Here is a 53,696-nt window from a genome sequence, read left to right as displayed (position 1 = left end):
CCGACGCCGGAAAAAAGCGGCTTCCTGTTCTCGTTCCATCCGGCAGGCGAAGCGGACAAGGAACCCCCTGCCGGGCATACCGTGATCTTCGGGCCGTCCAGCGGCGGCAAATCGGTGCTGATTTCTTTCCTGATGACGCAGGCGCAGCGGGTGGGCGCCCGGATCTTCGCCTTCGACTACCTGCGCGGCCTTGAAGTCCAGATCGAAGCCTTGGGCGGAAGCTACACAACAATTTCGCCGCACAAGCCGACCGGCCTCAATCCCCTTTATGCCGAAACCGACATGGCGGGCCAGGCGTGGCTCAGCGAGTGGCTGACCGCGCTTCTGAACCGCACGGACCGCCCCTTGTCTCCGGTCCAGACGCAGCAGCTGCATGATGCTGTCGTGGAAACCGCCAAAGCCCCGAACCATCTGCGCAACTTCAATGGCTTTCCCTCCCTGTTCCGTCACCTCGATGACAGCGGCGACTTGGAACAGCGGGTGCGGGAATGGGGACCGGGGGGCCGCTACGGGTGGGTGTTCGGTGGGAACGAAACCGACAACTTCGCCCTCGACCAGAATGTCATGGGCTTTGACATGACGGCAGTTCTCGACTCCGACAATGAGAAAGAGCGCACCGCTATCTTGGGCTACATATTTCAGCGTCTTGAGCGGAAGCTTCAGGACCGCCGCCCCACGATCATCGTCATTGATGAAGCGTGGAATGCGCTCGGCACCGAATACTTTGCCGACAAGCTGGAAAAGTGGCTCGTCACGGCTCGGAAGCTCAATGCCGTGGTGGTGATGGTCACGCAATTCCCGTCGCAGCTCGAAAAGAGCAAGGCGGGCGCTGCCATCCTGCAGGGCGTCCAGACGCAAATCCTGATCCCCAACCGCGCCGCTTCGGCCGACAACTATGCGGCCCTGCAACTCAATGACCGGGAAATGGGCATGGTCCTCGGCGCACCCACCGGATCGCGTCTCGCGCTGATCCGCAACGCCTCCGCCTCGGTGGTCGTGGACGTAAATCTCGGCGCTCTCGGGGAAAGCCTGAAGATCCTTGGTGGCAGCAAGACGGGCCGCGCGGCCCTCGATGATTACCGGCAACGCGCCGACAAGAAGGAAGTGAACGCATGAAGTCCCTCATCATGATTTGTGTGCTGGCATTCACTGTGTCGGCCTGCGCGACCACGAACCCGGCCCGCTCGTCCTGCTTCGTGAACGGCAAGCCGGTCTGCAAATTCACCCCCATCCAAGAACTGTGGGCGGAGGAATGATGCGCCGTCTTCCGCTCACAAAAGCGGTTGCCGTGGGGGGCCTATATGCCAGCACGGTCATTGCCTCGGCTCAAGGCGTTCCCATCATCGACGGGAACCTGCTCAAGCAGAACCTTTCCATCCTGACTGAACAGGAAAGCGACCTGGGCCGCCAGCAAGGCAAGCTCTCGCGGGCTGAAGCACAGTTGCAGCTTGACGCGGAAATCATCGCGGAACTGGACAAGCTGATCGACGCTGGTTCGCTGCCTGCCGAGAACACGGCTGATATGGTCCAGACTCTTGAGGATGGTGCAGGCCAGCCAGCGGCTTCGGTTGAAAATCTTTACAACCCCCAGGACAAGAACCCGGCTGCGGACAAGACCTTCGGGGATGCCGCCCTGACGGTGGAAGAAGTCATCATTGCCGGAGCCAAGGCGACCTATAGCCATGCCGGTGTTTCACAGGCCGGGCTGTCGCAGGCACAATGGCGGGCCTTGCTGCAAGCGATGATCTGGCAGGAAAGCCGGTTCAATCCCTTCATCGGCTCGCACGCCGGGGCTTGGGGGCTGACGCAGCTCATGCCGGGAACGGCCAAGGAAGTCGGGGTTGCGGGCGACTACCGGACCAATCCTTATTCGCAGGTCCTGGGCGGAGCCACCTATCTTGCCCGGATGCTGTCGATGTTCGACGGCAACATTGTCCTCTCGCTTGCGGCTTACAACGCAGGGCCGGGGAACGTGCAGAAATACGGCGGCGTACCGCCTTTCAAGGAGACGCAGCACTACGTCCAGGTGATCCCCGCCAAGTATAATGAGTATCTGGCCGCAATCGGTGGCGTGGATGCGCTTGGCACCATCGAGGCAGTCGATGCGGCGGGCGCAAACCTCGCCATGATGGGCGACGGTTCGTCGGCGTATGGCGGAAATACCGCGCAAGAGATTGCGGCCATCGCGCATCGGCTCAAGGCGATCATCAGCCAGATGGAGCAGAACCAGAACCCGTCACAGGCATGGGCTCTGAACACTTATGCGCGCGCCGAAATGGGCCGGATCATGGTCCTCCGGGTCCGTGTCCTCGCGGCGCAGAACAAGACGGTCAGCGCCGAGGCTTTGCAGCAAGCCACGGCTCATGCCGAAGAACGCAAATACATGACCTTCTCGAACGATTGAGGTTCACCATGCAATTTCCCCGTGTCAGTGACATTTCCAAGGCCAGCCGTTTCTGGGCAGCTCTCGCGATCACCAGCTTGACTGCAACCGCCATCGTTCTTCCCTCCGCAGTTTCGGCGCAGGGCGTTCCGACTATCGACGGCCAGAACACCTTGCAGACCATCAAGCAGCTTGAGGCCATGCTGCGCGATGCCGGGGTGCAATCCGACCTTCTGTCCAATGCCGTCAAGCAGGTGGAACAGTTGCAGGCGCAGCTCACGCAGCTTCAAGACATTTACGGGCAGTTTTCCGGCGCGCGCGACATTGTGGACATGGCAATGGGCGATGACCTGGACGGCATTCTGAGCGGCAACATGTCCGATGTGCTTGGCACGATACAGGCGGGGATGGGTGGTGACTGGTCCGGCTTCGATCCAGCCAAGTCAGACAAGTTGACAGAGGCCGTTGATACCGCCCTCTCAACCGCCGGGCTGTCGCAGGCGTCCGTGACGGAAATGGCGTCCTCCGGCGTTCCTGGGGCAGAGCGGGTGGCGGCGCAGGCATCCAGCGGCGCGGTGTTGGCGGCCACGGCAGAACAGACCTACGCGGAAACCTCGTCCTCGCTCGAACGGGTGAACACGCTGGTCGAAATGACGCAAAGCAGCGAGGACATCAAAGAGTCCATCGACCTGAACACACGGATGCTGGCCGAACTCTCGGTGCAGCTCGCCAAGTCGCTCGAACTGCAATCCATTGAGGCGGTCTACAATGGTCAGTCTGGCGTCCTGTCGGCCGCGACCATTGCCGAGGAACGCGCCTACATGACCTTCTCGAACGAGTGAGCCAGCCATGAGCAACATCAAGGATGTGTTCGAGGAAGAACTGATCTACGGCGCGCGCGAGGAAGCCGCGATGTGGAAACGCGTTGCTTTCATCGCCAGCGGCTTCGGCGTGACCGGGTGCTTGGCTGCGGCTCTGGTGGCGTTGTTCATCGACAAGCCGCCTCCGGCTCTGGTGCCCTTCGATCCCTCTACGGGTGCGGCGCTGCCGATGGCGAATGTCGGCACGATCAGCTTGGCCGAACGTGAGGCTGTCATGCAGTCGCTCGTCTATGCCTATGTCCGTGACCGGGAAACCTATAACCGGCTCGACAATGATCTTCGGATCGAGGGCGTCTTTGCCCGCTCTACGGGGCAGGCCGCGCGCTCGCTTCAGGATCTGTGGAACGAGCAAAGCTCCGAGTTTCCGCCCAAGGTCTATGGAGAAAACGCGCGGATCGATGTGGCCGTGTCCTCGATCTCGGACATTGGCAACAACCGTGCGCAGGCCCGGATCACCAAGCGCCTGACAACGATCGACGGCATGACGGAAGGCACCTTTGTCGTCACGCTGGCCTATGACTACGATCCCTCGACGCTGCGCAGCCTTGATGGGGTCTGGTCCAATCCCTTCGGCTTCACGGTCAGCGATTACACTGTGGCAGCCGAACGCTTCCGGGGTGAAGGAGAAACGCAATGAAAGGGTGGCTGATCGGCGCTGCGCTTGGTGCGGCGACATGGGCGGCTCCGGCTCTAGCAGAAATAACGCCTGCGGCGGGCCGTCACGACTCGCGGGTCCGCAATGCGATCTACCAGGATGGGCAGGTCTACCGCGTGAACGTGGGCATGATGCGCGTAACCTCCGTGGAGTTCGGTCCCGGTGAGGAAATCGTCAGCATCGTGGCAGGCGATACCGAAGGCTTCAACTTCGACGGCGTTCCGGGCGGTCGGGCCTTGGTGGTCAAGCCGACCGTCGCGGGCGGCTCGACCAACATGACCGTTTATACCAATCGCCGGGCCTATTATCTGCAACTGCACGAGGCGGGGCAAAGGGCTGATTATGTGGTCCGGTTCGGCGGCGGCGTTTCCGCACAGGCACCGCGAACCGCCGCTGCGGAACCGCAGAATAAGCGGCTGAACCCGACAACGCCCTGGCATGGCTATGCGGCAAGCGAACGCAATGCCGCTCTGCCGACGGCGGTTTGGGATGATGGGGATTTCACCTACTTCCGCTTCCCACGCGGCGCGCAGCTACCCGCAATCTTCAAGACCTCGAACGGGCCAGAAAGGACCGTCAACAGCACCACCCTTTCTGATGGAACGATCCGTGTCAGCGGCATCAGTCCATATTGGGTGCTGCGGATTTCCGCGACCGAAACCGTCATCAAGCGTCTGGACCCCCGGCAATGAGCGAGCAAAACGAACACGAACTTGAGTCCGATGCCGCGCGCCTTGCCGCGGAAGTGCAAGAGTCGCGGGCGCATAATCGGCGCGGCAGGGGACCGGGTGGACAGAATAGTCTGCTTGTTGGGACAGCCCTTGCAACTGTCTGCGCTGGCATCATCGCCTTCATGTTCTGGCCTCAACCTGATCGTTTGGCACAGGCGGGGTTGCCGACAGGACAGCCCGATCAATTCCAAACCTCAAGCGAGGCACCGTTCCCCCGGATGCCCCTTCCGGTGCGGCAGGAACCTGAAGTGCCGGAACCTGATCCGGCCTTGCTGACGCAGATCGAGGAATTGCAGGCGGAAATCGAGCGGCTGCGTCAGCAGCCGCAGGAAGAAACGGAAATCGTCGTTGAGCCGGTTGAGGGCAATGATCCGCAGATCGACGCCCTGCTTGCGCAGGTTGCGGAACTGCAATCGACCATGAACCAGATGCAGCTTGATAGCGCGAGTGACCTTGCCGAGCGGGAACGGCAGCTTGCGCAGCTTCAGGCGCAGCTTGACGCAGCCCGCATTGCGGGTGGAAGCCCTGACCTGGGGGTGGATGACGGTATGGTGGACCGTCGCCTTGAGGCAGAAGAACTTTACCGTGCGCGGGTGTCCTCTCCCATGATCGCCTTCGGCGGTGGGGGCGCTGGCGGCGGCGGCGCAGGCGCGGCCGACGCCGCAGGCGTTTATCCTGATATGGAGGGAATAGACCCGAACCTTCGGCAGCAAAGCCAAAATGAACGGTTTGCCCGCCAGCAAGCCTCCCGTGCGGCAACGGAGCAGGCCAAGATCATCGCCAATCCGGCAAACACCGTCATGCAGGGAACGATGATCCAGGCGGTGCTGGAAACCGCGATCAACACTGACCTCCCCGGCGCAATTCGCGCCTTGGTGTCCGAGGATGTGCATTCCTTTGATGGCTCGCGCATCCTCATTCCGCGCGGATCGCGGGTGATCGGGGCATACAACGACAACACCGACCTGGGCCAGCGCCGTGCGATGATTGTCTGGAACAGGATCATCATGCCTGACAACCAGACTGTCGATATTGGCGCCTACGGGGGCGACGCCATTGGCCGCTCGGGTGTGAACGGCGTTGTGAAAACCCACTTTGGCGCGCGTTTCGGTTCCGCCGCTCTTATCAGTCTGGTTGGTATCGGACCTGCCCTTGCCCTGTCCGATGATGACGACGACAGCAACACCTCGGACATTGCCGATGCCTTATCGCAGAACATGACGGGGGCGCTACAGGGCACCTTGAGCGACTACCTGAACCGCAAGCCAACTATTGCGGTCGATCAGGGGTCGTTGGTCACGATCATGGTAGATCGGGACTTGGAGATTTTCTGATGAGCTGGCTTTCCCACAAGCTCGACCGCTTCAAGCCGTGGCTGGATGATCCAGCCACGGTTGAAGTGTCCGTCAACCCGGATCGAAGCATCTGGATACTGAAGCGCGGCGATGTGCATATGAAGGATACCGGAGAAAAGGTCGAAGCGGGCTTTGGTCACTCGCTCTCCAATCAAATTGCCGGCGAGAACCAGGCGCAGACTGGCCGCGACAAGCTGCTGGTTTCAGCAACCGTGTCCTACAATGACCGGCCGATCCGCGCACAAGCGGTCCTGGCCCCGGCTACGCCGCAGGAAGCGGCCTTGTCTTTCCGGCTGTTCGCCGCCTTGCCGATTGATGAAATCCAACTGAAGTTTCTGCATGGCAAGCAGGTGGCCTTGGATGAGGAACGGAAAAAGCGCAACGCAAGTCTTGCGGAGTTGGTAGGAGGCGGCGACCTGATGACGGCGCTGCGCTTCTGTGTCGATCAGAAGCTGAACATTCTGATTTCAGGCGGAACCGACACCGGCAAATCCGTGGCGCTGAGGAAGATCATTTCCATGATCGGGCGCGACGAACGGATCATCACCATTGAGGACGCCCGCGAGCTGTTCCCGGCGCAGCCCAACACGGTATCCCTGATTGCCGAACGCGGCGGCACGACCAGGACCACCGACATGCTTCTGGAAGCCACGCTTCGGATGAGACCGGACCGCCTGATCGTGGGCGAGGTTCGCGGTAAGGAAGCCATGACGTTTCTCGAAGCCGTCAACACCGGACACGGCGGCTCGATGACGACCATTCATGCGGAAACGCCCGAACTGGCGCTTGACCGGCTCGCGATTGCCGCTGGCCGCTCGGATGTGCGGATGAGCTACACGGATCTTCGCAGCTATGTGTTGCGCACCATCGACGTGATTATCCAGACAGGGCGCATTGGTGAAACGCGCGGCATCGCGCAGGTCTACATTCCGACGATAGGAGAAGCCGCATGAAGTGGATGATTGCTGGTATCTTGGCCCTTTCGGCCTCTGCGGCTTCGGCCGACAGCTACATGACCTTCTCGAATGGTGGCGACACTCAGGAAGTCGGAACATACAAAACTCCTGGTGGTTGCGATGCCCCTCGCCCTCCCGAAGTTGAAGATCGACGGGTACAGGGTGTGAGTGCGCTGCGGTTTCTCGAAAGTGCTTACATTCATCAAGTCGCGGCTGGCATTGAAGGGGCGGATGGAGAATGTTCTTGCGAGTTGAGGTATCCCGCTTGGGATGCAGCTTTGAAGGAGCTGGAAGATCGGTTCATCCACCTGCCCGATACGGGAAGCAGCGCATGGGTGAGAGACTATGCGAGGACGGATCGGAGTCGTCTGACGCGGGAAGTCAATAACCTCTGCAGAGGACAAGGGGTTCGCTAATGGGCGTTATTGAGGAATTTGTCGGACGCGCCCAAGGGCAGCTTGACGATGTTGCGCAGTCTAGTTTTGGCGCTGTGCTGGATGGCATGGGGAACCTTACCGCAGTCATGGCGACCTTGGCCGTGATCATGATCGGCGTGAACATGATCTTTCAGTATCGACCCATGTCAGCCGGGGCGATCATCGTCACCTTTATAAAGCTGATTGCCATAGGCAGCATTGGCTTGGTGTGGGGCCAGTTCAACCAGATCTCCAGCGCCGTTGAGGGCGGCATCAACAGCATAGCTGCAAATCTTCTGGGGCAATTCGGAGGTTCGGAAGTTCCGGCTAACAATCTCGCCGGTGCAATGGATGCCTTCATTGCCGATTTTGCTGACAAGGCTAATCAGGTCATGGAGCCAATGGGGTGGATGGCGGGCGCGATCATGAGCGTGGTTGTGTTCGTCAGCATGGGGAGCCTTGCTGCGCTCGCCGCGCTCCTGCTGATTTTTGGGAAGGTGATGGTCACGATCTATCTTGGCATTGCGCCCATTTTCATCGCCCTGAGCATGTTCGAGGTGACAAAAGATTACTTCAATAGGTGGCTACAAGGAGCGGTCAGCTATATGCTCTATCCGCTAGTTACAGCTGTCATGCTCGGCGGGCTGATCCGCATTGTGATGGGCTACATGGGCACGCTGAACACGTCGATGACTGAAAGCATATCCGACTTCATCCCCTTCATCGCCTGCATGGTCATAATGACGGTCTGCACCCTCTGCATTCCAATGATCGTCAGTTCCTTGAGCGGCATGATTATGGCCGTAACGCCGACGCAGGCAGCTTTGGCGGCGGCAGGCGCAGGTGGAGTCGCTGCGTTCGCGGGAAAAAAGGTCGCCGCCAGCGGCGCGGCTCGCACCGTCTCTGCCGGAGCAAGCAAGGTTGCAGGTGGAGCCCAAAATTACGGGGATCTCGCAGTAGCCGGCTCACGAGACTTGGCGCATCGAATAGCAGCGCGCAGCTCGAAGTATTAAGTGTCACATCCCACGTGATTGTATGGCCGCTTCTTGAAGAGCTCCGTAAGCGTTTCCTGCCTCCCACCTTCCGGCTCTCATCCTGATAGGTTCTTTGGACCTTGGTGATTGTTGGAATGGATTTTCTCCATGGAGACTACATTGGAGGTTCTCCCGGTTGGCGGACGCGGCCGGCGCAACCGGAAGTGGCCTGATGAGGTGAAGGCCCGGATCGTGGCGGAAACGCTGACGCCGGGTATTACGGTGAATGCCGTTGCGCGGCGTCATGGTGTTCCAGCGAACCACGTTTCGGCCTGGCGCACGTTGGCGCGGAAAGGGCGTTTGGTGCTGCCAGCGCCGGAGGATCCGGTGGAATTTGCATCTTTGTTGATTGGCCCGGTTGGTGATGGAGCGAGTTGTGTCGTGGGCGCTGCAGACCGGCCTGAGATCGTCGCAGGCGCGGTGGCGATCCGTCTGGAAACCGGAGCCTCGGCCGAGCGGATTGCGTCGGTCGTGCGCGCCTTGGCTGCCAGCCAATGATGTTCCCGTCCAACCGGGTGCGGGTTCTGGTCTCGACGCAGCCTGTGGACTTCAGGAAAGGCCATGATGGCTTGGCGGCAATTGTGTCGTCGGTGCTGCGCAAGGATCCGTTCACCGGCACGGTGTTTGTGTTCCGTTCGCGTCGGGCTGATCGGCTGAAGCTTTTGTATTGGGACGGCACCGGCCTTGTGATGGCTTACAAGCGGCTGGAGAATGCAACCTTCACTTGGCCCGCCATCAGGGACGGGGTGATGGCGCTCAACCATGCCCAGTTCGAGGCGCTGTTTGCCGGGCTGGACTGGCGCCGCGTCAAGGCGCTGGAAACACGCCCGCCTGCTGCGGCTGAATGAATCAGCCGCTTGATTTTGCATGCTTCTGCCGGAGGTTCTTGATAAAATCAGGGCATGTCCGCCGCCTCCGTTCTTGACCTTTCCGCCATTCCCGACGCGCAGCGCGCGGCGGTTCAGGCGTTGCTGGCAGAGGTGGCGGCCCTCAAGGATATCACCAGACGCCAAGAGCATCTGATCGCCGAGCTGAACCATGCGCTGCATGGCAAGCGGTCGGAAAAGCTGTCTGAGGATGAGCGGCAGCTGAGCTTCGAGGACCTGTCCATCGCGCTGGCCGAGGTCGAGGCAGCGAAGGCAACCCGTGCCGCCAAAGCGGGCGATGGGGCGGGCAGACCCGCGCCGAAGCGCACCATCGGCAATCTTCCGGCCGCGCTGCCGCGCATCGAAGAGGTCATCGAACCCGCCAGCCTGATCTGTCCCTGCGGCTGCGGTGTCATGCACAAGATCGGCGAGGATCGCAGCGAACGGCTGGACATCGTGCCTGCGCAGCTGCGCGTCATCGTCACCGTGCGCCCAAAATATGCCTGCCGGTCCTGCACCGACGGCGTCACTCAGGCCCCGGCACTCTCCCACCTGATCATGGGCGGGCTACCGACCGAGGCAACGCTCGCCCATGTGCTGGTGAGCAAATATGCAGATCACCTGCCGTTATACCGCCAAAGCCAGATCCTGGCGCGGGCGGGCCTTGATCTGCACCGCGCCGTTCTGGCCGATTGGGTCGGCAAGGCCGCATTCCACCTGACGCCAGTGGTGGACCGGCTGGCGGAGCACCTGAAACGGTCGGGCAAGCTATTTATGGATGAGACTACTGCCCCAGTGCTGGACCCGGGGCGCGGGACGACAAAGACCGGATATCTCTGGGCACTGGCGCGCGATGACCGGCCCTGGGGCGGCGAGGACCCGCCCGGCGTGGTCTACTTCTATGCCCCCGGCCGCGCAGGCGAGAATGCTGAAACCTTCCTGACCGGCTTCGATGGCACCCTCCAGATCGACGGTTACACGGGCTACAACCGGCTAACCAAACCCTCGCGCAAGGGCGGTGCCCCCATTCGGGTCGCGCATTGCTGGGCGCATGCAAGGCGCAAACTGAAGGAAGTCTTCGACCGCGATGGCTCCGAGATCGCTGCTGAGGGGCTGCGCCGCATCGCCGAGTTCTACGCCGTTGAAGCCGACATCCGCGGTGTCTCGCCCGGCCAGCGCCTCTCGGCCCGCCAAGCCCGCACCGCACCGCTGGTGGCCGCCTTCGGCGGCTGGCTGCAGGCGCAACGCCGCAAAATCTCCACCAAATCCCGGTTGGGCGAAAAGCTGACCTACATCCATAACCACTGGGAGGGCCTGCAAGCCTTCCTGACCGACGGGCGCATCGAGATCGACTCCAACAGGGTCGAAAATCTGATCCGCCCCATCACCCTCAATCGCAAAAATGCGCTCTTTGCAGGTCACGACGAAGGCGGCGTTGCTTGGGGCCGCATCGCCTCGTTGATTGAGACCTGCAAGATCAACGGCGTCGAACCCTTCACCTACCTTAAGGCCACCCTCACGGCGATCGCCAACGGCCACCCGCAAAACCGCCTCGATGACCTGCTACCGTGGAACTTCAAGCCGTCAAGCTAAGCCGACAGTGGGTGCCAGCGACCGCTTACAGAGCTCCGGCCTTTGTTTCTGCCAATCCTTGAGCGCGTCGATGGGCGTTTGACCCTTCAGCACTGATTGCGGGAGCTGACCGTTGTAGAGGCGGACATATCGCAAGATTGTCTGCTCCAGATCTTCGCCGCTGTTGAAGTGGTAGCTTTGCAGGACGTCCTCAATCCGGCCGTTGAAGCGCTCAACCATGCCATTGGTTTGCGGGTGCATCGGCGGAGCCAGGCGATGCTCGATGCCAAGGTCGGCACAGAGGCGGTCGAAGTCGTGGTTGCCCGTGGCAGCACGCTTTCGCAAGCCGAAGAGCCTGTCGGTGAACTCTTTGCCGTTGTCCGTCAGCACCCGCGTGACCTTCATCGGCGCAGCGCGCTCCAGGTCGCGCAGGAAGCGGCGCGCGTTGGCCGCCGTCTTCGCCGGATAGATGCGCACGAAGACCCACCGCGTGGCACGGTCGATGGCGACGAACAGATACCGGCGGCGGTCCTCGTCTGCCATCTGCGGCAGGTATTTCACGTCGACATGGAGGTAGCCCGGCTCGTAGGCCTTGAACGGCTTGTGCGCAGGCCGCGGCACGACGGGCCTGAGTGCGCGCAGGTTACCCGCCCCATGCCGACGCAAGCAGCGGTCGAGCCCGGAGCGCGAGACGTGCGGGTTCAGGAACTCGCGCACCACCGACAGGAGGTCGTCGAGCGGCAGCAGCAGGGTCTTGCGCAGGGACACCGCCACCGCCTCCTGCGCCGGCGTCAGCGTGGTCTGCAACCGATGAGGGGTGTGGCTGCGGTCGTCGACGCTGTCCCGGCTCCGCCACTTCCAGACTGTCTGCTCGGAGATGCCGTAGCGCTCCGCCACCTTCCAGGCGGGTTCTATGCTCGCCTGGATCGCAGCCCGGATCTTCGGCGTCGTCGTCGCCTGCTTGTGAAGAGAGATCAGCATGCTCGCCTCCCGTCTCGAACCTCGCGCAGGACCGATCTTGCCATGAAGAACCCGGTCCGACGAGGGTCAATGTGATCATCCGGGATAGGACAATTAAGAAGTCAGTCGCTTCCAAGAATTGCCCAAAAGGCTGTTTTCCGGTCCACACATTTGCCTCTGCAGCTGGTCTAATCACTCTATTAGCTCAAGAATGTAGGCGGCAACTGTGTGGGCTGAATGAATAGCTAACCGTGCATGGCGAGGTTTGATGTTAATACTCTGACGTTGTTCCTCTGAACGACCGTGTGCGCTGCTCTTAGTGTTCCGTAGATGGGCAATCCCGTCCACGATGCTGTGTAGCCCTGAGGCAATTTTCTTCAGGTCCTTGTTGTCCCAATCTGCTGCGCGAAGCCCTATCTTAGCTGCAGCAAGCCTCCATAGGTCGGCAAGAGCATCGCCGCTTTTATATGCGACATGCTTATGATCGAGATATGCCTTCAATGTTGCCTCAAGGACATTTCCTGCATACTGAGCAGCCGCGTGAGGATCTTGCTCAATCATCGTGAACGCGCGCCTAATCTCTATATCTACGGAAGTCAGGCCGTGTTTTTTTACACTTTCATCTAGCGACAATGTTGGAACTGCACCGCCCTTCGCGATGGTGCCACCACGAAGATAGGTCAAAGCGTCGCGAGCGAGCGCCTCTCGTACCCGACCCTTCTCGGCCTCCAGTTTGGCCGCATAGTCAGTACTATCCATCCAGAACATTTTGTTCTCAACCTGCATCTCCATGAAGTCATCAAGAATCAGACCCAAAACTTTGAGCGGCTCCGGAGACTTTGCGTTTGTCTGGCGAAGCCACGCCTGCACCTTTGTGGCCTTGCTACCATCCGGTATAGGTTCGGGCGCTCCAGCCGTCAGGAACAAGGAGTCGATACTTGCCTGAGTATAGCGATCAGGAAGTATCTGACTCAGGAGACCAATAATCGCCGTCGGTATTCTATCAGGCAGTTGTACCATCAGAAGTCTCACTTGCTTTTAGGATAAGCGTCAGGCCGCGAAACGTCCGTTCTCGATCAGGCGAGCCTGTCCTAGGGCGGTGAGGCTTTCCAGCAGGGGTTGCACCGATGCCGCGCGTCCACGCTTGAACTGGCGGGCGACCTGCTCGGGCGTGGCCTCTCCCATGTCCGACAACACGGCGCGGACGGCGGCGATCTGTTCAGGCAGGGCCTTGGGCCACAGCGCCTTGTCAGCAGTTTCGGCCACGGCCACGGCCAGCTCGGCCTGTTTGCCCTTGGCGACGGCGGCATGTCCGGCAGGGTTCTGGTAGTCGGGGCGAAGCCAGCGGACATGGCCTGCCGCTTCCTCGGCAAAGCGGGCGCGGTTCAGATCGACCAGCCGCATCAGGATCGTTTCGTCATCGGGATCGTCGGCCCAGCCATAGGCAGCGGCAACCTCGGCGTCGATGCTGTCGTGGATGCCCTTCAGGATGCCAACAAGGCCCTGATCGTAGATTTCCTTGTCCTTGCCTTCGATCCGCCCACCCGCCCTCAGCTTTTCCAGCACGTTGTAGAGGGCCGTCAGGGTCAGCTTGGGGTGAGCCGCCTGCTGCGCCTTGCGATGCGCGTCGAGTTCTTCGCCCAAGGCGCGCAGGCGGGTTTTCTGGACATCGGTGGCGTCGGGGAAGGGGAAGGGGTCGAAGCAGACTGAATGGTTGTAGACAGGTCGGTCTTCAAGCGTTCCTCCTGATTTCCTTGCCCAAACCCCGTGCACCGAACTTGATAAAACTGCTAAACACCATGCATCTGCTAATGCAATAACACGTAACTTTTGGTCAGGGAGAATGCCTGAGTTAAGGAAAGAAAAGGTTCTATGTTTTGCTGTTTCAACAGTGGCGATATAACGCGGCAGACCCTCCAATGCCTGCCTCATTCCATGGCGTGCTTCCCCGAAAAGCCACCATTTCTCACGATGACCCTTACGCGCCACATGCTCACGTGAGGGCCGAACGGCATCGTTCACGTGCTGAAAAAGGATCGGATATGACATCTTGGCCTGTTCGCGCGAGAAACCAAAAAAATCAATGATCAGCCGGTCATACCGCCCGGTGATCAGATTATCTCCGTTCATGTAGCGTCGGATAACTGGTGGTAAGTTTCTGATGTCATACCCCCACGCTGATACTTCAGAGCGGGAGATGACAAAGCCAAGACCAACCGGAATGACGCCCATGAATCCAAGGCCCTGATTGCTGCCGAGTTGCTTAGCCGCTGCCACGTCCGCGCCGATCCGCAGGTTGGCGTGAATCTTGCCTACCTGCCCGGATAGGGTCACGGGCCGCCCCTCGGCTTCGCGCTCGCCCCGGCGTTCGTCGGTGATGGTGAACAGCCGTCCCGGCTGCGATCCGGGGACTGCAACGGTCATGGCAATCCGCACCGCCGCGCCGTCGTCCGCATCGACCCACGGGTGGTCGGGGATGGCAAAAGCCAGCGACAGCGGTTTCTTCAGGTCGGCCAAATGCGGTTCCAGCACGCGCCGATTGAATATCATTGTCAGAGAATTGGTCGTGATGAAGCCGTAGCGCCGGGTCTTGCCCGCCCGCGTCGCCAAGGCCGCCTTTTCCCACCAGAACATCACGAAGTCGGCGCTTTCGGGCATCTTGGGATAGGCCGCGCGCAGCGCCTCGGCATAGCCGTCGCCCAGGGCCTCGCGCATCCGCTTGTTGCCGATAAAGGGCGGGTTGCCCACGATGAACTCGGCCTCGGGCCATTTGGCCGGGCGGGGCTTGAGGTAATCCAGAACCTGCACCCGCGCGGCCGGATCGGGCACGGCTTCGCCCGTGACCGGATGGCGGATGGTGGACACCCCGTCCCAGCGGGTCACCGGCCCGCCCGCCGCGTCCGTCCGGGGGCGGGTGCCGTCATAGGCCAGAACGGCGTCACGGTTCTCGATGTTGCGGAAGTCGCGCAGGACAGGTTCGGACGGGCTGGCCTTGCCGTGGGTGCGGAAATGCCATTGCAGATAGCCGATCCACAGCACCAACTCGGCCACGGCGGCGGCCCAAGGGTTCACCTCCATCCCGAGGAACTGGTGCGGGTCCACGGTGTGGCCTGCCAGTGCCAGCGCGCCCTGATCCTCGCCCAGCTCTCGCAGCAGGGCCATGACCTCGCCTTCAAGGCGCTTCATCAGCTCCAACGCGACGTAGAGGAAGTTTCCCGATCCGCAGGCCGGGTCTAGCACCCGCACCTCGGACAGGCGCTGGTGGAAGGCGCGCACGGTCTGGCGGGCGTCGTTCAGCTTGTCCTGCGCGGCCAGCGTGACGGCAGCGGCCTGCACATCGCGCCATTCGGCGCGCAAAGGCTCAATCACCGTGGGGTTCACCAGCCGTTCGACATAGGCGCGCGGCGTGTAATGCGCCCCCAGCTTGTGGCGCTGGCGTGTGTCGAGGGCGCGTTCCAGCAGGGTGCCGAAGATCGCGGGTTCGACCTCGCGCCAGTTGTGGGACGCGGCCTGGATCAGCAGGCCAAGCTGCATTTCAGATAGGGGCAGCGCGGTCGCGTCCTTGAACAGGCCGCCGTTGAAGCGTTTGAGATCACATGACAGCGCCGGGGAAAAGCCGCCCGTGTTCATCGTCTCCCACAAGCTTTGCAACATGGGGGCGGCGTGTTCGGGATGCCCGCGCCGATCCTTGAGCAGCTTGGTGAAGGCGTTTTCGGGGATGAGCTGCACGTCCTCGGCAAACATCGTGAACAGGGCGCGCATCAGGAAGCGGGCCACGGCATCGGGCGCGTGGCCTTGCGTCTCAAAGGACTTGCCCAGCTCGGCCAGATGGCCCGCCACCTGCCGTGTGACCTGGGCGCTGACGCGCGTCGGATCGAGGCTATGGGGGTCGTTCCAGATGGCGCGCAGACGGGCAAGGGTTGCCTCGTCGCGCAAATCGTCCAGCGTGATACGGTAGCGGTTACCGTCCGGGAACTGCGTGTAACCCTGCCCTTGGCCGGAGAAGTCGGCATAGACCTCAATCACATGGCCCACGTCCACGATCAGCAGGAACGGAGGCCAGCCATCTTCGCGCGCCACGGCGCGGGCATATCCGTCAGCTTGGTTGCGGGCGCGGAGCATGGTGTCGTCCCACCGCCTTGACCCCCGAACGCCATGCCCTTGCCGTTGAACGGTTGGCGTATCAGGAAGCAGCGTAAGCTGGTTCTCGTCCGTCGTAGCCGCTCCCGTGCCCTGCTTGGCCTCCATGATGAAGGAGCCTCGGCGGTAGAGGTCGATGAAGCCGCGGGATTTCGTGCCGGTGTGGATGAAGGTCACGGGCCGCTCAAAACGATAGTCGTCGTTCTGGGCGTTGGCCGTGGCGGGCTTGGGGGCCGGAACGTCCAGAAGCTGCGTCAGCTCAATGGCGAACTGTTGGAAATTGGCTCGTTCGCTGCCGCCTGACGTGCTCCAGCGGGCAATAAAATCTTCAATCTTCAAACTGCTCTCCACCCCTTAACGCAATCATAGATATCTCTTCGAGCATGCACTGGCATATGAAATCGAACATGTCGTTGATCTGCTTAGCGGGTTCCTAAGAGCTGGCAAAGTAGGCGAAATTTCCGGTGTTCGTGTGAGATGGCCTAATAGGTGCTGAACTTTTTGCCCTCTTACCAGTCCATTGACAGAGAATAAGTCTGCAGTAGCCGCGCAACAAAAAGACCGGTGCGAGCACCGGCCTTTTCCGTTGTCGTTGGGCAAGTCAAACAGCGCGCGCCTTGGCCTCTGCAATCTTTGAAGTCATGCTGTCTATCCGCAGGTGTGCCGCTGCCGCGTCCTCAAAGGAAACCTGCACTGGTGATCCGCTGACCTCGGGCAATGGCAGGGCGTTCTGACGCTCCTTGCCACGGCGGCGCAAGCGAGCGGCTTTCTTCTGAAGATCGGTGGGCTTGGCTAGTGGTGCGGGCTGTTCCGCCTCGGAGGCTTGACCGCCCGGCAGATCGAAAGTCTGTTGGACTCCCGCATCCTCGATCGCAGGCGCGGCTTTCTTCTGAAGATCGGTCGCCTCGGCCAAAGGAGCGGGCTGTGGGGTGGGCTGTTCCGCCTCGGAGGCTTGACCTTCCGACAAGTCAGGAGCCTGCTGGCCGTCCGCATCCTTAATTGCAGGCGCGTCCTTGTCCGAGGCAGGTTGAACCCACCCTGCTTCGGCGGCTTCTGCGTCGCGCTTCTCGGCCGCGCGGGCCTGGGCATCGGCTTTGGCCTTCTCTGCGTCAGCTTTCTGCGCGGCCAGATCGTCGGTTGTCTCTATATACTTGTAGTCGGCTTCGGTGATCGTGTGCGGCGGGGTCGGCAGCGGCGAGTTGAAGTTTTGGCTTTCGTAGAGTTCCTGATAAGCCGTGTCGTCGTAATACATCAGGCGCTTTGCCCGGATGGGCATGTCGGCGTCTACAACAATAATGACTTCATCATCGGGCAGGCGGCGTGCCTGGTCGCGCGTCAACAGAGGGTGTTCCTCGGTGCGCTCGGAAATGTTGTTGGAAAATAGGCCATCCTTGATGTTCTTAGATTTACTCACGACACGCTTGGTCGTCATGCCAACGGCATCGGATAGTTCGGCAATCGTGTCCGGTTCACTCGGGGTCAGGTAAAGCTTGATCCCGGCACCGCCTTGCAAGGTTTTCCGCACCTGCTCCCCATAGACCACATCGAGGTCGGGGATGGTCTGCGTAACCAGAGCAAGGTTGCCACCGTAGCTGCGCAGAAGGGAAATGCTCTCGGCCACGATGGGCATTCGCCCAATGCGCTGAAACTCGTCCATCAGGATCAGCACAGGAAAGGGCTCGTCCTTGCGCGGCTCGTGATCCTGCAGGGCTGCAATCAGGTCAGCGAAGAACAGCCGGATCAGCGGCGCTATAGTCGGAATATCGTTGAACGGAGTTGTGAGATAGACAGTCTGCGGCTTCTTGCGGAACGTGGAAAAATCGAAATCGCTGGCGTCTGTAACCGCGCAGGTATGCGGGTTTGCCCATGCCTCCATACCTGCCGACGACAGCACCGAGATGTAGGCCGACAGAGTTTTTTCGGTCGTACCCCCCATCTGCTCAAAAATGACCTTGGCGCTCCGGTCCTTGACAGTCTTTGCATAAGCTTTGAACTTGGCATTGTAGTCCCCGCCTCCAAACGCAAGCTTGTGAATGCGCCCCAAAGTCAGGTCCCCTTGCTCATAGGCAAGAATACCGCAGGCGACGAAAATCTGGCGGCTGTTAGGCAGGAAGCTTGCGGCTGAACTGTCGTCGGCCTGCAAGAACAGGGTCGCGATCTTTTCCAGCTCGGCCATGCGCTTCGCAGGATTGGAGTAGGTCGTGATCCGCGCCAATGGATTGTAGCGGAAAGACGGTTCATCGAAATCGCGCGGGCTGAACCGATAGACTGTCTGGCCCATCTTCTGCCGAAACCGTGCGGTGGCCTCGTAGTTTTCGCCCTTCACATCGAGGACCACTGCGCTGCCCTTGTAGGATAGAAGGTTCGGGATGACGAAACCCACGCCCTTGCCTCGTCCTGTCGGCGCCACCAGCAGGCAATGCGGAAATTTGCCCGACACGATGTAGTTGCCCTTCTTTTTCGGCCCTGTCGTCTTGGCGAGGACGAACCCTGTCCGGGCATCACCGAAGAAGTTTTTCCGCCTCATCTCGCGAGCGGTCATCCAGTGGGTCGTGCCAAAGCGCGTTAACTGCTCCTGGACAACGCGACTAGAGGCAAGCAAGCCAGCGCAGAAGAATCCGGCGATGATGGTGTTGACGATAACCCATCGCTGCGGCTGCTGCTCCTGAAGCGCAGCGTAGTTGCGAACAAGCCAAAGGAAGTCAGGTTCTGCGTGACCGAACCAGAATTGAACAACCCCGGTCGCCACAACATATCCGATAGCGGCCGCAGTGGCGGAAATCAGCGAGACACCGCCAGCCAATCGCATTCGAATTGTCAGTTTTTCGGTCGCCATCCCCTGCCCTCCTTAAAGCTCGTGTCCGTCATCGCGGCCACGCTCGCGCCGCGCTTCCGCTTCGCGTGCGGTCTCCCGCTCAAGCGTGTCTTGATGCTCGGCCTTGCGGTCGATCTCCATCATGTCGCGGTCCAACTGCACGGCGCTGATGGCATCGGACCGGTCCAGGCCACGGCTTTGCTCTGCCTCAAGATACTTTTCGGCCATGTCCAGACGTTCGGCCTTGTCCGGCACAATGTCTGACAAAGCATCGCTATTACCCGCGCGCAGCTCATGCACGGCATCCTTGCCTGCAACCTGCTCCACAATCTCGGTCAGGCGCTCTTGCTGCTCGGGGGTCAAATTATCCCGGCCAGCAAGGTCACGTGCCTCTGCGATCAGTGCTTGGCGTTCCTCGATGCTCGAAACCAGGTCGCGGTTGTCGGCCAGATCGGGGACAGCACGCTCGGCCGAAACGCTACGCTCTGAAACAGCCCGGTAGGTCGCGGCCAGATCCTCGTATGCCTGCCGCGATCCATCTTCCGTCGCCATGTCATAGCCCCGTGCTGCTGCGAGGTTCTGTGCATCAACGGCAACCCAATGGGCTTCCAAGGCGGCGGAACGGGCCTCAATGTTGACGCGCGCCGCGACTTCCGCCGCATCAATACCAGTTCCTTCAAGTGCCGCCGAAAGCTGGCTGCGATCCATTGCGGCAATCGCTTCGCGGTGGCCGTCCGCGTAAATCGTTCCTTGCGCAGGGTCGGTGTATTCGGCGCGATCAAGACCAGTGGTCAGGCGCTCCACATCGCGAACGGCTGCAAAATACTGCGCCTCGACCTCGGGGCGGTCGGCAGGGGCAAGCTGTGGAATGGTATCACGCACTTCTGCCAGTTTGTCGCGGGCTTCCTCAATGACTGTAAGGGCCTTGGCTGTATCTGCCGCCAGTTCGTCCTCACGCGGCATCCCGAGGCTGCTCCGAACGTCATCCTCAATCTCCATGCTGCGCTCTGAGATATAGGCTTTGCTGTAGCCTTCAGACCGCAGACGCGCAACTTCGTCCTGGATGCCTTGCAATAGCAGGTCATCGCGGCTGGCCTCGTTCAAGTAACGGGCTTCCGGCATGGCGTTCCTCCTTACTTTCTCAAAAGTCTCTGGGGTCAATGACAGCCCGCGTTCCAGCAAATCGGCAGCGGCGGCGAAGCCGCGCGACAGCGCGGAAAAGCCGTCCGCAAAAGCGGCAGAAAGCGAGCGATACTCAGCCGCATGGGCCAAGACCTGTTCGCGCTTCCACTCCATGCTGTGCTGTTCATGGGAGGATGGCGCGGGTTCTTCACGGCTGCTGGTTGCAATCCCCCGTTCGGGAAGCTCAACAGCCCATTGGTTCCTGTGTGTCTCGATGGTGCGGCCGTCCCGAGTCTTGACCTGAACGGCCTCTTTGCCCTCATGGGTGATGCGAATGGCATCGCCTTTTTCGGCTCCGCTTTCACCTATGACCGGGCCAAGCTCCTTCCCCCAAAGGGTCTTGATGCCCTGCGGGGACTCTACCGTCACAAAGTAGCTGATCCGCTCTTTCGGATTGTTCTGATAATGCGCTGTGCCGTGGTCGATCAGCGCCCCGGCAAGGCCGCGGACGGCAGGCGCACGGTTCTTGCCCTGCTCGTTGTCGTCGGTGATGCCCCGCGAAAGCTTGCTGCTGTTGACCATTTCGATGCCGTGGGCGGCGGCATGGGTGACAATGGTATCCTTCACCCGGTCGTAGGTGAACTCGCCATTGCGAGCGAAGTAAAACCATTCGCCTTCGGCGTTCTTGCGGTCCACGACGATATGGACATGAGGAATGCCGGTATCGGTGTGCAGCGCCGCAATGTAGTTGAACCGGCTACGGCCCTGATCGAAGACGTCATAGCAGGTGGAGCGCATGATTTCGGCCACCTTCTCGGGGTCGGTGCCGCGCGGAAAGCTGGCAACCATGTGCATCGAGTGCCCGGCCTTAACTCTGCGATCCCATCCTTCCGCCCATTCCTCTGCAATCGCGTCGGTAAAATGCTCCGGCAGGTGTTCCAGTCGGTCATATTCCTTGTTGGGGTCGATGATATGTTCGGCCTTGCCAAGCACATAGCCAAGCTGCGCAGCCAGACCCATCGATCCCTTGCATCCACCGTTGGGAACGACCTTGAACATGACCTGGGGAAGCCCTCGGACGTTCCCCGTTGCGCGGCCGGTCCGCCCCGTCCGTACGCGAAAGGTGTCACGCCCTGCCCCGCCGCCCCGGTTCTTGGCCCAATCAAAACGACCAATGACAAAATTGGCTTGGCTCATGAGTCACCGCCACGGCGCAAAATCGTCTCGACACGCGCCTTTCGCCGCTTCGCAGCATGGACAAAAAGCCGGTCAACGTCCTTCGCCAGCGCCTTCAACGCGCGCTCGGATGCCTCGATCTGCGCTTGCTGGTCCCGGCTGGGAGAGGCGCGGCCCTGCATCCGGGCCTCGCGATTGAGGTGGGCCGCGATCTGATTGAGGTTTCCACCCACGGCTTTGATCTGCCGTGAAAGGTCAGTCATGGCCTCCACCAAGTCAGGGTCAGGCTCCAAAAAGCCCGCCGCCAACCGCAGAACACGACGGCCGAGGGCCGCGCGGGACAGGCCGAGGCGACCGGAAAGCACGTCCAATGCCGCCCGCTCATCTGGCGTGAGGCGGATCGTAACACGGGCGGAGTCCTCTGAGGGCTGCCCAGGGCGGCCATTTTTCTCGATGGCCCGATACACGGTAGGCCTCGAAACCCCGTATCGCTTGGCAAGCGATGTAACGCTTTCGCCACGCTGGTAGGCGGCGAAAATCTCCCTGCTTTCGCTCGCCGAAAGCCGCCGTCCAGTTCCTTTTGGGGAGTGTAACGCTGCCAAATTACATTTCCTGCTACAGTTCCTCATAACCTAGTGCTTTTGAGCGCCGCTGACAAGCGAATTGCCGTGCAAAAAAGCTTCTTGCTTAGGAGTCCGCTGCGGTAAGCGGAGCGAAGGCTGAGGGTGCGAAGCGCCATCAGCCCGAACGCCCTTGGGCGTGAGCCGCTGGTCGATTTGGCCCCTCAAATCGACCTTGCCGACGCTAGACCCAGGGCGCAGCCGGTCGATGCCAAAGCGCATGTGCTGCCAGAGCGGCGCAGAGCGCCGTACAGGCAGCATCCTGGGGCGCCCCGCTACCCCAGTGGCCGGAATGTCCTTACGCCACTCTATGGCCCTCTGAGGGAGCCTCTGCTCATCTACAGGTCAGGCAGCTCCACTCGCTTCGTTGTGGCCGTCCGTCACGGCAGCTTATCCATAAGTCAATACGGCACCGCGTCCACACGTCTGCATGTCCATAGGTCACTACGGCCACAAGTCCATATGTCAGCAGGTTCTTACGGCCCTACGTCATAACGGCACTGCGTCACGATGTCTGTACGTCTCCACGTCCAATGGGCTGTAAGTCCGTTCGTCCGTAAGTCATAGCGTCCTTACGTCCTCGGGTCAGTAAGTCACTATGTCCATACGGCTTTATGGCATCATGTCAGAACGTCATAACGTCCTCACGTCCCAAGGGCCATAGGTCAGCGCGTCCATACGGCGTAGCGTCCTTACGTCCATAGGTCACTACGTCTCTATATCTTGATGGCCGGACGTCCGTGTGTCATCATGTCAAAATGGCCGTGCGTCCATAAGGCACTACGTCATTGTGTCACTACGGCCTCGCGTCCCTATGTCATCACGTCCTTGACAGCCTCACACACGTTGTCGCACATACGGTACAAACAGTTTTGTATATACAGGCGGAACCATGCTGACGATTTCTTTGGTGGGTCAAAAAGGCGGTGGCGGGAAAAGCACTGTCTGCTGGATACTCGCACAGGCCATTCTAGCCCGCTCAGATGAACCAAAGGTTTTGCTTGTCGAGACTGACAAGCAGGGATCGACTGAAGGCTTCGTTACGGCGGCGCTTGACGCCTATCCTGAGCTGTCGGAACGGCTGTTCAGCGTCAAGGCATCGAACGGCGAAGAACTCTATGATCTTCTCGTCCAAGCGGAAGAAACTAACGTTGCCTTCGTTCTGGTCGATACGGAAGGGCGGCACAGCGATTTCCCGCGTGATGTTATGTCCATGTCTGACCGGATTATAATTCCTGTCAAACCCGTGATTCACGAATACCGCAGCCAGCTCGCAACGGTCGCCACTTATGAAGCTCTGCGGACTTCCTTTGAAGCTGAAGGCGAAGAAGTCGCACCCTGTGGCCTTCTGCTGAACAACTATAAGCCGTCGCAGCGCCTCACGGTCGAACAGGCAGAGGCTTTGGAAGAGATCACCAACCATTCAATGATCCTGCCTTTCTTCATGCCGCACCGGAGCAACTATGAAACGCTCGGCCGTGGCCGCATTTTGGCTATGGAAAGACAGGCATTGACCGGGGCAGGGCAGGGGTTAGCCCGCAAGCATCTGGACACTGACATAAACGAGGCGAACACCATCCTCGCCGCTATCGAAGGAATGAAGTGATGGCTGAACTTGGCAAGTTCAAAGACAGGAACGCCGAGCGACTCAAGAAGGCCGAACGCTTGAAACGCGCGCAGTCGGTCAAATTGCCTGACCCGATGGTAGGCTATGCAAAGTCAGATACGGCACCGGTCGAGACGCCCAAAACTGACGACGTGCCCCCGCAGCCTGCCGCAGAGCAAGTGCACGCCGGGGCGGCAAGCGCACCTGAACCCGCCAAGCATGACACTAAGGTTGTGACACCGCCTGCTCGGGCGACCGAGCCGGTCCAGGAACTGGCGACGGAGCCTGCCCGGAAGCCGGAGCCAGTGCGGGAGCCAGAACCAGAACCGGAAGATAAGCCTGCACCGGTAGATGAACCGGCACCGGACGACAAGCCAATAAAGAACAGTAAGCCGGCGGCAGTGGAAGAAGCGACACCAGAGGCTCAAGCCGTGGTGGCGAAGCTGACATTTCAGTTCTCAGAAGCAATGCTTCCGCGTGTTGAAGCATTGGCAAAGAAGCTTGGGGTGAAGCCGCAGGCCATACTTATGAAAGTGGCAAAGGGGCTGAAAGTAACTCCCGATGATTTCACTGTTGCGGAGGCAAAGCGCCGTGCGGGGCCTCTGTTCCGTCATGCTATCGGTATCCCCGAGGACAGCGCAAAGGCATGGCTTAAAGCACAAGATCCGCTCAACCTAGCCGCTCGGCCTGGCTCAGTGCTGCGCAAGGTAGCACTCAATGCTTTTGATCGTGCGGCCGATGATCTGCTGAAGCAACTCGAAGTCGAAACAGCATAACGCTATTCATTGCAGCGTGTTAGCGTCGCTTCGAATTTTTGCCGATGAAGGAGATTAGGATGAAGATTTTTGCCGCTTCTATGCTGGCGCTCGGCGCTTCGGTTCTGCCAGTGAGCGCAGCGCAATGGCAGTCCGAGGAAGTTAAAGGTATATTTTCACACACCGTCCAAGACGGCACGGCACGTCTAGAGGTCGTGTGCGATCCCGAGGGGCTTTGGACGCCACCAGAGTTTCATGTTGTTGCCACGGAGAATGGGCGATTCATGGAAGGCGATACTGTGGAAGTCCGGACAGACGCCAAAACGATGACCTATTCCCTATCCGGAGGCTCGATCCTTGGTGAGACGGCCGAAGAATGGAATGAGCTTATTGCTGCCATTGGCAAGCCTGGAACGATTACGTTCAGCGCAACCGGCAAGGAAGTGACCTTCAACATAGAGGGCTCACTGCCGGCTGATTGTGTCAGGTAGACGTGGCAGGACAGACAAGGGTGATGCGCAAGGCTCGTTTCGGACCAGGGGCGGCTATCGGTGCCGTTTTGATGGTGGCAATCCTCGCCGGACTGGCTGACGAATGGGACGATGAAGCACGGGAGGTATTCTCGCCGCTTACAAGGGACGATTTTCAAATTATTGTCGGACAGGCGCGCGTCGTGGATGGCGACACTCTCGATGTGAACGGTGCACCCGTTCGTCTGTTCGGCATTGACGCTGTTGAAAAAGGCCAGTTGTGCCAGGACACCGAAGGCTATGACTGGAACTGCGGGCATCGGGCGGCTGATGAATTGGCCCGGAAGCTGGAAGGGCGCGAAGTGCGATGCGTCGTGAAGGACACAGATAAATATGATCGGGCTGTGGCCGACTGCGAAGCAGGGGGCCTGAGCCTGAACTATTGGGCTGTTAGGAGCGGATGGGCGGTCGCCTATACCCGCTATAGTCGTGCCTATGAAAATGCCGAAGCTGAAGCGCGTGCAGATGGAACTGGGATCTTCGCAGGGGCCTTCATGGAACCACAGGAATGGCGGGCAAAGCATAAATAGGCAAAAGGCCGCGCTGTCTGCATGGGCCTTCTGCCTGACTGGCGGCGCAGTCGGAAAGGGTGCCCGGATACGGGTTGGCAGGACCATAGCGAACTCCGTCCTGCTCGAAACAACCTGAAAAGCCGCAGAGCCAAGCGCGATGCGCTTTGGTTCTAGCCATCAAGCGGCGTAGCCAACGCGGCATGGCGGCCGGAATGACCCATCAGATAGATGCGCAGATAGATATTCCTCATCATGGGCCATTCCTTTTCTTCAAGCTACAGGGGAAAGAGGCGGGCCGGAAGGTCCGCCCGGCGTTCAGGGGCGCGGCTTGTGATAGACACAATACCCGGTCGGGACGTTGGTGCCGGAACTGGCGAAGCTGCCTACAGGAAGATCATTCCACCGGCCAAGGATGGTGCCGTGGTCATAATAGGCGGTTGCAGGCAGGATGCAGACCAGGACGCCGCCCGGCTTTGTCGATTGTCACGCTGTTCTTCCTCAGCGCATGAACAAAGACAGAGGGTTAGGAACGCCCTCTGGCACTGGATATTCCTCCTTTGCCAGAAATACCTTCCTTCAACAGACACATGAGACCGATGCTGATGCTCACTTGCGTCCGATAAGGCAAGATTACCGGACACGAAGCATCGGGGAAGAGGGCGGCGGATTAGATGCTCGACGAGGTCAAACCGCCGGGCCGACGCAAAGGCTTATAAGGCCTCTTCGCTTCTATGACCGAATGGCCACCTTCCTTGCGCTTCTGTTGTGATGATCCGGCAGTCCTCCAGATGCTCAGCTGCTCCTCGGAGATTGCGCTCAAGCAGGGCTCTAGTGGCGGTCCATGTACTTGTTATCTGAAACCTTCTCCATCCAGGTCACAGCCGTGCCGTCGATGGTCTCCTGAATGGCGATGTGGCTCATGGCGGTATCGGGTGCGGCACCATGCCAGTGCTTTTCCCCGGAGGGAAACCAGACCACATTACGCTGTTGCTGTGGCGAACGTGGTTCGCCACTCCGTCGATGTCGATGGGGTCTCATGAGCCAATACGATGAGTGTAGCGGGGAGCCATGCTTGGCCTTCCTTGTGGTGATGCCCGTTCCGGTCTTGTGCCGATAATCGGTGGCAGGGGTCAGATAGTCCTGCCTTCAGAGAGGGGAAAAGTTGCATGAAAACAGTAAGGCTCATCCTCGATGCGAAGGTGGGCTTGCCTTTCCTGTCACAAAGGTCTGCCTCTGATAGGCCCCAGCCCAATCTCCAATGCGTGTCTTGATCCAGTCCGACATGTCGTGGCGCTCCTTCCTGTTCCGCCAGTGGCGAAGCCATCGCTGCTTTTCACTTTGGATGACTTCATGTCATCCGAAGGGCAAAGCAGGGTGGGCGCAGCCCGACCTGCGGCCGGACGGTGATCTGACACACGGGGCCGGAGCGGTGAAATTGGGAGGGACCCGCGCCCTGGCGTGGGAGGAACCGGATTTCTCCGTGGAGGCTGACGCGCAGCGGCACCAGAGCCCGTGTTCAGATCGCCGGCCGGATGGCAGGCGGAAAAGCGAAATGAAAGATCGTCAGCTGTGCCAGAGCGAAGCGGAGGCGCGGCTGTCCGCTGGATCAGCGATCGCGGTGCCCGCGATCACCATGCCCTTGAAAAAGCGGCCTCTCAGCTACAGACCGGCATCGACGCGAAGAGCCTATCACCGACATTCGGGCAGGCCGCAGCGAATGCGGCTGCAGCAAGAGCAGTTAGCCGTAGGCCGTCGGTTAAAGCTGGAACGATGCCGCTGTGTAGCTTGCCGAACCCGGTCATTCAGGATTGCTGTAGCAGTGCGGATGAGCAGTACCGCTAATCAAAAGTATTCTCCGACGCACTGAAATGCCGAAGCGCGATTAGTGACCAACGCGAGGCAACCGATTAGGTAGTTACGAGGTCCGTCTCCTTGCAGCGCTTTCCTCCAAAGAAGGTCACGCTGCTTACTGAAACAATCCCGTTTCTCTGGTGTTGAGCCAGCAAAGAAGGAGTAGCGCATGGGTTCAGGACATCGCCACGGCTCAGGCGGGCACGGACATGGGCACGGGAGCGAGCGCGCGATCGCCATCGCTGCGCTGCTGACAGGCGGCTTCATGCTAGCGGAGGTGGCCGGGGGCCTCATCTCCGGTTCGCTTGCCCTTCTGGCTGACGCCGGGCACATGCTGACGGACTTTGCGTCGCTCGTCCTGGCCTGGCTGGCATTCCGCTTCGCGCGGCGTCCGGCGACCTGGCGGCAGACCTACGGTTTCGACCGCCTGAGCGTCCTTGCAGCCTTCGTCAACGGCCTGTCGCTCTTTGTCATCGCCGGCTGGATCACCTATGAGGCGCTCCAGCGCCTCTGGGACCCGGGCGAGGTGCTGGGCGGCGTGATGCTCTGGATCGCCGTCGCCGGGCTTATCGTCAACATCCTGGCCTTCTGGGTTCTGACCAGGGGCGAAGGCGAAAACCTCAATATTCGGGCCGCCGCCCTGCATGTCGCCGGCGACCTTCTCGGGTCGGTCGCAGCGATCGTGGCGGCGCTGGTAATCCTCTGGACCGGCTGGACCCCGATCGACCCCCTCCTGTCGGTTCTCGTGGTTCTCATCATCCTGCGCTCGGCCTGGAAGGTCGTCGCGGAAAGCGGCCACATGCTGCTCGAAGGAGCTCCGGCAGGGTTCGATGCACGCGAGGTCGCGACAGATCTGGCCCAATGCGTTCCGGGTGTGCTCCGCGTTCACCATGTTCATGCCTGGTCCATCACGCAAGAGCGGCCGATCGTGACGCTGGAAGCACAGGTGTCCCCCGGCACCGACCACGACGCCGTCCGCCGCGCCATCAAATCCCGCCTCTCCGAGCATTTCGGAGTGGGGCATGCCACGGTGGAAATACAGGAGGTCAAGGCGCCCGCCGATCCAGTCGAAGCAAGCACAGCCACCGCAGAGGTGGCGCCATGAGCGGCAGCTTGTTCATCTGGATACCGGTCCTGCTTGCTGCGGTCTGGGCCGCACATTGGGGTGCCGAGCATCTTGCCGACCCGTTGAAGAAGCTGCGCCGGCAATGGGGCTTCTCGGTTGCGGCGGGCGGGGCCTTTGTGGGGCTTGCCGCCGCCTCGCCCGAGATCGGGATCAATACCACGAGCGCCATCCGCGGGGTCAGCGACATCGGCCTTGGCGCACTCCTCGGCTCGAACGTCCTGGCCATTCCGATGATGGTGGTGACCGCCTATCTCGCTACGCGGAAGAAAGGCATCGGCGGCGAAGGTGGGCATCCCGATCACGAGGCGCATCGGGGCGAACACCTGTTGCAGGTCGACCCGCAGGCCGTGACGGTCCAAGCGCTGCCCTACCTCGGCATCATCGCTCTCTTCGCGCTCCTGACCCTGCCGGCCCCGTGGCGGGGCTTGCAGCCGCTGGACGGCTGGATCTTGCTGATCGGCTATCTCGCCTACGTCGCCCAAGCCCTCCTTCGCGGCCGAAAGGAGGGCGAGGACGTAAACTGGAAGCGGAAGGAAAAGTGGAAAGCCGCGGCCGGTGTCGGGGCGCTGGCAATCGGCGCCTATTTCACCGTCTTCTCGACCGAGAAGATCGTCGGCGCACTGGGGCTTTCGAAGATCATTGGCGGGCTTTTTATCACAGCTCCGATCGCGGCGCTGCCCGAGGTCTTCGCGACCTGGTACGTGGCCCGCAGCGGCCAGGTTACGTCGGGCGTCACAAGCGTGATCGGCGATCATGCCGTGACAATGACCCTGGCCTTCATCCCGCTGACGATCATCGGCATGCCCATCGAGAACATGCAGCTGTTTGCGGTGACCCTCGCCTTCGTAGCGATCATGCCGATGCTTTACGCCATGTTCATCTGGTGGGGCGGGCGTGAGCGCGGGTTTCAGCGTTGGCAGGTGTTTGCCCTGCCAGCAGTCTACGCTCTCTTCATCGCCGTGATCGTCTTCTGGGTGCAGCCGTTCGACGAGGGGGCGCAGGGTGGCTCCGGAGGAACGTCATCCGGCCAGGAGCAAGAGGCATCATCCGCAGGTCGTTCAAGCAGCTGAACCAGCGCTAATCGACGTCTCTCCAGCCGGTGCACGGCAAGTTTTCAGTGTGCTGCACATGCGCAGGCGACACCTGACGTGTGGTCGCGCACAGTTCCCCACTTCCTGAGCAGCTATCCGGGCTTGTCATCTCCCTCTTGTTTCGTCAGGCGACATCGAGAGATGCACGGGCATTTGCTACACCTTGCAGCCGCAGTGAGGGTCAGCCTGGTCGGGTATCGGCAGCAGGAACGTGGCTCTCCAGGAAATAGCCATCGATGGAACCAGTATGGCAGGTCGAGTGCTCGACGGGCACGCCAAGGTCCAGCTTGTGCTGCATGAGAAGGGTGCCGAAGCGCTCTTCATGTGTTCTCAAAGCCGCTGTCCTGCAGGTGGCGGGTCCATTGCTTGCAGCACTTGCATCCGGTGCCTTCGACGTGGCAGGGCGCCTGCTGCTGCGGCGGCACACAGTAACGTCCGTCGGGTCATAACGGGTCACTATCTATCCCTCTCGCTCAAGCGCCTGCCGGATCTTCGGCACGGCAAACTGCGGGTCTTCGTGCAGGTCGATGATGCTCGACAGCCGCCCGTCGGGCCGAAACAAGAACACGCCAGCGGTGTGATCCATCGTATAGTCGCCATCTTTCCGGGGGACGCGCCGGACTGTCACGTCGAAGGCTTCTACTGCGCGGGCAACCTCGTCCGGGGTTCCCGTCAGGCCGGTGATGCGAGGGTCGAAGTTCGACAGGTAGTCGGCCAGCACCTCAGGGCTGTCGCGCTCGGGATCGACCGTGACGAGGTGAACAGCAAGCCGGTCCGCCTCCGGGCCAAGCTTGTCCAGCCACTCGCTGATGTTGAGAAGCGTCATCGGACACACATCTGGGCACCAGGTGAAGCCGAAGAAGACAAGGCTTGCCTCGCCGACCCAATCCTGCGGGCTGACCCTTTCATTGTCGTGGCTGGTGAGCTGCCATGACATGGATCCCAAGTCGGCAGCGCGTATGCCGCTGACTAGCGCAGCCTCCTGCTGCCAAGGCAGATCGCCGCTGCGCCACGCGCCGACCGCCAGCATGAAGCCCAACGCGGACAGCAGCCCGACGCTGCTAAGGATCAGGGTGCGTCGCCGCATGCAGCCTCGCGTGCGCGCAGAGGGAGGACCGCCGTTTCGACCGAAACGGGACCTGCGTTCTCGAACTTCAGCGTCACGGGGAAGCTCTCTCCGTCTTTCAGCTCTTCTTCGAGATCCATGAGCATGCCATGATAGCCGCCCGGTGCCAAACTGACGGTCTGTCCTGCGGGGATCGAGATATCGGAGGCGTGCGGCATGCTGGCCACGCCATCCGTCATCACCGTTTCGTGGAGCATGGGCATCCCGGCCACAGGGGTCTCGATCCCGGTCAGGCGGTCATCTGTGCTGCCGTTGTTCCGGATGGTGACATAAAAAACGGCGGGACGCGCCGTTCCGATGGTCGCCCGTGACCAGGCCGCGCTGATCAGAAGCTGGCCTTGAGATACTTCGGCGCAGTCGGCAAGCGCAACGGCGGGCAGCATCACGGCGAGCCCCATTCCGGCTAGGAGTGATTTCAGCATGTTAAAGGCGTCCTTTGAGGTCAGCAATGATGTCATCCGCAGGTGTTCCGTACTCGAACTGGCGCAACCATTCGCCGCGCGGACCAAGTAGGTAAAGGCTGGAGCTGTGCGACATGGTGTAGCCCCCCGGCGCCGAGGCATCCTCTTGTCTGTCACCAAAGACCTTGAAGCTGTTGACAGCTGATTTGGTGGCCGCCTTGTCTCCGGCCAGTCCCAGGATGCTGGGATGGAACGCCGCCAGATACTCACCCAGGCCACTCTCCCGGTCCCGCGCCGGATCGACCGAAATGAACAGAGGCTGCACGTCCTCCGCCTCCGGTCCCAGGTCATCCATGACCTGAGCGACTTCCGCCATTGTGGTCGGGCAGACGTCCGGGCAGTTCGTGAAGCCAAAGAAGACCAGAAGATGTTTGCCCCTGAATTCCTCCGCCGTGCGGACCGTCCCTGCCTCATCCGGCAAAGAGAACTCCGGCTTGAACGCGGCGGCTTGCTCCTGCCTGTCTGCACGCCAGAGCAGCGCGCCCACGCCAACGAGTGACACGGCCACAGCGACCCAAAGGGCGATCCTGATTTTCTTCAGCATATCGACATCCCACCTTTGCGGCCGCCCTAGCACCTCTAGCCACCTGAGGTTCAAGCAGCTTTGGCCAATCTCACGGCTTTGTCAGTTCAGCTGGTTTCGGCCACGGCGTTCCTGACGGCGGCGCTCAAGGTTTCAAAACTGGGGTTGGTGAGCGGTCGGCCATTCAGGAAGAAGGTCGGCGTGGCACGCACCCATCGGCTGAAGGTCCACCACATCATGGTATCGCTAAGGCGATTCAAGGCGTGCGTGAAGCACGGCGCGACGAATTGACCGAAGATTATGCCGAGCTGATTGCAGAGCTTATCCATGAACACGGAGAGGCGCGGCTGATCGTCATCGCCGCACGCTTGGGCGTGCGCCGACGGCGACAAAGGCGCTGGACCCATTGGCTCGTAAAGGACTGATCTCTCGCGAACGATACAGATCGGCCTTTTTGACGGAAGAAGGACATGCCTTGGCACGCGAGTGCCGCCGCCATCCCGAGATCGTCCCGCGTTTCCTGATCCGTCTCGGCTTTGATGCCAAGACGGGGGAGCGGGATGCCGGAAGCATCGAGCATCATGTGAGCGAGCGAACGCTGGCCCTGTTCGCGGCCTATGCAGACGAGGGCTGAGGTCTGCGATCAGGATGTTTCGACGGCGTTGCGGACGTCCGAAATCAGGTTCTCAAACGTAACGTTCGTCAATTGGCGCCCGTCTAGGAAGAAAGTGGGCGTCTGGCGCACGCCCAGTGTCTTCAGATCGGCAGCATCCTGATTGAGGATACCCACAATGTCCGGCGACAGGCGCATGCTTTGGGCCCTTTCCAGGTCAAGACCGGCAGCCCCGGCAATCTGCCAAGCCAAGTCCATTCGGGGGGCGCCATGCACTGCCCATTCGGGCTGCCGCTCCAGCAGCGCCTCAAGGACGGGCTCAAACTGATCCTGCATCCGTGCAGTTTCCAGAATGCGAACGGCCTCGTCAGATCCTTCGTGAAAAGCCGCATAGCGCATGACGACGCGAACCTGGTCGGGAAACTGAGTGAGGATGTCCTGAACAACCGGGTGAAAAGCGCGACACGCCTCGCACGACGGGTCGAAGAATTCGACCAGAGTGACCGGAGCATCCTCGGGGCCGAAGCTGGGGGAGTAACCACGCACCAGCACCTCCGTGTCTGCCGCCGGGGCCGCGGCGGCTTGGGCCTCTGCCTCGGCCTGCCGGTTGCGAGTCATCACGATCGCGCCACCGCCAAAGGCGGCAAGGCCTATGGCCGAAGCTCCGATTATAAGAGAACGGCGATTCATGAACGTTTTCCTTTCAGTGACAAGAGGCAGACAATAATTGCAGCAAACGCGAGCAGCGCCAGATAGGGGATAGGCACGCTCAGGATGGTCTGCGCCTGATCGGTGCAGGACGGGCCGTCCTTGGTACAGGGCGCAACGGCCTTGGGGATCAGCCCGGCGTAAAGTCCCGAATGCCAGCCCGCCAGCACCAGACCTGCAAGCGCCAGCGGCAGGCCGTAAAGCCGCGCCACGCCGTCGTTGCGCCAAAGCGAGATGGTCAGGATTGGCACCAGCGGGAACATCGCGATGCGTTGGTACCAGCACAGGACGCAGGGCATCTGCCCCAGGACCTCACCGATGAACAATGCACCAAGGGTTGCGGTCAGGGCGATCAGGAAGGCCGCCAGCAGGGTAAGCTCGTCCCGGGTCACGCCCCGTGTCTTAGTTGCGGTCAAGAAGCGACTCCTTGCGGCCTGTGGCGAATGTGGCGATGACGATGATCAGCCCGCCGAGCGTGATCGCGATATCGGCGCCATTGAAGGTGGGCCAATGCCAGTCACGCCAGTAGAGGTCCAGGAAGTCAGTCACGGCACCCTGCCGCAACCGGTCGATGATGTTACCAAGGGCACCGCCCACGATCAGGGCAAGACCGGTGCGCTCGAGGCGGTTGTCGGTGCGAAACGCCATAACGGAAAAGATCAGGGCAAGCGCGCCAGTCAGCGCCGCCATGAGTAGAGGCCTGCCCCCCATGAGGTTCGACATCATGCCGAAGCTGGCGCCTTCGTTGAAGCTAAGCGTCAGATCGAAGCCCGGTAGAACCGGCAGGATCTGACCCGGAGAGATCAATGACATCGCCGCGGCCTTTGTGGCCTGATCTGCCAGCACTGTGGCCGCGATTCCGAAAATGGTCAGAGCAGCCTTCAACTTGAGGTTCTCCTGTGAAAGCCGATCCAGCGCGGCACGGTCGCCAGGTAGCGGCTGTAGTCTGCACCAAGCGCCTGCTTCAACTCACTTTCCTCTGAGCGGATCTGCGTGGACGCAGACCAAAGGAAAAGCAGCGGCGCGAGAATTGTCGGAACAGCCGGGATCGCAAGAGAAACTCCCGCCAACAGAATGATCTGGCCCATAAAAGTCGGGTTGCGACTGAAGCGATAAAGCCCGCCCGAAACCAGTGTACCCGTCGCGCCCTCGGCCACACCGACCCGCCATGAGCTTCCCATGGACATCTGCGCGGCAAAAGCCAGCATGGCGCCGGCTCCGGAAACAAATATTCCGATCAGGCCAAGCGCCACTGCCTCGCCCTCGGTCCAGAAAGGGTCGGACTTGTGCAGGGAAGGCCAGACCAGCCAAAGCAGCGGCCCGAGAAAGGCCAGAACAAATGCTGCGCGAAAGCCAAAAGCCGCCCAACGGTCGCGTCCTCTTGCTTGACCAAACAGCCAGACGGACCTGTTCGCCGCCTGGGCCGCCAGGGCACTGCCCCAGAAAAAGAGCAGTAGATAGCCTGCCAACAGCGCCAAGGCCGCCCAGCCAAATTCCGACAGCATGGCTTCAGCCCTCGCGTTCGGGATTGAAACGCAACAAGCGCAGGGCGTTCAGCGTCACCAGCACGGTTGCCCCCGTATCGGCGAGGATTGCGATCCAGAGGCCTGTGATCCCGAGGATCGTGGTGACCAGAAAGACTGCCTTCAGCCCGAGCGCGATGGTCACGTTCTGCCGTATGTTGGTCATGGCCGCGCGCGCCAGCCGGATCTGGGCCGGAACATCCGTCACGCGGTCACGCAAAATGGCCGCATCGGCCGTTTCCAAAGCAACATCAGTGCCTGAACCCATGGCAACACCAATGCTGGCCTGCTTAAGGGCAGGGGCGTCATTGATGCCGTCCCCGATCATCATCACGCCGCCATGTTCATTCATGTCGCGGATCATGCTGAGCTTGTCTTCGGGCATCATGTCGGCCCGAAACTCCATGCCAAGACCACCGGCGATGGCCGCTGCAGTACGCGGGTTGTCTCCAGTCAGAATGACGGACGTGATCCCCATGGCTGAGAGCTGGCGGACAGCCTCTGCGGCGTCGTTTCGTGACTCGTCCCGCATGGCGATCAGGCCAAGCGGTGTCCCTTCGCGATAAACCGCGACGGCCGTCTTGCCCTCTTCCTCAAAGATTGTCGCTTGCCGCAAGCTGTCGGTGTGGATGCCGTTATTCTCGGATGCATAGCGAGGAGACGTAACCCAAGCGGGCGCGTCACCCACGGTTGCGACCACGCCTCTGCCCGCCAATGCCTTGGCCTCGCGCGCTGGCAAGGCTTTGACACCTGCCGACTTGGCTTTGTTCAGGATGGCGATGGCCAGCGGGTGGCTTGACCCGCTTTCGACCCCTGCAGCCACCGCCAGAAGCTCGGCTTCTGTTGTCCTGCCGAATGGCACAAGGTCCGTGACTTCGGGGCGGCCGTGAGTGAGAGTTCCCGTCTTGTCGAAAGCGACCTTGGAGACCTTGGCGGCCGCTTCGATGACCGCTCCGCCCTTCATCAACAGTCCCCGGCGAGCACCAGTGGACAGCGCCGACGCGATGGAGGCCGGAACCGAGATCACTAACGCGCAGGGGCAGCCGATCAGCAGAAGCGCAAGACCGCGATAGATCCAGGTGTCCCAAGCCTGACCATAGAATAGCGGCGGCACCACAACCACCAGGACCGAAACTGCAACGATGGCAGGCATGTACCAGCGACTGAACCGGTCAATGAAGCGTTCGGTCGGCGCGCGCGCTTCCTCGGCCTCTTCCACGAGGCGAATGATCCGCGAGATGGTATTGTCTTCAGCGGCTTTGGTCACAGTGATCCGCAGCGCCGCTTCGGTGTTGATGGAGCCCGCAAAGACTGCGTCCCCCGGCCCGCGCGTCTTCGGCACACTTTCCCCCGTCACCGGGCTTTCATCGATGCCGGAACGGCCTTCAGCGATGTTTCCATCAGCCGGAATGCGGTCGCCGGGGCGGACAAGCACGGTTTGGCCGACAAGCAGGCTGGCAGCCGCCACTTCGCGTGTTGAGCCGCCGACTTCCAGCAGCGCAGTCTTGGGAACCAAGTTCGCCAGCGCACGGATGCCGTCACGCGCCTTACCGGCAGCGACACCTTCCAGCACCTCTCCGACTGCAAAGAGAAACACCACAAGCGCGGCCTCTTCGGCCGCGTCGATGAACAAGGCGCCGATCGCGGCGATGGTCATCAGGCCCTCGATGGTGAACGGCTGGCCCAATCGTGCCGCGGCAAAGGCGCGACGTGCAATGGGTGCGACTCCAATCAAGCAGGCCGCACCGAATGCCCATGTGCCGATCCGAGGGGCAACCAACTCCACGCCCCAGGCTGCCGCAAGCAGCAGGGCCGTAAAGATCACCAGCTTGCCCTTGCCCGTTTGATACCAGTTTTTGCCACGATCAGCAGGGTCGTCATGAACATGACCGAGGCTGCCATGACCTGAGGAGTCTGCCGCAGGCTGGCTCGTCTGAAGCTCTAGATGCCCTTGCTGATCGTGACGTGAATCAGCCTCCGGCGCGGAACCTGGCAGGACAAAGGCCTTTTTTCCCGCACCACGCGGCGCGATACCGTAGCCAAGCGCCCGCACGGTCTTTTCGACCTTTTTGCGGTCAGTCTTTTCTTCGTCCAGCGTCAAGCGCAGGCGTTCCGACATGATGCCGATTTCGACACCGCTGACGCCTGGCAGGCGAGACACCGCGGCTCTCACTTTTGTGGCACAGGAGGCGCAATCCATGCCTGACACCGTCCAGTCGCAGGCTGTTTCGCCTGCCGCATCTCGGTTCGTCATCGTCTTTTCCTCCGCCAGGACACGGCAGTTGTCTTTTCTGATTCGTATTCTTAATGTCTCTAGCTGCTATAGCTTCAAGAGGGATTTGATGCTGACCATCGGCAAACTCAGCGTATCAACCGGAGTGAAAGTCCCGACGATCCGTTATTACGAGCAGATCGGCCTGCTGCCCGAAGCGGAGCGCAGTGCAGGCAACCAGCGCCTGTACGACCGGAAAGCTCTGGAGCGGTTGGCGTTCATCCGGCATGCGCGGGAGCTTGGATTCTCACTTGAGGCCATTAGGGATCTGCTCAGCTTGTCGGATAATCCCGATCAGCCTTGCTCAGCAGCGGATGCCATTGCTCGGGCTCAGCTGATTGAGGTCGAAAGCCGTCTTGCGCGGCTGGCGGCACTAAAAGCTGAGCTTGAGCGCATGGTGGTGCAATGCGACGGAAACAGAATTGCCGACTGCCGAGTGATCGAAGTGCTGGGCGATCACTCACTCTGCATCACTGACCATGTGACCGAGGATGCCATTCACTGAGGGAGACCGTACATCCGATGCTAGTCGCATCTACCGCACACACGCCGACTCTTCAATCGAGAAGCTTGACACCCACTGGATGCGCTGGATTGGCTTTTCGTCTTTCATCGGCTCGAACGACTGACAAATTGGTGAACCCGATAATAATCAACTTGAACCTCTAGCTGCTTGAGGTTTCAGAAGGCGCGCAACAGTCGCAACAAGCAGGGCACAGGAATGATATCTTTTGGACACCAAGCAGTCCGATGCTGACGCTCCTAGGAGCTATTCTGGGCGTATGGCGCGGGTTGGATCGCGTACGCCAGCTTGGTGGGAACAGAATGGACATGATCCAGTATGCCCTCGCTCACGCAATCGCCTTCGGATTGATGGGGACATTTGTTGGAATCTATCTCGGACGATTCATGATGCCATGAACCCAAATGCAGCGGCTTACTGGCCTTTCCTGGAGCCGGAGCGAGGCTAACATACATCTTACGGAATGAAATTCGATGATCTTGCGAATCCTGCTTCTTGTCGGCGCTGTTGCCGTGACCGCGCCGTTACATGCCGAAACACTGAGCGAACCCGCACCAGAAGCGGGACCAGCAACCAATCTCTCGCAGCACGAAGTGGTGGAGGGCGATACGCTGGACGCGATCCTGTCTCGTGCGGGAATAGCCGCGGAAACGCGAAACGAGGCGGCACTGGCAATCTCGGGTGTCTTCGATCTGTCAACCTTGATCCCAGGCCAAGTGCTGAGATGGCGCGTGTCGGAAGATGATCCTGCCCGCCTGGACCACCTGTCATTGTTGGTCAAGAACGGGACCGACATTGTCCTCGACTTCAGCAAACCTCTTGAGGCTGCCTTGGTCGACACTCAGATACAGATACGCAATCGCCGCGAGTCTTTCATGCTCGTTAGTTCGCTTTATGATGCGCTCGCAGAACGTGAGGCGCCTGAGAGCTTTGCCGTCGATCTTGCTGCGCTCCTGGCGGGACAGGTTGATTTCCGCCGTGACCTGAAAGGTGGAGAACGCGTGGCGCTGATTTGGCAGGAAACTGCCCTACCTGACGGGACAATTATGGGAGAACCCCAGCTGTCTTATGCCCGGCTGGAGTTGAGTGGGCATACTTATGAAATGGTAGCAGGTCCCCCGGACGAACCAGCCATTCTGTTCAAGGACGGCACGCGGGTGCAACATTCCGCCAGACCCGTCATCGGTGCACGTCTATCTTCGGTCTTTGGCAAGCGAAAGCACCCGGTTCTTGGCGTCGAGCGAATGCATACCGGAGTAGATTACGCCGCAAAGATTGGCACGCCTGTCAGGGCAACCGGTGCGGGCACGGTGATTTTTGCAGGAGGTATGCGGGGATATGGCCGGACAATCGATATAGACCATGGCGGCGGCGTCGTGACTCGCTATGCACATTTGTCCCGCTTTGCCCCCGGCATAAAAAGGGGCACCCAAGTGAGCGCTAATGATACTATTGGCGATGTCGGTGCGACGGGCCTCGTGAGCGGGCCGAACCTTCACTACGAAGTTCGTGTCGATGGCCAGCCGACGGACCCAACCGAGAAATCGCTGGCATCGGAGGCCACGGAGATCAAGACAGGTGACCTGTTGATGCTTGCGGCGGCAAGGGTCGCCACCGGGTTCTTCATCCGCACGACGACAGAGAACAGAGGCTAATTGCAGCCGCAGATGAGGCCGGCCGGAGGAGGTCCCATAGGATGTCATGGATCAAGTTCGGTGGTCGGCTTAATCATCCGGAAGCCGATATCGTCGATGTTGCATTGAGGACACCTGAGTTGCAACGCGCAGGTTCGCAGGGATCACCAGGTATTCGCCAGGCATTGGGGTGAATGGACCTCAACTCGATCCTTGCGGAGACTACTCCGGCAGCTGGCTTGTACCTGCCTGCTATTTGCAATAGCTGATGTTAAGTCATTTCCAGAAGGCAAGATCATGGTTCCGAGCTTACAGATGAAAGCAAAACCATTGGTGATTATGCTCGCGATCTCTCTCCTCGGAGGATGCTCTGCAATGTCGGCTGATGCCGTTGCGGAGCCGCAGAAACTTCCAGAGGAAGTGGTCGCATTGGCCGCTCCGCATCAAAATGTTGCGACCGCTCGCCTCCAGACAGAGGATAACTGCTATTGGTATGAGCATGTCGGTCCAGTGGAAACGACGCTTCTGCCGCTTCTATCGCGGCGAGGAGGCCCCATTTGCCTCGCAAGCGGTTGAAAGGTTCTCTGAGGGGGACCTACGCCCCATCAATTTCCGGATATTACCCGCTACGTTTCTTCGTGTAGAAAATGGTTCTGGTTGCTGGGATTGATTTTGCTGCCGTGAAATCTGCTACTCTCCCGGATAAAGAGTCGCACTGACACCGGTTTCAACCTGGCTGTAAAGATCGTTGACGTGGGCCATCACCATTCGGACGCATCCCGAACTTGCTCGACTTCCGATTGAGGTGGGATATGGCGTCCCATGGATGCGCAGATACGTATCACGGTCCCCTACATAGAGATAAAGCGCCCGTGAACCGAGTGCGTTCATAGGCCCGGGCTCCATACCGTCAGCGTATTGTGCATAAGTCTCCGGTTCGCGAGCGATCATATTCGCAGTGGGGGTCCAATGTGGCCACTTCGCTTTGCGCCGGACCGTATAGGTTCCTGGTTCATAAAGATCTCCGCGACCGATGGCCACTCCGTAGCGCATCGCCGTACCATCATTTTGGATATGATAAAGATAACGCGCCACCGCATCGACGTGAATGTCCCCCGGCGTCAAACCGTCATTGGCTTCAACACGCTGCGGCAGGAACCTAGGATGCAGACCCCAAGGATTTGAGGTTGCCGGATCATAGGCTGGTGGAGTGATCTCCGCATCCCAGGAAGCCATCTGAGCTTCACTCGGCCACGAGCTTGCGAAGCCACGCGAAGCAATTGCCGGAGAGAACAGCACACTGGTTGTCAGGATGAAATGGCGACGTGTCAGCATTGTTCTCTCGCGGTTACTTCTGGGGCGGACTACGGTCCTGTGTGTCTAACATTGCGAGAAACCACAAGTTTGAACGGATAAATCTTGTGTTAGGCGGCGTAAGGGCATGGTCGAGAACGGTTTCTACCCAATTCCTGCTGCAGGTGGGATTGAACGATTCACGCTGGTCATGATCATGAGAGAGACTTGAGAAACTTTTGGCTGCTGCAATGAGCAGCCGGCAAGTTTGACGCGCGCATCCACTTGCTCAACCATATCTGCCTTAAGACCGAAGCGCCTGACAAGCCCGTGAACTTCAAAATTATCTCTTGAACCTCTAGCTGCTTGAGGTTGCAGTGGTTGGCAAACAAGAAACCGGCAAGTGCTGGAATGAGGGGCAGATCATGATGGAGTTGACACGGCGTTTCGTGCTTTTGGCCGCTGCCGCAAGTGCATTGCCGACTTTGGGACTGTCGCAGACAGCGGGAACGATCCATGTGGTCGAAGGAAGCGGCTGCGAGTGCTGCAAGCAGTGGACGAACTACCTGCGGGAGAATGGCTTTCAAGTGACCAGTGAGGAACGCTTCGGCGTGCTCCTCATGCAGCACAAGATCGATCTCGGTGTGCCTGTCGAACTGGCGTCCTGCCATACCGGATCGATCGAGGGCTATTTCCTGGAAGGGCATGTTCCGGTCGCTGATATCCGCAAGCTGTTGCAGGAGCGTCCGGACGCTTTGGGAGTCACTGTTCCGGGAATGCCCCTTGGAAGTCCGGGCATGGGGCCCGAAAGCCGGCGCGTCGCTTATGACGTCTTGCTGATCCGCAAGGATGGCAGCAGTGAAATCTTCAACAGCTATCCCGCTGCATAAATCACGCGAACGCCTTCTGCAGGAATCCTCGTCAATGTCCCACTTCACCCGCCGCCATGCCTCACTGGCCATGATTGCAGCCTTGGCAGCCTGCGGACGATCCGGTTCATCCGGTGTGAGCACCCAAGCCGCAACCAGACCGACGCCGGAGTTCAAACGCTATTTCGGACCACCCGTGACACAAGTGGTGGTCTATAAAAGCCAGCGCAGAATGCACCTCATCAGCGGCACGACCGTGCTGAAGTCCTATGATTTCGGGCTGGGCAACCAACCAATCGGGCCGAAGCAATTCGAAGGGGACGGAAAGACCCCTGAAGGTCTGTATTTCGTTGACCGCTTCAATCCACGCAGCCGCTATCACCTGTCGGTCGGCATTTCCTACCCGAACGCTCAGGACAAGGCCTATGCCGCACAGTTCGGCCGAAAGGCAGGGGGAGACATCATGTTCCATGGCCGGGGGCCGGAAGGGAATGTCTTCGCACCCAAGAACCGGGACTGGACTGCCGGTTGCCTTGCGCTCACAGACCAGGAAATTGAGGACGTCTACGCCATGCTTCAGCTTGGAACGCCGGTGATGATCTACGGTTGACCCATCCGGGTCAAATTTCCGCCGAGCTGTGTCCTTGTTATCTCTTTGCAGGCTTGGCTAGGCAGGAGATCGGGCCTGTTGCAAATCGTCTGATGCGACTGAAAATGTTCCGGAGCAATTTGGTCCATAGCTGATGCTCGGGTACGACTGCACAAAAGACATGAGCAAATATGAAATCGAGGCAGGAGCATGTCCAAGAACCATCATTATGGTGATCGCAGAACCTTCTTGCAGGGGTTTTTCACAGCAAGCGTCATCCTTCCGGGCACTTCTGCTTTTGGACAGGACCTAGGGCCCTACAATCAGCCGGCACCGGGAACGCCCAACATGACCCAGACCGCCGTGGCCAGTGGCCCACAGCGCAATCTTTCATCTTTCCGGGCACGCCATTGGCGAGATTTCTATTCGGCCATCGGAAAGGGAGTTATTCTCGCCGATGTGACGTCCCGCGCTGTGCATTACTGGTCGACCGATGAGAGCGTGCATTTCATTTTTCCCTGCTCCATTCCGATGACCGAGGACCTGACGCGCCGCGGGCAGACTGAGGTTGTCAGGAAAATGAAGCACCCACCTTGGACTCCCACACCGAGCATGCGTGAAAAAGACCCGAGCCTGCCGCAGCGCGTGGAGGGCGGGGCTCCCGAGAACCCGTTGGGACAGTACGGCCTGTACCTAGCTTGGCCTGCCTACCTTGTTCACGGCACCCATGACACCCGCAAGATCGGCCGGAAATCTTCATCCGGTTGTTACGGACTTTACAACGAGCATGTGGCTCGACTCTTCGAGGTCGCTGAAATCGGAACACAGGTTACCGTGTTCTGAACGCTCGCAGGCGGGGCCTGAAAGGCAGATCTCACCGCCCGATATATAAGTCCCTACTACTGACGGGAGGATTCTACTGCGCTGCCTGACCCACCTGGCAGTTAGCGATTTTGACGTCCTACACTGGCGAAACTGGGATGCTTTTCAAAGCAGTATAGAGGGCAGACTTACTAACCTTCATCCGCGCGGCAGCCTCACGCACGTTGAGGCCAGACGCAATCAGTTGACGGGCGCGAGCTACCTTTTCTGGTGTAACGGCAATGGGCCGTCCCCCTTTACGGCCTCTTGCCGCGGCAGCTTTCAGTCCTGCGCCAGTGCGCTCGCGGATCAGGTCACGCTCAAACTGACCAAGAGCCCCGAAGATGTGGAACACGAGCCGCCCGGTTGGGGTGGTGGTATCGATTGTCTCGGTAAGGGACCGGAAGCCTACTCCCCTGCTTTCAAGTTCCGTCACCGTTTGCAGCAGATGGGTCATCGACCGGCCAAGCCGGTCCAGCTTCCAGACCACAAGCGTGTCACCCTCCCGGAGGAAGGAAATTGCCGCGTTCAGCCCAACCCGTTCCGCTTTAGCGCCAGACATCCCCTTGTCCTCGAAAATCCGCGTCGCGCCAGCGGCCTTCAGCGCGTCAAGCTGAAGAGCAAGGTCCTGCTCAGAGGTCGAGACACGCGCGTACCCTATGAGTGACATCTGTTTTCCTTAAGCAGGGCCGTTCGTGCCCTCAGCTACTCGAAAATGTCCACAAACTCATCCAGAAATCAAGATGTCCAAATACACGTCATCCGGCATGTTCCTGGACAGCTTTGGCGAAAGTCCGCAAAACGTCCGTTTGATGGACACGCGAAGCCGGTGATATCATCAATATCATTTTGACATCATCCTGCTTGATGATATCATATCGTTCGAAATGCTATCAGAGGCGGGACTGCCATGGGAAACATGATGATCCGAAACCTCCCTGACGAGGTTCACAATCATCTTCGGGAGCAGGCGTCGAGCAACCGGCGAAGCATCGAAGCAGAGGCACGTGCGATCCTGGTCAACTCTTATGTCGCCCGGCACACGGGCGGCTTTGGACAGCAGCTGCGATCGCGGTTCCAGAGCATGGGCGTGATCGGTGACGAGTTGAGCCAACCTCGTGACAAGACTGCGGGCGAAGCTGCCGACTTCTCATGATCATCCTGGACACTAATGTGCTGTCGGAGGTCCAGCGGCCAGTTCCTGACCCAACCGTCATGGCTTGGCTTGACGCACAGGAGCCGGGCAATCTTTACGTGACCGCCATCACGGCAGAAGAACTGCTGTTCGGTGCGTTCATCTTGCCCACCGGTGAGCGGAAGACGCGACTTATCGGCACAATTGAGGCGATGCTGCAGGATGATTTCGCCGGCCGTATCCTTCCCTATGACGGAACGGCTTCGCTGTTCTATGCGATGCGCGTCTCAAGAGCCCGAGAGCGTGGCGTAACCATAGGTCATGCCGATGGTCAGATCGGGGCCATTGTTGCGGCACAGAAGGTTGCCAGCATCGCAACCCGCGACACTGCACCCTTTCAGGCGATGGGTATCGAAGTTATCAATCCTTGGGAATACCAGCCCTAGCCAGGACCGTGTTGTACTATCAGCAGGTCCTCTACTGTCTCACCATAGCAGCTGCCTGCGCACTTGAACTCGAATGCCCCTAGGGGGCGCATAGCAGACCCATGGCGGAGAGGGGCAAGCGGCAGCTATGCGGACGGAGCTGCCGCTCGTGCCGTTCACGCTCTGACCCTTCGCCGTTGCAGCATCGCAGACGTTGAGGGCGGAAATAGGACGGTCAGATCGGATCGCTGAGCTGACCGGTGCAGACGAAGAGTAGTCATTCGCTATGGCAGGGATCTGTGTCCGGTTCTAGGCCGGTTGTAGGCTAACGGCTTTCCGGCCTCGACACCGACAAAGCGGACCGTTGGACTGATAAGCCGCTTCAGAAGGCGGGTCCTATGATGACCTTTGGACTGCCATCCGCCGCAGAAGATTCAGTATCCGCAGCTATGTCCATGCTGGCTGTTTCATAAGCGGTGCCGGGAGAAAACTGAGGTGGGCCCTCATCCGATATGGCGAAGGCGTCCCAAGCGCTTTGGAATGGAATGTGGTGGCTCGGGTGCTCTGTCTGAAGAAAAGTTCGAAAATCGGGCAGCCGGGATTGAATTTTATAGGATTACGTATCTGATGTCCCTCGTTTAATCTGTATTCTAAAGGGGTGTTTCGTTGGGCAGCCGAGTATTCTGGAACATCGAGCTGCAGTCGCTGCGTTAAAAACTTTCTTGGGACGGGGATAACTAGAGATTTGGCTGGCGAGCCCGACATTTGGGACGGCGACGAGTGGGAAAGCCACGTCCTTCATCTGCTCCAAGCCGAGCACGGCGCACACAATGTTCAGAAGGTGCCAGCAAAGCATCTCGGTGACTGCGGGCTCGATTTCATCTGCCTGCATCAGCAGCTAGTGTATCAATGCTACGCCGTCCAGGAGCCGGTCGATGTTGCGGTTCGTGCGGAAAAACAGAAGTCGAAGGTGACGACCGACATCAAGAAATTTTCCGATCTGAACGGCGGTGCGGCCGCCATCCTGAAGAAGCAGAAGATCAAGCGTTGGATCCTGGCAGTGCCGCTGCACGACAGCAAGGCGGTGGTAGAGCACGCTGCAAAGAAGGCGGCGGAAGTAAGGGCGAAGAATCTACCGTATGTTGATGTCGATTTTCAAATCATCATCCAAGATCGCGAGACTTTCGACGCCGACACTTGGAATCACAGGATGCTACTACGCAGGCGCATCCGCCCGGTAGTCCCGGAACCCACCGAAGGCGAGATTGCGGTGGTCTCCGACGGGGATCAGACTCTAATCGACAACCTTCGCACGAAAATGTTGAAGCGCGTGTCGGATCCCGGCGAACTGGAGGATGTCGTCGTCGACCTGCTCCGTGTGTTCGTTCACTCGGAGAATGCCAAGGACGCGCTGCGATATATGGCTCCTGATGCGTATGAGGACGTCGTTCGATTAATCTCGGAGCGGTTGAGGCGCCTGCGGCTCGGATCGCGAAAGCTTGTCGGCGACCCTTTGGACGCGGAGATAGACTCGCTGAAGGCCTCAATCCTTGCGGCAGTACCGAATCTCGATCCCGGCGCGGCCGACACGATTGCGCTCGGCGCAGTGAGCGACTGGCTGATGCGCTGCCCACTGAGGCTCGACTGATATGGAAGAGGCCAATCGCATTCGGTCGAAGCTGACCGGCAACTTCTCGGTGGCAAAGCGCCCTGAACCGATCGCCGGCGACCTGCGCCTCGGTTGGGGCGTCTCGCTGCTGCTCCTCGTTCTGGCCTCATCACGCGGGCAGCGGTGTAGTCTGCAAAAGATTCACTTCCTCTCCCATTTGAGCCGTACAGCGAAATCGCGGCAGCATATGCGTGAGGTGCTAGCGCGGCGTCGAGGACCGGCCGACCTTTCGGTGCGCATTGAGCCCGGGGTGAATCGGGCAGCGGCGTTCGCCGCCGCCAGCGGACTCGTCCTCGTTCGGGAAGGCAAGGCCCTGGTGTTGTCCGACGATGGCAAGAAGGCAGTGGCGGTGATCCGGAAAGAAAAGCTGCTTGAGGATGAAGCCTCGTTCCTCGAGGAAGTCGGCAAGCTGACGACGGAGACGGTGGTGGAGAAGATAATGAAGATGGAAGCGTTCTGATGCTTCGCATCAAGCATATCAGGCTCCGCGCTGAAACGACCGGCGGTCTATACGGAACCGACGTTAGGCTCAACGGTGGACTGACCGTTCTCCACGCGCCAAACACGTCTGGCAAGTCGACCATCCTCCATGCATTTCTCTATGCGTTAGGTCTCGAGCAGATGCTCAGCCCGAGGCGGGAGATCCCTCTCTCCTATGCGATGCGGGAATACGTCGAGAATCCCGCCAACGGGGTCGAACATAAGATCCTCGAGTCATACGTCGCCGTGGAAATCGAGAACGCCAGTGGTCAGACGATGACGGTGCGGCGCAACGTAATCGCCGAAGGCGATCGACGGCTCATAAGCGTCATTGGTGGCCCTGAGCTGACCGAAGGCCCCGGCGACTACGCCCGCCGCGACTACTTCGTGATGGATGCAGGCGGCGCTCAGCGGGAGGCCGGCTTCCACCGGCTCCTGGCTGAGTTCATGAGTTGGAGCCTGCCGACGGTGAAGAGGTTCGATGGCGGTGACTGTCCGCTCTACGTCGAAACCCTGTTCCCGCTGTTCTTCGTTGAGCAGAAGGTAGGTTGGACTGCGATACCCGCGGCGATACCTACCCAGTTCAGGATAAGAGAAGTCCACCGGCGAACCGTTGAGTTCCTGATGGCCTTCGATACCCACGACACGGAACGTCGGCGCCAAGACCTCGAATTACGCATGGGTGCGGCAAAAGCCTATTGGTCCAAATCAGTGGATGCTATCGTTGCGCTCGCCACGGCCTCAGGGTTCAGGGCCGCGCGCCTGCCAATGGCGCCGACCGCATTAGAAAGCGATGTCGAAAACGCGTATCTCGAATACCAGCAGAACGGCGAATGGCGGCGTCTGCAGACGCGCATAGCGGATCTGGCGGAACTGCTCGAGACGCTCAAAAACGAATCTATTCCCGAGGTGGAAGGTGTTGTTGAAGGAGCGGCGGCGGAGGCCGATGTACTCAGCGCTGAGATCATGTCATTGAATACAGAACGGTCAGCGATCTTCCGGGACCGACAGGCCGAACTCGTGCAGCAGGCTTCTACCGCGCAGCGGATTGCCCAACTCGAGGAAGATCTTCAAAAGAACAAGGACGCGCTGAAACTCCAGAATTTCGGCTCCACGCTTTCACGCGAGCTCTCGCCAAACCACTGTCCGACGTGTGAGCAGGCGATCGATCAGTCGCTTCTGCCACCAGGAACATTGGAGTCGGTGATGTCCATTGAGGACAACATTGAATACCTCAGCGCCCAGAGGAAGGTGTTCAAGCGGCTCGCTGATCGTTCTGCCGCCATGATCCGCGAACTAGACTTGGAACTGGTATCGACGGGCGAGGACGTCAGAGGCAAGTCGGCACGTCTCCGCGCGCTGAAGTCCGATCTGATCGCTCCATCACATGCTGCGTCTGCGGCGTTCATCGAAGAACGACTTCGCCTCGAACAGGAGCTGGTTCGTATCCGCGACACGATGGGGCGGTTTGAGCAGCAGCTTGATTCGTTGAACGAGCAGGCGCGAACCTGGCGGGATATGCTGGCGGAACGCGCCGACCTTCCGAAAGCGAGGCTGACTGACGAAGACATCGGCAAGCTGTCGAAGCTGGAGGCGTCGATCCGGTCCCAGCTCGTAAGGTATGGGTTCGGCACCTTCCCGGCGAAGGACCTCACTGTGTCGCACGACAGCTATCGGCCGGAGAAGGAGGGCTTCGAGATCGGGTTTGAGCTATCCGCCAGCGATAGCGTGCGATTGAAGTGGGCCTATCAGCTCGGGCTGCTGGACGTTTCCCAAGGCAGCGAGACCAACCATCCGGGCCTAGTGGTTTTCGACGAACCACGACAGCAGGAAGCAGCCGAAGCGAGCGTTGCTGGTTTGCTGGCGGAGGCTTCTAGGATAGCAGGTGGACGATCTCAGATCCTGATCGCGACTAGTGAGGATTTGTCTAAGGTAAAGGGCTTTTTGGAGGGTATTGAATGCCAGCTTCTGGTATTCGATGGGAAGATGATTGCTCCGATATCGGACGACACCAGTTCCTGACGGGTACTTGCCGTCTGTCTCGAATCCTCCGCGATTAGTTGGTCGTTCCTTATCTAGCAGTGGCTCGCGCCGCCTGGGCGCACCCGAACTGGCGGCAATATTACGCCCATCGCGCGTGGCTCAGCATGAGGCGCGACTATCTAAACGAACGGCGGCTTTTGGGATCAACTGAGACGGTCGGGAATGATGGAGTTGCCGAGGCGAATCGTACAATGCTTGTGAGGAGGTCGAATGACGGCTCTGGGCCGGTGCTGAGGTGCCCGGCGTTGGTCCTGACCGTCAGCAAAGGGCCGGGCACGATGCTGCGCCTGCGAAGGTGCCGTCCATGCTGCGGCCTGGCTGAATGCCGCTGATGGGCTCTTCGCGTCGATGCTGCGCCGACCCCTGACTGTCCGCTTCAGTTAGGCCGGTCAGCCTGAAAGGCACAAAGCCTGACAGAAAGGCAGAACTATCTGCCACGAAACAATCGGGCGGGGTTTCTGGCGAGGACCGCGAAGCGGCCCTCTCCTGAAACCCTGCCTCCCGGCGAGGGCAGGAGGGGGACCCGCGCAAGGTTTCCGACAAGGAAGGGGGGGAGGGGGATCACCCGGCCTGCACGGAGCGCGTAAGCCGCGGAGGAAGGACGGGGACACCCCCCCTGACGCCGCTCGGGGGCCTTGCGTGGGGGAACCGGCGGTTCCCTAGACGGACACGCGCCCTTCGCGCGTGGCCCAGGGAAGGCAGGGGGCGTTTGGGCCTGTCCAAATCCCCCCTGCGTCTCGATCACCGCGTACGCGCGGGGATCTCTGCATCTTCTTCGGCCAGAGCTTTCCAGCCTGCCGCCCTGGCGGCGGGCCTTGCATGGCTGCGAACGGGACGCGCCATCACAGAGCGAAGGAACGTGAGCTGCCTTGTGGGAAGGTCTGGCCGGATCACGCAACCGCCCGCCCGGTTGCCCACAGGCTGACGCTCGATCCCTGTGGTCTCGCTTACAGCCTGCTTCGGCCCGCTGCGTCCACTCCCAAGGTCGTTCCCTTGCGGGCTGGACAACCGGGCTCCCGCGCAAGCGATCGTCACCCGCAGGGCCGAGACTAGGCCGCTGAACCGACTATTGCGCCCCCGCGCGGGCTGGCTCGGGACGAGACAGGCGGCGCGGGAAAAGGCGCAAAGGAGGGGCAGGGGTCTAGGCTCGGGGCGAAGGCCGGCGCCAGCCGGCCGTAGCCTAGAGCGCGGTCCCTCGGGGCGGGCGGGCCAGGGCGACAGCCCTAGACCGACAGACACGAAGGATGCGGCCAAAACAAAATCACTTCTCTTTCGGACAGAATGGATCTTGCCAAACAAGATGAAGTAGAGTTAAGGATGTTCCTGCGACAAAACAAAAAACGCACAAGACACCCTCACCACAAAGGAACATACCTCATGACGAATGTGAGCCCCCCGCACAAAGTAAGTATGCGCACCCGCCTGTTCCAAATTGCTCAAGAAGCTCTTGAAGCTGACGGCTGGAAGGTTGAGCGCGCGACGGGCATGGGAAAGGGCAGCGTTCGACGCATCACGCGCGACTCCCAAACCAAGCTGGTGTCGATCCGCACCTCCCAAGATCAGTATATCGCCTTCCCTCGCACTCTCGATGATCGACAGTGGAACACGCTCGACGACGTGGATGCGGTTGTCGCGGTGTCTGTCGATGACCGGGAAAACCCGACTAAGGCTAAGGTGCATTTCATCGAGGCAGATGAAGTGCGCCGTCGCTTCGACCTAGCTTATCAAGCACGGCGCGATGCCGGTCATTCCGTGCCTGTAGGCCGGGGCATTTGGGTGCCCCTCTATCTGCCCCATGCTGAAACCCCCGTGTATCAAGTCGGGGGCGGCTTGGGTCTGGACTTCCTGCCGATTGCGGAAACGGATCTGGTCGTGAACGGCACCGATGTTCTTCCGAGTGACTTGGATGAGGATGAGGACGGCCCCGGACTTCCGGCCTCGCCTGTCGCAGAACAGCACCGGCCTCTGACCATCAACGAGGCAAAGCGCCAGCTTGCCGAGACATTCGGGGTCCGCCCGGATCAGGTGAAGATCACGATTGAAGCATGACGAACGAATATGGTTTGTCGCGCCATCGAGGGTCGTGACTAGGCTCCGCGGACGAACACTCCGGCCGAGGTCATAGCCTGGATGAAGTCAGCCCGGACCTGTTCCGGTTCTGCCGTGCCTTCGGCAAGCGCGATGCACGATCCGGCCGCCTGCCGGTAGGCAGGATCGGCCGGATCGCAATGTTCCATCAGGGCCTTGCCCATGCTGTTGGCGTCGTTGACGATGCGAAACCGGCTATCCGTCTCTTGATAGGAAACCGGCCGGACGGTGCGCCGCCCCTCTGCATGGCCCAACATGTTCTCAATCCTCGGACAGCTTGCGCTCGACCTTGGCGCGGCTGTTGCCCTCAGATTTCACGGCCTGGCGCACCTCGTCCTTGGACACATCCATCTTCTCGGCCTCGTAGCGGACTTCATAATCTTGTCCGGCTGCGACCTGACGACGATCTTGGGCGCGGCCCCGCTTTGTCTGTTCCTTGGTCATCGTTGCCTCCACAACTTTGAAGGACAAACGCGGTAAGCGGGGCGTTGTTTCCGCAAGAAAGGATCAGGCGCGGCGGCGCAGGATCACCAGATAGAAAAACATGCCCCACGCAAAAAGGTCGAACACGCGCTGCGCGTAGATCAGGATGGTGTGCAGGCTCGCGCCGATGCCCGGAACGGCATCCAGCATGTCACCATACTGATAAACCGACATAGCAGCAGCAAGGTTGAAAGCCAGCAGCAGGAAAGCCGCAGCCTTCAGATCACCTAGCTCGTCGGCAGGTGTCTCTTGGGCGTAGCGAATAGCGTCCACCGGCTGCACCAGTAGGAAGCGGACGCGACCTAAAAGCGTCTCAGGTAGCATGGCTCACCTGTCCTAACTTGTCGGACCAATGTGCATGCGCATATACTAAAATGTAAATACTGTGCATACAGATTGGAGCGCACATGGGTAAACTTTCGATCCGCGATGAAAGCGTGAACGACCTAGCGGAAACGCTGGCGGAAATGATGGGTGCCAACAAGACCGAAGCCGTGCGGCTGGCGATCCAGAATGAGATCGAGCGGCAAAAGTCCGCCCTGACCATCGAGGATCGGATAGAGGCCCTGCAAGAGAAGCTGAAAAGCTACGGCTTCAAGTCGTCGCGAATTGTTCCACCGGGGGCGAACGCTGATGTTCGTTGATAGTTCTGCCTTCCTCGCCATCCTTGGCAACACTGCTGACGCGGCCTTGTTAGTGGAAAAGATCAAGGGCAGCCGCAGGCAATGCAAGACCTCGGCCAGTGTGCGCCTCGATGTGGTTATGGCCCTGGCCGAAAGCCGCGCGGACACGCGCGGCGTCTCGGCTGAAGGGATTGAGTTGGCAACCGAGATATTCGACAGCTTGCTCCAGGTTCTCAACGTCTATGAAGTCGCGATCAGCCCGCGCATCGCGGCAGATGGGTGCAGGTTGGCGGCGCGGTTTGGGAAGCTGACGGATCACACGGCACAGCTTCCAACGGAAACCTGCTTATCCTTGGCAGCAGCAGAGTCACTTCGCCTGCCGGTCCTGCATTGCAATCTGGCCATCGACCAGATCACGGAAAAGGAGTGGGCCGCATGGCGGGCAGGGGATTGACAGCCTCGCCAAAGTCTCGCGGCAGCCTCAAGGTCCGATGGTTCCGCCGCGCCGTGCCGTGGGGCACGGTCTATCTCAACTGCGATGAGCGGCACCCGCAACGGTTCAAGATCGGGTTCACGCAGCGGAAAACAACCGACCGGCGCAAGGAGCTGGCGCGCGGTTTGGAGAAGCGGCTTTTGATCGTGCAGACGATCCAGATGCCCCATGCCTACAGCCTCGAAAGCCGATGCCTGGAAAGCGCCAAGCAGCTTGCCGAACGCGATTTTGCCAAGTCTAGCGAGTGGTTTGTCTTGGGTGACGGGTTCACTCTTGATGATGTGGCACGGGCCATGCTCGATGACGCCCGCCGCCTGCGTCGGGAAGCTCGGTGGAAGCTGGCATGGCCGTCTTGTGGCCGCATCGCCGTATTTGATTCCGGCTGGCGGAAAGATGGTTTGTGCCCGTCCCGAAAGTATAACCTGACCTAGAGCGGGCTGGTTCAACTCCCATGATGTTTCAGGTGACGGCGCAGCCGTCTCCGTTTTGCCGCGAACGCGGCTCCCGCGCGGATAGCGCAGGATCAGGTGGGGCGGGGCCGGCTCGACGGCCCCGCCCCACCTGGTCAACATGATTGGTGAAGGAACCCCCGCTGGCGCGGGGGTGGGGGTTAGATCACGCAGATAAGCCGCTCTCCGCGCGGGTCAATTTCATAAATCAGAACCTCGATGCCAAGGCGGGCGGCGCGGCGACTGCCGCGCCGCTCCGCTTCGGCCAAGGTGGCGCAGATGATGGGCAGGTCGTCGGGGTCGTCGCGGATCTCGTAGGTCGTCAAAGCGCGACTCCCGGCTTGAGGTTTCCGGCCGCATCCAGCCAGCCGCGCGCCGTGGCGCAATCCATGCAGATGCACGTTCCGGTTCCCTCGACCACAACCGGCGCGAAATAAACCCAAGGGTTGCTCCTGCCGCATTTGCGGCAGGACAGGTGGGGCAGGGGGTGGGGGCCGCTCATGCGGCCCTCTTTTCTTCTGCCTCGACCTGCTGGCCCTTCATCAGCCATTCGGCGGCCTTCTGCGCCTCGCTGGCGGCTTTGAAGATCAGCCGCTTGTCGTCCTTCAACGCGCGCAGCCAGCTCTGGACATAGGCCCCCGACTGGTCAAAATCGGGGGTCAGGCCAAGCCGGGCGCAGGTCATGCAGTTGCCAATCTCGGCAATCAGTTCCTCGAACGCGTAAGCCTTGCGGTCGGTGAAGCGGGAAAAGCGGTCAAGGCGGCTCTTGTGACCGGTCATGTGGCAGGCTTCATGCGCAAGCGTGGCGTAGTAGCCTGCGGCGCTGTGGAACGTCGCAATCGGCGGCATGTGAATGAAGTCCTCGCCGGGGTTGTAGTAGGCTTGCGGCTCGTCGCTGGTGCAAATGTCCGCGCCGGTCGCCGCGAAAAAGGCGTCAAGGGTGGGGTCGGTCTCGGTGCCAAGGTCGCGGGCAGGCTCGGCGGGGGTGCCGTAGTATTCGGCGGGCAGGCCGTCGATCTGCTCGGCGTTAAACACGCGGTAGGCTTTCAGGTAAGGCAGGCGGCGTTCCTCGCCCGTCTCCGCGTCCTCGCGTTCAAAGGTGCCGTATTTGACAACAGTTGACGATTTCTCGCCTTTGCGGACCTGTCCGCCTGCCTCTTGGGCCTGCTTGTAGGTAAACCAACGGGCGGCGCGGTAGCCTTTGGCGTCGGCGGCAAGCCACAACATCAGGACGTTGATGCCGGAATAGGGTTCGCCGTTGCTCCGCAGCGGGAAGGGTGCGCCACCCTTTTCGCCGGTCCACGGCTTGCGCCATGCCGGGGTGCCCGCTTCGATGCTGGCAATGATGCTGTCGGTGACGTGGGCGTAGAGGTCGAACTTGTCAGCCATGCTTGGCCTTCCTTGTGGTGATGCCCGTTCCGGTCTTGTGCCGATAATCGGGCGGGGTTTCTGGCGAGGACCGCGAAGCGGCCCTCTCCTGAAACCCTGCCTCCCGGCGAGGGCAGGAGGGGGACCCGCGCAAGGTTTCCGACAAGGAAGGGGGGGGAGGGGGATCACCCGGCCTGCACGGAGCGCGTAAGCCGCGGAGGAAGGACGGGGACACCCCCCCTGACGCCGCTCGGGGGCCTTGCGTGGGGGAACCGGCGGTTCCCTAGACGGA

At 60.1% G+C, this 53,696-nt stretch carries 60 protein-coding genes (1 of these 60 running past the window's edge); 35 read left to right on the top strand and 25 right to left on the bottom strand.

Annotated features, from left to right (window positions below):
* The 13 genes from OC159_RS11465 to tnpC form a co-directional block, all read left to right on the top strand.
* Nucleotides 1-1,116, top strand: the 3' end of a protein-coding gene (locus OC159_RS11465) for a VirB4 family type IV secretion/conjugal transfer ATPase (protein ID WP_265501290.1). Its footprint begins 1,323 nt before the window's first position; only the last 1,116 of its 2,439 coding nucleotides appear in the window; the start codon falls outside the window, past its left edge; the stop codon is at nt 1,114-1,116.
* On the top strand, nt 1,113-1,256 hold the full coding sequence (locus tag OC159_RS11460; RefSeq protein WP_265501289.1) for a hypothetical protein: 144 nt from the start codon (nt 1,113-1,115) through the stop codon (nt 1,254-1,256). The genes OC159_RS11465 and OC159_RS11460 overlap by 4 nt, the downstream gene beginning before the upstream one ends.
* Nucleotides 1,256-2,404: a lytic transglycosylase domain-containing protein gene (locus OC159_RS11455; RefSeq protein ID WP_265501288.1), complete on the top strand. Its 1,149-nt coding sequence runs from the start codon at nt 1,256-1,258 to the stop codon at nt 2,402-2,404. Before OC159_RS11460 ends, OC159_RS11455 begins: the two co-directional genes overlap by 1 nt.
* An 8-nt stretch (nt 2,405-2,412) precedes the next feature.
* Entirely contained in the window at nt 2,413-3,225 is an 813-nt protein-coding gene (locus tag OC159_RS11450) for a type IV secretion system protein (protein WP_265501287.1), read from the top strand.
* A gap of 7 nt (nt 3,226-3,232) precedes the next feature.
* A complete protein-coding gene (locus tag OC159_RS11445) occupies nt 3,233-3,901 on the top strand; it encodes a virB8 family protein (protein ID WP_265501286.1) in 669 nt (222 codons plus the stop codon).
* The gene (locus OC159_RS11440) at nt 3,898-4,611 is read left to right on the top strand and encodes a TrbG/VirB9 family P-type conjugative transfer protein (RefSeq protein ID WP_265501285.1); all 714 of its coding nucleotides are present in this window, start codon (nt 3,898-3,900) and stop codon (nt 4,609-4,611) included. The genes OC159_RS11445 and OC159_RS11440 overlap by 4 nt, the downstream gene beginning before the upstream one ends.
* Nucleotides 4,608-5,984 carry a TrbI/VirB10 family protein gene (locus OC159_RS11435; RefSeq protein WP_265501284.1) on the top strand — a complete coding sequence of 459 codons (1,377 nt, stop codon included), beginning with the start codon at nt 4,608-4,610 and terminating at the stop codon, nt 5,982-5,984. The genes OC159_RS11440 and OC159_RS11435 overlap by 4 nt, the downstream gene beginning before the upstream one ends.
* Nucleotides 5,984-6,958 (top strand): ATPase, T2SS/T4P/T4SS family, encoded by a 975-nt coding sequence (locus tag OC159_RS11430; protein WP_265501283.1) that lies wholly within the window; start codon nt 5,984-5,986, stop codon nt 6,956-6,958. The genes OC159_RS11435 and OC159_RS11430 overlap by 1 nt, the downstream gene beginning before the upstream one ends.
* Nucleotides 6,955-7,377 carry a hypothetical protein gene (locus OC159_RS11425; RefSeq protein WP_265501282.1) on the top strand — a complete coding sequence of 141 codons (423 nt, stop codon included), beginning with the start codon at nt 6,955-6,957 and terminating at the stop codon, nt 7,375-7,377. The genes OC159_RS11430 and OC159_RS11425 overlap by 4 nt, the downstream gene beginning before the upstream one ends.
* Nucleotides 7,377-8,390 (top strand): type IV secretion system protein, encoded by a 1,014-nt coding sequence (locus OC159_RS11420; protein ID WP_265501281.1) that lies wholly within the window; start codon nt 7,377-7,379, stop codon nt 8,388-8,390. The genes OC159_RS11425 and OC159_RS11420 overlap by 1 nt, the downstream gene beginning before the upstream one ends.
* A gap of 129 nt (nt 8,391-8,519) precedes the next feature.
* Entirely contained in the window at nt 8,520-8,909 is a 390-nt protein-coding gene (tnpA, locus tag OC159_RS11415) for an IS66-like element accessory protein TnpA (RefSeq protein ID WP_265501280.1), read from the top strand.
* Entirely contained in the window at nt 8,909-9,259 is a 351-nt protein-coding gene (gene tnpB / locus OC159_RS11410) for an IS66 family insertion sequence element accessory protein TnpB (RefSeq protein WP_265501279.1), read from the top strand. Before tnpA ends, tnpB begins: the two co-directional genes overlap by 1 nt.
* A 54-nt stretch (nt 9,260-9,313) precedes the next feature.
* The gene (gene tnpC / locus OC159_RS11405; protein ID WP_265501278.1) at nt 9,314-10,870 is read left to right on the top strand and encodes an IS66 family transposase; all 1,557 of its coding nucleotides are present in this window, start codon (nt 9,314-9,316) and stop codon (nt 10,868-10,870) included.
* On the opposite strand, the gene OC159_RS11400 is transcribed toward tnpC, so the two are convergent.
* The 6 genes from OC159_RS11400 to OC159_RS11375 all read right to left on the bottom strand — a co-directional run bounded on the left by OC159_RS11400 (nt 10,862) and on the right by OC159_RS11375 (nt 21,691).
* Nucleotides 10,862-11,830 carry an IS481 family transposase gene (locus tag OC159_RS11400; protein WP_265501277.1) on the bottom strand — a complete coding sequence of 323 codons (969 nt, stop codon included), beginning with the start codon at nt 11,828-11,830 and terminating at the stop codon, nt 10,862-10,864. The two genes, tnpC and OC159_RS11400, sit on opposite strands and share 9 nt — an antisense overlap.
* A 171-nt stretch (nt 11,831-12,001) precedes the next feature.
* Nucleotides 12,002-12,829 (bottom strand): abortive infection family protein, encoded by an 828-nt coding sequence (locus OC159_RS11395; protein ID WP_265501275.1) that lies wholly within the window; start codon nt 12,827-12,829, stop codon nt 12,002-12,004.
* Between the two features lie 30 nt (nt 12,830-12,859).
* Entirely contained in the window at nt 12,860-16,288 is a 3,429-nt protein-coding gene (locus OC159_RS11390) for a class I SAM-dependent DNA methyltransferase (RefSeq protein WP_265501274.1), read from the bottom strand.
* 262 nt (nt 16,289-16,550) lie between these two features.
* Complete coding sequence (locus OC159_RS11385) at nt 16,551-18,785, bottom strand: type IV secretory system conjugative DNA transfer family protein (RefSeq protein WP_265501272.1); 2,235 nt, start codon at nt 18,783-18,785, stop codon at nt 16,551-16,553.
* Between the two features lie 12 nt (nt 18,786-18,797).
* Nucleotides 18,798-20,945: a relaxase/mobilization nuclease domain-containing protein gene (locus OC159_RS11380; RefSeq protein WP_265501270.1), complete on the bottom strand. Its 2,148-nt coding sequence runs from the start codon at nt 20,943-20,945 to the stop codon at nt 18,798-18,800.
* Nucleotides 20,946-21,079: 134 nt separating this feature from the next.
* A complete protein-coding gene (locus tag OC159_RS11375) occupies nt 21,080-21,691 on the bottom strand; it encodes a helix-turn-helix domain-containing protein (protein ID WP_265501268.1) in 612 nt (203 codons plus the stop codon).
* A gap of 883 nt (nt 21,692-22,574) precedes the next feature.
* Between OC159_RS11375 and OC159_RS11370 the strand changes: the two genes are divergently transcribed.
* The 4 genes from OC159_RS11370 to OC159_RS11355 are packed head-to-tail and all read left to right on the top strand — an operon-like array spanning nt 22,575 to nt 25,103.
* Nucleotides 22,575-23,288, top strand: a complete 714-nt coding sequence (locus OC159_RS11370) for a ParA family protein (protein WP_265501267.1) — start codon at nt 22,575-22,577, stop codon at nt 23,286-23,288.
* The gene (locus OC159_RS11365; RefSeq protein ID WP_265501266.1) at nt 23,288-24,064 is read left to right on the top strand and encodes a hypothetical protein; all 777 of its coding nucleotides are present in this window, start codon (nt 23,288-23,290) and stop codon (nt 24,062-24,064) included. The genes OC159_RS11370 and OC159_RS11365 overlap by 1 nt, the downstream gene beginning before the upstream one ends.
* Nucleotides 24,065-24,123: 59 nt before the next feature.
* Nucleotides 24,124-24,534 carry a hypothetical protein gene (locus tag OC159_RS11360; RefSeq protein WP_265501265.1) on the top strand — a complete coding sequence of 137 codons (411 nt, stop codon included), beginning with the start codon at nt 24,124-24,126 and terminating at the stop codon, nt 24,532-24,534.
* Nucleotides 24,535-24,557: 23 nt separating this feature from the next.
* Complete coding sequence (locus OC159_RS11355) at nt 24,558-25,103, top strand: thermonuclease family protein (protein WP_265501309.1); 546 nt, start codon at nt 24,558-24,560, stop codon at nt 25,101-25,103.
* 810 nt (nt 25,104-25,913) lie between these two features.
* On the opposite strand, the gene OC159_RS11350 is transcribed toward OC159_RS11355, so the two are convergent.
* Nucleotides 25,914-26,063: a cupin domain-containing protein gene (locus OC159_RS11350; RefSeq protein ID WP_322626728.1), complete on the bottom strand. Its 150-nt coding sequence runs from the start codon at nt 26,061-26,063 to the stop codon at nt 25,914-25,916.
* Nucleotides 26,064-27,105: 1,042 nt separating this feature from the next.
* Here OC159_RS11350 and OC159_RS11345 point away from each other — a divergent pair.
* Nucleotides 27,106-28,041, top strand: coding sequence for a cation diffusion facilitator family transporter (locus tag OC159_RS11345; RefSeq protein ID WP_265501264.1), 936 nt, complete (start codon nt 27,106-27,108; stop codon nt 28,039-28,041).
* Nucleotides 28,038-29,132: a sodium:calcium antiporter gene (locus tag OC159_RS11340; protein WP_265501263.1), complete on the top strand. Its 1,095-nt coding sequence runs from the start codon at nt 28,038-28,040 to the stop codon at nt 29,130-29,132. The genes OC159_RS11345 and OC159_RS11340 overlap by 4 nt, the downstream gene beginning before the upstream one ends.
* A gap of 202 nt (nt 29,133-29,334) precedes the next feature.
* Here OC159_RS11340 and OC159_RS11335 read toward each other — a convergent pair whose 3' ends face one another.
* From OC159_RS11335 to OC159_RS11315, 5 genes are all read right to left on the bottom strand, one after another.
* Nucleotides 29,335-29,487, bottom strand: a complete 153-nt coding sequence (locus tag OC159_RS11335) for a DUF411 domain-containing protein (RefSeq protein WP_265501262.1) — start codon at nt 29,485-29,487, stop codon at nt 29,335-29,337.
* 126 nt (nt 29,488-29,613) lie between these two features.
* Nucleotides 29,614-30,183, bottom strand: a complete 570-nt coding sequence (locus tag OC159_RS11330; RefSeq protein ID WP_265501261.1) for an SCO family protein — start codon at nt 30,181-30,183, stop codon at nt 29,614-29,616.
* Between the two features lie 38 nt (nt 30,184-30,221).
* Complete coding sequence (locus OC159_RS11325; protein WP_265501260.1) at nt 30,222-30,701, bottom strand: copper chaperone PCu(A)C; 480 nt, start codon at nt 30,699-30,701, stop codon at nt 30,222-30,224.
* Nucleotide 30,702: 1 nt separating this feature from the next.
* Complete coding sequence (locus tag OC159_RS11320) at nt 30,703-31,284, bottom strand: SCO family protein (protein ID WP_265501259.1); 582 nt, start codon at nt 31,282-31,284, stop codon at nt 30,703-30,705.
* An 86-nt stretch (nt 31,285-31,370) separates the two neighbouring features.
* On the bottom strand, nt 31,371-31,592 hold the full coding sequence (locus OC159_RS11315) for a hypothetical protein (protein WP_265501311.1): 222 nt from the start codon (nt 31,590-31,592) through the stop codon (nt 31,371-31,373).
* Between the two features lie 146 nt (nt 31,593-31,738).
* Between OC159_RS11315 and OC159_RS20010 the strand changes: the two genes are divergently transcribed.
* Nucleotides 31,739-31,897: a hypothetical protein gene (locus OC159_RS20010; RefSeq protein ID WP_322626727.1), complete on the top strand. Its 159-nt coding sequence runs from the start codon at nt 31,739-31,741 to the stop codon at nt 31,895-31,897.
* A 9-nt stretch (nt 31,898-31,906) separates the two neighbouring features.
* Here the strand turns inward: OC159_RS20010 and OC159_RS11305 are convergent, their stop codons facing one another.
* The 5 genes from OC159_RS11305 to OC159_RS11285 are packed head-to-tail and all read right to left on the bottom strand — an operon-like array spanning nt 31,907 to nt 36,361.
* Nucleotides 31,907-32,566 (bottom strand): DsbA family protein, encoded by a 660-nt coding sequence (locus tag OC159_RS11305; RefSeq protein ID WP_265501258.1) that lies wholly within the window; start codon nt 32,564-32,566, stop codon nt 31,907-31,909.
* Nucleotides 32,563-33,000, bottom strand: coding sequence for a disulfide bond formation protein B (locus OC159_RS11300; RefSeq protein WP_265501257.1), 438 nt, complete (start codon nt 32,998-33,000; stop codon nt 32,563-32,565). The genes OC159_RS11305 and OC159_RS11300 overlap by 4 nt, the downstream gene beginning before the upstream one ends.
* Nucleotides 32,987-33,469 (bottom strand): signal peptidase II, encoded by a 483-nt coding sequence (lspA, locus tag OC159_RS11295; protein WP_265501256.1) that lies wholly within the window; start codon nt 33,467-33,469, stop codon nt 32,987-32,989. The genes OC159_RS11300 and lspA overlap by 14 nt, the downstream gene beginning before the upstream one ends.
* Complete coding sequence (locus OC159_RS11290) at nt 33,466-34,089, bottom strand: methyltransferase family protein (protein WP_265501255.1); 624 nt, start codon at nt 34,087-34,089, stop codon at nt 33,466-33,468. The genes lspA and OC159_RS11290 overlap by 4 nt, the downstream gene beginning before the upstream one ends.
* 4 nt (nt 34,090-34,093) lie before the next feature.
* Entirely contained in the window at nt 34,094-36,361 is a 2,268-nt protein-coding gene (locus tag OC159_RS11285) for a heavy metal translocating P-type ATPase (protein WP_265501254.1), read from the bottom strand.
* A gap of 88 nt (nt 36,362-36,449) precedes the next feature.
* On the opposite strand from OC159_RS11285, the gene OC159_RS11280 reads away from it, so the two are divergent.
* From OC159_RS11280 to OC159_RS11270, 3 genes are all read left to right on the top strand, one after another.
* Complete coding sequence (locus OC159_RS11280) at nt 36,450-36,884, top strand: MerR family transcriptional regulator (RefSeq protein ID WP_265501308.1); 435 nt, start codon at nt 36,450-36,452, stop codon at nt 36,882-36,884.
* Nucleotides 36,885-37,375: 491 nt separating this feature from the next.
* On the top strand, nt 37,376-38,557 hold the full coding sequence (locus tag OC159_RS11275) for a M23 family metallopeptidase (protein WP_265501253.1): 1,182 nt from the start codon (nt 37,376-37,378) through the stop codon (nt 38,555-38,557).
* A 41-nt stretch (nt 38,558-38,598) separates the two neighbouring features.
* Entirely contained in the window at nt 38,599-38,730 is a 132-nt protein-coding gene (locus tag OC159_RS11270) for a hypothetical protein (protein ID WP_265501252.1), read from the top strand.
* A 496-nt stretch (nt 38,731-39,226) separates the two neighbouring features.
* On the opposite strand, the gene OC159_RS11260 is transcribed toward OC159_RS11270, so the two are convergent.
* Complete coding sequence (locus OC159_RS11260) at nt 39,227-39,871, bottom strand: L,D-transpeptidase (RefSeq protein ID WP_265501250.1); 645 nt, start codon at nt 39,869-39,871, stop codon at nt 39,227-39,229.
* 386 nt (nt 39,872-40,257) lie between these two features.
* On the opposite strand from OC159_RS11260, the gene OC159_RS11255 reads away from it, so the two are divergent.
* From OC159_RS11255 to OC159_RS11245, 3 genes are all read left to right on the top strand, one after another.
* Nucleotides 40,258-40,719 carry a DUF411 domain-containing protein gene (locus tag OC159_RS11255; protein WP_265501307.1) on the top strand — a complete coding sequence of 154 codons (462 nt, stop codon included), beginning with the start codon at nt 40,258-40,260 and terminating at the stop codon, nt 40,717-40,719.
* Nucleotides 40,679-41,308, top strand: a complete 630-nt coding sequence (locus tag OC159_RS11250) for a L,D-transpeptidase family protein (protein ID WP_322626726.1) — start codon at nt 40,679-40,681, stop codon at nt 41,306-41,308. Before OC159_RS11255 ends, OC159_RS11250 begins: the two co-directional genes overlap by 41 nt.
* Nucleotides 41,309-41,497: 189 nt before the next feature.
* A complete protein-coding gene (locus tag OC159_RS11245; RefSeq protein WP_265501249.1) occupies nt 41,498-42,130 on the top strand; it encodes a L,D-transpeptidase in 633 nt (210 codons plus the stop codon).
* A 118-nt stretch (nt 42,131-42,248) separates the two neighbouring features.
* Here OC159_RS11245 and OC159_RS11240 read toward each other — a convergent pair whose 3' ends face one another.
* Complete coding sequence (locus tag OC159_RS11240) at nt 42,249-42,818, bottom strand: recombinase family protein (RefSeq protein ID WP_265501248.1); 570 nt, start codon at nt 42,816-42,818, stop codon at nt 42,249-42,251.
* A 240-nt stretch (nt 42,819-43,058) separates the two neighbouring features.
* Between OC159_RS11240 and OC159_RS11235 the strand changes: the two genes are divergently transcribed.
* The 6 genes from OC159_RS11235 to OC159_RS11210 all read left to right on the top strand — a co-directional run bounded on the left by OC159_RS11235 (nt 43,059) and on the right by OC159_RS11210 (nt 49,949).
* Nucleotides 43,059-43,304, top strand: a complete 246-nt coding sequence (locus OC159_RS11235; protein WP_265501247.1) for a FitA-like ribbon-helix-helix domain-containing protein — start codon at nt 43,059-43,061, stop codon at nt 43,302-43,304.
* Complete coding sequence (locus tag OC159_RS11230) at nt 43,301-43,729, top strand: type II toxin-antitoxin system VapC family toxin (RefSeq protein WP_265501246.1); 429 nt, start codon at nt 43,301-43,303, stop codon at nt 43,727-43,729. The genes OC159_RS11235 and OC159_RS11230 overlap by 4 nt, the downstream gene beginning before the upstream one ends.
* A 724-nt stretch (nt 43,730-44,453) precedes the next feature.
* Nucleotides 44,454-45,356 (top strand): hypothetical protein, encoded by a 903-nt coding sequence (locus OC159_RS11225; RefSeq protein WP_265501245.1) that lies wholly within the window; start codon nt 44,454-44,456, stop codon nt 45,354-45,356.
* A 1-nt stretch (nt 45,357) separates the two neighbouring features.
* Nucleotides 45,358-45,837, top strand: a complete 480-nt coding sequence (locus OC159_RS11220) for a helix-turn-helix domain-containing protein (RefSeq protein ID WP_265501244.1) — start codon at nt 45,358-45,360, stop codon at nt 45,835-45,837.
* On the top strand, nt 45,837-47,879 hold the full coding sequence (locus tag OC159_RS11215; protein WP_265501243.1) for an AAA family ATPase: 2,043 nt from the start codon (nt 45,837-45,839) through the stop codon (nt 47,877-47,879). The genes OC159_RS11220 and OC159_RS11215 overlap by 1 nt, the downstream gene beginning before the upstream one ends.
* A 1,302-nt stretch (nt 47,880-49,181) precedes the next feature.
* The gene (locus tag OC159_RS11210) at nt 49,182-49,949 is read left to right on the top strand and encodes a hypothetical protein (protein ID WP_265501242.1); all 768 of its coding nucleotides are present in this window, start codon (nt 49,182-49,184) and stop codon (nt 49,947-49,949) included.
* 38 nt (nt 49,950-49,987) lie between these two features.
* Here the strand turns inward: OC159_RS11210 and OC159_RS11205 are convergent, their stop codons facing one another.
* The 3 genes from OC159_RS11205 to OC159_RS11195 form a co-directional block, all read right to left on the bottom strand.
* Nucleotides 49,988-50,242 carry a DUF982 domain-containing protein gene (locus tag OC159_RS11205; protein WP_265501241.1) on the bottom strand — a complete coding sequence of 85 codons (255 nt, stop codon included), beginning with the start codon at nt 50,240-50,242 and terminating at the stop codon, nt 49,988-49,990.
* 7 nt (nt 50,243-50,249) lie between these two features.
* A complete protein-coding gene (locus tag OC159_RS11200) occupies nt 50,250-50,432 on the bottom strand; it encodes a DUF3606 domain-containing protein (RefSeq protein ID WP_265501240.1) in 183 nt (60 codons plus the stop codon).
* Between the two features lie 63 nt (nt 50,433-50,495).
* Nucleotides 50,496-50,795 (bottom strand): hypothetical protein, encoded by a 300-nt coding sequence (locus OC159_RS11195; protein ID WP_265501239.1) that lies wholly within the window; start codon nt 50,793-50,795, stop codon nt 50,496-50,498.
* 83 nt (nt 50,796-50,878) lie between these two features.
* Between OC159_RS11195 and OC159_RS11190 the strand changes: the two genes are divergently transcribed.
* From OC159_RS11190 to OC159_RS11180, 3 genes are read left to right on the top strand one after another with little or no spacing between them, the layout of a single operon-like run.
* A complete protein-coding gene (locus tag OC159_RS11190; protein WP_265501238.1) occupies nt 50,879-51,115 on the top strand; it encodes a type II toxin-antitoxin system VapB family antitoxin in 237 nt (78 codons plus the stop codon).
* Nucleotides 51,105-51,548 (top strand): PIN domain-containing protein, encoded by a 444-nt coding sequence (locus OC159_RS11185; RefSeq protein ID WP_265501237.1) that lies wholly within the window; start codon nt 51,105-51,107, stop codon nt 51,546-51,548. Before OC159_RS11190 ends, OC159_RS11185 begins: the two co-directional genes overlap by 11 nt.
* A complete protein-coding gene (locus OC159_RS11180; protein WP_265501236.1) occupies nt 51,530-52,018 on the top strand; it encodes a GIY-YIG nuclease family protein in 489 nt (162 codons plus the stop codon). Before OC159_RS11185 ends, OC159_RS11180 begins: the two co-directional genes overlap by 19 nt.
* Before the next feature lie 179 nt (nt 52,019-52,197).
* Here OC159_RS11180 and OC159_RS11175 read toward each other — a convergent pair whose 3' ends face one another.
* The 3 genes from OC159_RS11175 to OC159_RS11165 are packed head-to-tail and all read right to left on the bottom strand — an operon-like array spanning nt 52,198 to nt 53,425.
* On the bottom strand, nt 52,198-52,362 hold the full coding sequence (locus tag OC159_RS11175) for a hypothetical protein (protein ID WP_265501235.1): 165 nt from the start codon (nt 52,360-52,362) through the stop codon (nt 52,198-52,200).
* Complete coding sequence (locus OC159_RS11170) at nt 52,359-52,538, bottom strand: hypothetical protein (RefSeq protein ID WP_265501234.1); 180 nt, start codon at nt 52,536-52,538, stop codon at nt 52,359-52,361. Before OC159_RS11170 ends, OC159_RS11175 begins: the two co-directional genes overlap by 4 nt.
* On the bottom strand, nt 52,535-53,425 hold the full coding sequence (locus tag OC159_RS11165) for an ArdC family protein (protein WP_265501233.1): 891 nt from the start codon (nt 53,423-53,425) through the stop codon (nt 52,535-52,537). The genes OC159_RS11170 and OC159_RS11165 overlap by 4 nt, the downstream gene beginning before the upstream one ends.
* Nucleotides 53,426-53,696: the final 271 nt, after the last annotated feature.

Source organism: Paracoccus beibuensis, assembly GCF_026162625.1.
GTDB lineage: Bacteria > Pseudomonadota > Alphaproteobacteria > Rhodobacterales > Rhodobacteraceae > Paracoccus > Paracoccus beibuensis.
Note: the sequence above shows the minus strand (reverse complement) of the source record. Positions and strands in the feature narration are given on the sequence as shown.

What these genes read in the sequence shown, in the direction of transcription:
- OC159_RS11190 (WP_265501238.1), top strand. Translation starts at nt 50,879, where the DNA reads ATGGGTAAACTTTCGATCCGCGATGAAAGCGTGAACGACCTAGCGGAA.
- OC159_RS11450 (WP_265501287.1), top strand. Translation starts at nt 2,413, where the DNA reads ATGCAATTTCCCCGTGTCAGTGACATTTCCAAGGCCAGCCGTTTCTGG.
- OC159_RS11400 (WP_265501277.1), bottom strand. Translation starts at nt 11,830, where the DNA reads ATGCTGATCTCTCTTCACAAGCAGGCGACGACGACGCCGAAGATCCGG.
- OC159_RS11180 (WP_265501236.1), top strand. Translation starts at nt 51,530, where the DNA reads ATGGCGGGCAGGGGATTGACAGCCTCGCCAAAGTCTCGCGGCAGCCTC.
- OC159_RS11325 (WP_265501260.1), bottom strand. Translation starts at nt 30,701, where the DNA reads ATGCTGAAATCACTCCTAGCCGGAATGGGGCTCGCCGTGATGCTGCCC.
- OC159_RS11330 (WP_265501261.1), bottom strand. Translation starts at nt 30,183, where the DNA reads ATGCTGGCGGTCGGCGCGTGGCGCAGCGGCGATCTGCCTTGGCAGCAG.
- OC159_RS11320 (WP_265501259.1), bottom strand. Translation starts at nt 31,284, where the DNA reads ATGCTGAAGAAAATCAGGATCGCCCTTTGGGTCGCTGTGGCCGTGTCA.
- OC159_RS11170 (WP_265501234.1), bottom strand. Translation starts at nt 52,538, where the DNA reads ATGAGCGGCCCCCACCCCCTGCCCCACCTGTCCTGCCGCAAATGCGGC.
- OC159_RS11360 (WP_265501265.1), top strand. Translation starts at nt 24,124, where the DNA reads ATGAAGATTTTTGCCGCTTCTATGCTGGCGCTCGGCGCTTCGGTTCTG.
- OC159_RS11270 (WP_265501252.1), top strand. Translation starts at nt 38,599, where the DNA reads ATGTCATGGATCAAGTTCGGTGGTCGGCTTAATCATCCGGAAGCCGAT.
- OC159_RS11215 (WP_265501243.1), top strand. Translation starts at nt 45,837, where the DNA reads ATGCTTCGCATCAAGCATATCAGGCTCCGCGCTGAAACGACCGGCGGT.
- OC159_RS11290 (WP_265501255.1), bottom strand. Translation starts at nt 34,089, where the DNA reads ATGCTGTCGGAATTTGGCTGGGCGGCCTTGGCGCTGTTGGCAGGCTAT.
- OC159_RS11185 (WP_265501237.1), top strand. Translation starts at nt 51,105, where the DNA reads ATGTTCGTTGATAGTTCTGCCTTCCTCGCCATCCTTGGCAACACTGCT.
- OC159_RS11430 (WP_265501283.1), top strand. Translation starts at nt 5,984, where the DNA reads ATGAGCTGGCTTTCCCACAAGCTCGACCGCTTCAAGCCGTGGCTGGAT.
- OC159_RS11260 (WP_265501250.1), bottom strand. Translation starts at nt 39,871, where the DNA reads ATGCTGACACGTCGCCATTTCATCCTGACAACCAGTGTGCTGTTCTCT.
- OC159_RS11230 (WP_265501246.1), top strand. Translation starts at nt 43,301, where the DNA reads ATGATCATCCTGGACACTAATGTGCTGTCGGAGGTCCAGCGGCCAGTT.
- OC159_RS11445 (WP_265501286.1), top strand. Translation starts at nt 3,233, where the DNA reads ATGAGCAACATCAAGGATGTGTTCGAGGAAGAACTGATCTACGGCGCG.
- OC159_RS11435 (WP_265501284.1), top strand. Translation starts at nt 4,608, where the DNA reads ATGAGCGAGCAAAACGAACACGAACTTGAGTCCGATGCCGCGCGCCTT.
- OC159_RS11345 (WP_265501264.1), top strand. Translation starts at nt 27,106, where the DNA reads ATGGGTTCAGGACATCGCCACGGCTCAGGCGGGCACGGACATGGGCAC.
- tnpC (WP_265501278.1), top strand. Translation starts at nt 9,314, where the DNA reads ATGTCCGCCGCCTCCGTTCTTGACCTTTCCGCCATTCCCGACGCGCAG.
- OC159_RS11220 (WP_265501244.1), top strand. Translation starts at nt 45,358, where the DNA reads ATGGAAGAGGCCAATCGCATTCGGTCGAAGCTGACCGGCAACTTCTCG.
- OC159_RS11385 (WP_265501272.1), bottom strand. Translation starts at nt 18,785, where the DNA reads ATGGCGACCGAAAAACTGACAATTCGAATGCGATTGGCTGGCGGTGTC.
- OC159_RS11395 (WP_265501275.1), bottom strand. Translation starts at nt 12,829, where the DNA reads ATGGTACAACTGCCTGATAGAATACCGACGGCGATTATTGGTCTCCTG.
- OC159_RS11165 (WP_265501233.1), bottom strand. Translation starts at nt 53,425, where the DNA reads ATGGCTGACAAGTTCGACCTCTACGCCCACGTCACCGACAGCATCATT.
- OC159_RS11210 (WP_265501242.1), top strand. Translation starts at nt 49,182, where the DNA reads ATGGATCTTGCCAAACAAGATGAAGTAGAGTTAAGGATGTTCCTGCGA.
- tnpA (WP_265501280.1), top strand. Translation starts at nt 8,520, where the DNA reads ATGGAGACTACATTGGAGGTTCTCCCGGTTGGCGGACGCGGCCGGCGC.
- OC159_RS11235 (WP_265501247.1), top strand. Translation starts at nt 43,059, where the DNA reads ATGGGAAACATGATGATCCGAAACCTCCCTGACGAGGTTCACAATCAT.
- OC159_RS11195 (WP_265501239.1), bottom strand. Translation starts at nt 50,795, where the DNA reads ATGCTACCTGAGACGCTTTTAGGTCGCGTCCGCTTCCTACTGGTGCAG.
- OC159_RS11420 (WP_265501281.1), top strand. Translation starts at nt 7,377, where the DNA reads ATGGGCGTTATTGAGGAATTTGTCGGACGCGCCCAAGGGCAGCTTGAC.
- OC159_RS11370 (WP_265501267.1), top strand. Translation starts at nt 22,575, where the DNA reads ATGCTGACGATTTCTTTGGTGGGTCAAAAAGGCGGTGGCGGGAAAAGC.
- OC159_RS11200 (WP_265501240.1), bottom strand. Translation starts at nt 50,432, where the DNA reads ATGACCAAGGAACAGACAAAGCGGGGCCGCGCCCAAGATCGTCGTCAG.
- OC159_RS11380 (WP_265501270.1), bottom strand. Translation starts at nt 20,945, where the DNA reads ATGTTCAAGGTCGTTCCCAACGGTGGATGCAAGGGATCGATGGGTCTG.
- OC159_RS11340 (WP_265501263.1), top strand. Translation starts at nt 28,038, where the DNA reads ATGAGCGGCAGCTTGTTCATCTGGATACCGGTCCTGCTTGCTGCGGTC.
- tnpB (WP_265501279.1), top strand. Translation starts at nt 8,909, where the DNA reads ATGTTCCCGTCCAACCGGGTGCGGGTTCTGGTCTCGACGCAGCCTGTG.
- OC159_RS11440 (WP_265501285.1), top strand. Translation starts at nt 3,898, where the DNA reads ATGAAAGGGTGGCTGATCGGCGCTGCGCTTGGTGCGGCGACATGGGCG.
- OC159_RS11455 (WP_265501288.1), top strand. Translation starts at nt 1,256, where the DNA reads ATGCGCCGTCTTCCGCTCACAAAAGCGGTTGCCGTGGGGGGCCTATAT.
- OC159_RS11375 (WP_265501268.1), bottom strand. Translation starts at nt 21,691, where the DNA reads ATGAGGAACTGTAGCAGGAAATGTAATTTGGCAGCGTTACACTCCCCA.
- OC159_RS11425 (WP_265501282.1), top strand. Translation starts at nt 6,955, where the DNA reads ATGAAGTGGATGATTGCTGGTATCTTGGCCCTTTCGGCCTCTGCGGCT.
- OC159_RS11355 (WP_265501309.1), top strand. Translation starts at nt 24,558, where the DNA reads ATGCGCAAGGCTCGTTTCGGACCAGGGGCGGCTATCGGTGCCGTTTTG.
- OC159_RS11245 (WP_265501249.1), top strand. Translation starts at nt 41,498, where the DNA reads ATGTCCAAGAACCATCATTATGGTGATCGCAGAACCTTCTTGCAGGGG.
- OC159_RS11365 (WP_265501266.1), top strand. Translation starts at nt 23,288, where the DNA reads ATGGCTGAACTTGGCAAGTTCAAAGACAGGAACGCCGAGCGACTCAAG.
- OC159_RS11460 (WP_265501289.1), top strand. Translation starts at nt 1,113, where the DNA reads ATGAAGTCCCTCATCATGATTTGTGTGCTGGCATTCACTGTGTCGGCC.
- OC159_RS11315 (WP_265501311.1), bottom strand. Translation starts at nt 31,592, where the DNA reads ATGGATAAGCTCTGCAATCAGCTCGGCATAATCTTCGGTCAATTCGTC.
- OC159_RS11280 (WP_265501308.1), top strand. Translation starts at nt 36,450, where the DNA reads ATGCTGACCATCGGCAAACTCAGCGTATCAACCGGAGTGAAAGTCCCG.
- OC159_RS11285 (WP_265501254.1), bottom strand. Translation starts at nt 36,361, where the DNA reads ATGACGAACCGAGATGCGGCAGGCGAAACAGCCTGCGACTGGACGGTG.
- OC159_RS11240 (WP_265501248.1), bottom strand. Translation starts at nt 42,818, where the DNA reads ATGTCACTCATAGGGTACGCGCGTGTCTCGACCTCTGAGCAGGACCTT.
- OC159_RS11305 (WP_265501258.1), bottom strand. Translation starts at nt 32,566, where the DNA reads ATGAATCGCCGTTCTCTTATAATCGGAGCTTCGGCCATAGGCCTTGCC.
- OC159_RS11250 (WP_322626726.1), top strand. Translation starts at nt 40,679, where the DNA reads ATGGCAGCAGTGAAATCTTCAACAGCTATCCCGCTGCATAAATCACGC.
- OC159_RS11255 (WP_265501307.1), top strand. Translation starts at nt 40,258, where the DNA reads ATGGAGTTGACACGGCGTTTCGTGCTTTTGGCCGCTGCCGCAAGTGCA.
- OC159_RS11275 (WP_265501253.1), top strand. Translation starts at nt 37,376, where the DNA reads ATGATCTTGCGAATCCTGCTTCTTGTCGGCGCTGTTGCCGTGACCGCG.